General features: G+C 41.0%; 58 protein-coding genes and 2 pseudogenes (1 of these 60 running past the window's edge). 34 read left to right on the forward strand and 26 right to left on the reverse strand.

The annotated features are described in order from the left end of the window. The first annotated feature begins 253 nt into the window (after nucleotides 1-253). The 5 genes from HUS61_RS14010 (at nucleotide 254) to HUS61_RS14030 (ending at nucleotide 2,748) form a co-directional block, all read left to right on the forward strand. On the forward strand, nucleotides 254-595 hold the full coding sequence (locus HUS61_RS14010) for a hypothetical protein (protein WP_175082845.1): 342 nt from the start codon (nucleotides 254-256) through the stop codon (nucleotides 593-595). Nucleotides 596-604: 9 nt separating this feature from the next. Further along, nucleotides 605-1,087: a hypothetical protein gene (locus HUS61_RS14015; protein ID WP_175082846.1), complete on the forward strand. Its 483-nt coding sequence runs from the start codon at nucleotides 605-607 to the stop codon at nucleotides 1,085-1,087. Between the two features lie 195 nt (nucleotides 1,088-1,282). Further along, a complete protein-coding gene (locus tag HUS61_RS14020; protein ID WP_175082847.1) occupies nucleotides 1,283-1,810 on the forward strand; it encodes a hypothetical protein in 528 nt (175 codons plus the stop codon). Nucleotides 1,811-1,836: 26 nt separating this feature from the next. Then, nucleotides 1,837-2,154, forward strand: a complete 318-nt coding sequence (locus HUS61_RS14025; RefSeq protein WP_175082848.1) for a DUF600 domain-containing protein — start codon at nucleotides 1,837-1,839, stop codon at nucleotides 2,152-2,154. Between the two features lie 249 nt (nucleotides 2,155-2,403). Next, nucleotides 2,404-2,748, forward strand: a complete 345-nt coding sequence (locus HUS61_RS14030) for a hypothetical protein (RefSeq protein WP_175082849.1) — start codon at nucleotides 2,404-2,406, stop codon at nucleotides 2,746-2,748. Between the two features lie 50 nt (nucleotides 2,749-2,798). Here HUS61_RS14030 and HUS61_RS14035 read toward each other — a convergent pair whose 3' ends face one another. After that, nucleotides 2,799-3,158 (reverse strand): DUF1294 domain-containing protein, encoded by a 360-nt coding sequence (locus HUS61_RS14035; protein ID WP_063704408.1) that lies wholly within the window; start codon nucleotides 3,156-3,158, stop codon nucleotides 2,799-2,801. A gap of 52 nt (nucleotides 3,159-3,210) precedes the next feature. On the opposite strand from HUS61_RS14035, the gene HUS61_RS14040 reads away from it, so the two are divergent. Then, entirely contained in the window at nucleotides 3,211-3,735 is a 525-nt protein-coding gene (locus HUS61_RS14040) for a hypothetical protein (RefSeq protein ID WP_175082850.1), read from the forward strand. A 45-nt stretch (nucleotides 3,736-3,780) separates the two neighbouring features. Here HUS61_RS14040 and HUS61_RS14045 read toward each other — a convergent pair whose 3' ends face one another. After that, nucleotides 3,781-5,298 carry a DUF3360 family protein gene (locus HUS61_RS14045; protein ID WP_175078770.1) on the reverse strand — a complete coding sequence of 506 codons (1,518 nt, stop codon included), beginning with the start codon at nucleotides 5,296-5,298 and terminating at the stop codon, nucleotides 3,781-3,783. A gap of 401 nt (nucleotides 5,299-5,699) precedes the next feature. On the opposite strand from HUS61_RS14045, the gene HUS61_RS14050 reads away from it, so the two are divergent. Together HUS61_RS14050 and HUS61_RS14055 are read left to right on the forward strand one after the other, a co-directional pair. After that, the gene (locus HUS61_RS14050; protein ID WP_175082851.1) at nucleotides 5,700-7,172 is read left to right on the forward strand and encodes a diguanylate cyclase; all 1,473 of its coding nucleotides are present in this window, start codon (nucleotides 5,700-5,702) and stop codon (nucleotides 7,170-7,172) included. Between the two features lie 336 nt (nucleotides 7,173-7,508). Then, nucleotides 7,509-7,823, forward strand: coding sequence for a hypothetical protein (locus HUS61_RS14055; protein ID WP_062565816.1), 315 nt, complete (start codon nucleotides 7,509-7,511; stop codon nucleotides 7,821-7,823). Nucleotides 7,824-8,072: 249 nt separating this feature from the next. On the opposite strand, the gene HUS61_RS14060 is transcribed toward HUS61_RS14055, so the two are convergent. Continuing rightward, nucleotides 8,073-10,196 (reverse strand): methyl-accepting chemotaxis protein, encoded by a 2,124-nt coding sequence (locus tag HUS61_RS14060; protein ID WP_175082852.1) that lies wholly within the window; start codon nucleotides 10,194-10,196, stop codon nucleotides 8,073-8,075. A 116-nt stretch (nucleotides 10,197-10,312) separates the two neighbouring features. Further along, nucleotides 10,313-11,317, reverse strand: a complete 1,005-nt coding sequence (locus HUS61_RS21815; RefSeq protein WP_062565818.1) for an AraC family transcriptional regulator — start codon at nucleotides 11,315-11,317, stop codon at nucleotides 10,313-10,315. Nucleotides 11,318-11,424: 107 nt separating this feature from the next. Between HUS61_RS21815 and HUS61_RS14070 the strand changes: the two genes are divergently transcribed. Together HUS61_RS14070 and HUS61_RS14075 are read left to right on the forward strand one after the other, a co-directional pair. After that, complete coding sequence (locus HUS61_RS14070) at nucleotides 11,425-12,858, forward strand: coniferyl aldehyde dehydrogenase (RefSeq protein ID WP_175082853.1); 1,434 nt, start codon at nucleotides 11,425-11,427, stop codon at nucleotides 12,856-12,858. 25 nt (nucleotides 12,859-12,883) lie between these two features. Next, on the forward strand, nucleotides 12,884-14,617 hold the full coding sequence (locus HUS61_RS14075; RefSeq protein ID WP_175082854.1) for a GMC family oxidoreductase: 1,734 nt from the start codon (nucleotides 12,884-12,886) through the stop codon (nucleotides 14,615-14,617). 27 nt (nucleotides 14,618-14,644) lie between these two features. Here the strand turns inward: HUS61_RS14075 and HUS61_RS14080 are convergent, their stop codons facing one another. Further along, the gene (locus HUS61_RS14080) at nucleotides 14,645-15,073 is read right to left on the reverse strand and encodes an organic hydroperoxide resistance protein (RefSeq protein ID WP_054562552.1); all 429 of its coding nucleotides are present in this window, start codon (nucleotides 15,071-15,073) and stop codon (nucleotides 14,645-14,647) included. Nucleotides 15,074-15,196: 123 nt separating this feature from the next. Between HUS61_RS14080 and HUS61_RS14085 the strand changes: the two genes are divergently transcribed. The 6 genes from HUS61_RS14085 (at nucleotide 15,197) to HUS61_RS14110 (ending at nucleotide 21,241) form a co-directional block, all read left to right on the forward strand. Further along, nucleotides 15,197-15,628, forward strand: a complete 432-nt coding sequence (locus tag HUS61_RS14085; protein ID WP_055197371.1) for a MarR family winged helix-turn-helix transcriptional regulator — start codon at nucleotides 15,197-15,199, stop codon at nucleotides 15,626-15,628. A 93-nt stretch (nucleotides 15,629-15,721) separates the two neighbouring features. Continuing rightward, on the forward strand, nucleotides 15,722-16,735 hold the full coding sequence (locus HUS61_RS14090; RefSeq protein ID WP_175082855.1) for a zinc-binding alcohol dehydrogenase family protein: 1,014 nt from the start codon (nucleotides 15,722-15,724) through the stop codon (nucleotides 16,733-16,735). 583 nt (nucleotides 16,736-17,318) lie between these two features. Then, a complete protein-coding gene (locus HUS61_RS14095; protein ID WP_054562555.1) occupies nucleotides 17,319-17,549 on the forward strand; it encodes a helix-turn-helix domain-containing protein in 231 nt (76 codons plus the stop codon). A gap of 48 nt (nucleotides 17,550-17,597) precedes the next feature. After that, entirely contained in the window at nucleotides 17,598-18,941 is a 1,344-nt protein-coding gene (gene astB, locus HUS61_RS14100) for an N-succinylarginine dihydrolase (RefSeq protein ID WP_175082856.1), read from the forward strand. A 3-nt stretch (nucleotides 18,942-18,944) separates the two neighbouring features. Then, nucleotides 18,945-19,454: a GNAT family N-acetyltransferase gene (locus tag HUS61_RS14105; RefSeq protein ID WP_175078763.1), complete on the forward strand. Its 510-nt coding sequence runs from the start codon at nucleotides 18,945-18,947 to the stop codon at nucleotides 19,452-19,454. Nucleotides 19,455-19,552: 98 nt separating this feature from the next. Continuing rightward, entirely contained in the window at nucleotides 19,553-21,241 is a 1,689-nt protein-coding gene (locus HUS61_RS14110) for a methyl-accepting chemotaxis protein (protein ID WP_175082857.1), read from the forward strand. Nucleotides 21,242-21,277: 36 nt separating this feature from the next. Here HUS61_RS14110 and HUS61_RS14115 read toward each other — a convergent pair whose 3' ends face one another. Continuing rightward, complete coding sequence (locus HUS61_RS14115) at nucleotides 21,278-21,718, reverse strand: hypothetical protein (RefSeq protein ID WP_175082858.1); 441 nt, start codon at nucleotides 21,716-21,718, stop codon at nucleotides 21,278-21,280. 229 nt (nucleotides 21,719-21,947) lie between these two features. Here HUS61_RS14115 and HUS61_RS14120 point away from each other — a divergent pair, with 229 nt between their 5' ends. Continuing rightward, nucleotides 21,948-22,946 carry a DUF4382 domain-containing protein gene (locus HUS61_RS14120; protein WP_062565824.1) on the forward strand — a complete coding sequence of 333 codons (999 nt, stop codon included), beginning with the start codon at nucleotides 21,948-21,950 and terminating at the stop codon, nucleotides 22,944-22,946. Nucleotides 22,947-22,997: 51 nt separating this feature from the next. Here the strand turns inward: HUS61_RS14120 and HUS61_RS21820 are convergent, their stop codons facing one another. Beyond that, nucleotides 22,998-24,329 carry a PAS domain-containing methyl-accepting chemotaxis protein gene (locus HUS61_RS21820; protein WP_175082859.1) on the reverse strand — a complete coding sequence of 444 codons (1,332 nt, stop codon included), beginning with the start codon at nucleotides 24,327-24,329 and terminating at the stop codon, nucleotides 22,998-23,000. Between the two features lie 179 nt (nucleotides 24,330-24,508). On the opposite strand from HUS61_RS21820, the gene HUS61_RS14130 reads away from it, so the two are divergent. After that, nucleotides 24,509-26,104 carry a carboxylesterase/lipase family protein gene (locus tag HUS61_RS14130; protein ID WP_175082860.1) on the forward strand — a complete coding sequence of 532 codons (1,596 nt, stop codon included), beginning with the start codon at nucleotides 24,509-24,511 and terminating at the stop codon, nucleotides 26,102-26,104. A 33-nt stretch (nucleotides 26,105-26,137) separates the two neighbouring features. Here the strand turns inward: HUS61_RS14130 and HUS61_RS14135 are convergent, their stop codons facing one another. The 3 genes from HUS61_RS14135 to HUS61_RS14145 form a co-directional block, all read right to left on the reverse strand. Beyond that, complete coding sequence (locus HUS61_RS14135) at nucleotides 26,138-26,857, reverse strand: Sir2 family NAD-dependent protein deacetylase (protein WP_175082861.1); 720 nt, start codon at nucleotides 26,855-26,857, stop codon at nucleotides 26,138-26,140. Beyond that, nucleotides 26,854-27,876 (reverse strand): kelch repeat-containing protein, encoded by a 1,023-nt coding sequence (locus tag HUS61_RS14140; protein WP_175082862.1) that lies wholly within the window; start codon nucleotides 27,874-27,876, stop codon nucleotides 26,854-26,856. The genes HUS61_RS14135 and HUS61_RS14140 overlap by 4 nt, the downstream gene beginning before the upstream one ends. A gap of 68 nt (nucleotides 27,877-27,944) precedes the next feature. After that, the gene (locus HUS61_RS14145) at nucleotides 27,945-28,574 is read right to left on the reverse strand and encodes an NAD(P)-dependent oxidoreductase (RefSeq protein WP_175082863.1); all 630 of its coding nucleotides are present in this window, start codon (nucleotides 28,572-28,574) and stop codon (nucleotides 27,945-27,947) included. Between the two features lie 102 nt (nucleotides 28,575-28,676). Between HUS61_RS14145 and HUS61_RS14150 the strand changes: the two genes are divergently transcribed. Together HUS61_RS14150 and HUS61_RS14155 are read left to right on the forward strand one after the other, a co-directional pair. Further along, the gene (locus tag HUS61_RS14150; protein WP_175082864.1) at nucleotides 28,677-29,561 is read left to right on the forward strand and encodes a LysR family transcriptional regulator; all 885 of its coding nucleotides are present in this window, start codon (nucleotides 28,677-28,679) and stop codon (nucleotides 29,559-29,561) included. Between the two features lie 45 nt (nucleotides 29,562-29,606). Then, a complete protein-coding gene (locus HUS61_RS14155; protein ID WP_175082865.1) occupies nucleotides 29,607-29,858 on the forward strand; it encodes a TIGR03643 family protein in 252 nt (83 codons plus the stop codon). Between the two features lie 31 nt (nucleotides 29,859-29,889). On the opposite strand, the gene HUS61_RS14160 is transcribed toward HUS61_RS14155, so the two are convergent. From HUS61_RS14160 to HUS61_RS14200, 10 genes and pseudogenes are all read right to left on the reverse strand, one after another. Continuing rightward, the gene (locus HUS61_RS14160) at nucleotides 29,890-31,209 is read right to left on the reverse strand and encodes a PAS domain-containing methyl-accepting chemotaxis protein (protein ID WP_175082866.1); all 1,320 of its coding nucleotides are present in this window, start codon (nucleotides 31,207-31,209) and stop codon (nucleotides 29,890-29,892) included. Between the two features lie 108 nt (nucleotides 31,210-31,317). Next, nucleotides 31,318-31,572 carry a YfhL family 4Fe-4S dicluster ferredoxin gene (locus HUS61_RS14165; RefSeq protein ID WP_054562570.1) on the reverse strand — a complete coding sequence of 85 codons (255 nt, stop codon included), beginning with the start codon at nucleotides 31,570-31,572 and terminating at the stop codon, nucleotides 31,318-31,320. Nucleotides 31,573-32,119: 547 nt separating this feature from the next. After that, nucleotides 32,120-32,767, reverse strand: a complete 648-nt coding sequence (locus HUS61_RS14170) for a hypothetical protein (RefSeq protein ID WP_175082867.1) — start codon at nucleotides 32,765-32,767, stop codon at nucleotides 32,120-32,122. Nucleotides 32,768-33,186: 419 nt separating this feature from the next. Next, a complete protein-coding gene (locus HUS61_RS14175) occupies nucleotides 33,187-33,504 on the reverse strand; it encodes a hypothetical protein (protein WP_175082868.1) in 318 nt (105 codons plus the stop codon). Between the two features lie 108 nt (nucleotides 33,505-33,612). Next, the gene (locus tag HUS61_RS14180; RefSeq protein ID WP_175082869.1) at nucleotides 33,613-34,185 is read right to left on the reverse strand and encodes a hypothetical protein; all 573 of its coding nucleotides are present in this window, start codon (nucleotides 34,183-34,185) and stop codon (nucleotides 33,613-33,615) included. Next, the gene (locus HUS61_RS14185; protein ID WP_175082870.1) at nucleotides 34,186-34,515 is read right to left on the reverse strand and encodes a hypothetical protein; all 330 of its coding nucleotides are present in this window, start codon (nucleotides 34,513-34,515) and stop codon (nucleotides 34,186-34,188) included. It abuts the gene before it with no gap. A 102-nt stretch (nucleotides 34,516-34,617) separates the two neighbouring features. After that, on the reverse strand, nucleotides 34,618-34,932 hold the full coding sequence (locus HUS61_RS14190) for a DUF6572 domain-containing protein (RefSeq protein ID WP_054562606.1): 315 nt from the start codon (nucleotides 34,930-34,932) through the stop codon (nucleotides 34,618-34,620). Nucleotides 34,933-35,395: 463 nt separating this feature from the next. After that, nucleotides 35,396-35,935, reverse strand: coding sequence for a methyl-accepting chemotaxis protein (locus tag HUS61_RS21920; RefSeq protein ID WP_374756969.1), 540 nt, complete (start codon nucleotides 35,933-35,935; stop codon nucleotides 35,396-35,398). Next, nucleotides 35,930-36,694, reverse strand: a pseudogene (locus HUS61_RS21925) (PAS domain-containing protein); the annotation flags it as partial. The pseudogene HUS61_RS21925 and the gene HUS61_RS21920, both read right to left, overlap by 6 nt. Before the next feature lie 461 nt (nucleotides 36,695-37,155). Then, nucleotides 37,156-37,707, reverse strand: coding sequence for a cytochrome b (locus tag HUS61_RS14200; protein WP_175082872.1), 552 nt, complete (start codon nucleotides 37,705-37,707; stop codon nucleotides 37,156-37,158). Between the two features lie 474 nt (nucleotides 37,708-38,181). On the opposite strand from HUS61_RS14200, the gene HUS61_RS14205 reads away from it, so the two are divergent. The 3 genes from HUS61_RS14205 (at nucleotide 38,182) to HUS61_RS14215 (ending at nucleotide 40,909) form a co-directional block, all read left to right on the forward strand. Beyond that, nucleotides 38,182-38,394 (forward strand): DUF2061 domain-containing protein, encoded by a 213-nt coding sequence (locus tag HUS61_RS14205; RefSeq protein WP_175078744.1) that lies wholly within the window; start codon nucleotides 38,182-38,184, stop codon nucleotides 38,392-38,394. 413 nt (nucleotides 38,395-38,807) lie between these two features. Then, a complete protein-coding gene (locus HUS61_RS14210) occupies nucleotides 38,808-39,851 on the forward strand; it encodes a flavin reductase family protein (RefSeq protein ID WP_175082873.1) in 1,044 nt (347 codons plus the stop codon). After that, nucleotides 39,848-40,909: an acyl-CoA desaturase gene (locus HUS61_RS14215; RefSeq protein ID WP_175082874.1), complete on the forward strand. Its 1,062-nt coding sequence runs from the start codon at nucleotides 39,848-39,850 to the stop codon at nucleotides 40,907-40,909. The genes HUS61_RS14210 and HUS61_RS14215 overlap by 4 nt, the downstream gene beginning before the upstream one ends. 29 nt (nucleotides 40,910-40,938) lie before the next feature. Here HUS61_RS14215 and HUS61_RS14220 read toward each other — a convergent pair whose 3' ends face one another. Beyond that, nucleotides 40,939-41,295, reverse strand: a complete 357-nt coding sequence (locus tag HUS61_RS14220) for a helix-turn-helix domain-containing protein (protein WP_054553546.1) — start codon at nucleotides 41,293-41,295, stop codon at nucleotides 40,939-40,941. A 127-nt stretch (nucleotides 41,296-41,422) separates the two neighbouring features. On the opposite strand from HUS61_RS14220, the gene HUS61_RS14225 reads away from it, so the two are divergent. The 6 genes and pseudogenes from HUS61_RS14225 to HUS61_RS21490 all read left to right on the forward strand — a co-directional run bounded on the left by HUS61_RS14225 (nucleotide 41,423) and on the right by HUS61_RS21490 (nucleotide 46,177). Continuing rightward, entirely contained in the window at nucleotides 41,423-42,004 is a 582-nt protein-coding gene (locus HUS61_RS14225) for an NAD(P)H-dependent oxidoreductase (RefSeq protein WP_175082875.1), read from the forward strand. A 9-nt stretch (nucleotides 42,005-42,013) separates the two neighbouring features. Further along, nucleotides 42,014-42,562 (forward strand): redoxin domain-containing protein, encoded by a 549-nt coding sequence (locus tag HUS61_RS14230; protein WP_175082876.1) that lies wholly within the window; start codon nucleotides 42,014-42,016, stop codon nucleotides 42,560-42,562. 9 nt (nucleotides 42,563-42,571) lie between these two features. Beyond that, entirely contained in the window at nucleotides 42,572-42,937 is a 366-nt protein-coding gene (locus HUS61_RS14235) for a hypothetical protein (RefSeq protein ID WP_234003601.1), read from the forward strand. Nucleotides 42,938-42,949: 12 nt separating this feature from the next. Continuing rightward, nucleotides 42,950-44,152 (forward strand): low temperature requirement protein A, encoded by a 1,203-nt coding sequence (locus tag HUS61_RS14240; protein ID WP_175082877.1) that lies wholly within the window; start codon nucleotides 42,950-42,952, stop codon nucleotides 44,150-44,152. A 273-nt stretch (nucleotides 44,153-44,425) separates the two neighbouring features. Then, nucleotides 44,426-45,232, forward strand: a pseudogene (gene dkgB / locus HUS61_RS21685) (2,5-didehydrogluconate reductase DkgB); the annotation flags it as partial. Between the two features lie 60 nt (nucleotides 45,233-45,292). Beyond that, entirely contained in the window at nucleotides 45,293-46,177 is an 885-nt protein-coding gene (locus HUS61_RS21490; protein WP_258536022.1) for an alcohol dehydrogenase catalytic domain-containing protein, read from the forward strand. Between the two features lie 38 nt (nucleotides 46,178-46,215). Here the strand turns inward: HUS61_RS21490 and HUS61_RS14250 are convergent, their stop codons facing one another. Then, on the reverse strand, nucleotides 46,216-47,070 hold the full coding sequence (locus tag HUS61_RS14250; protein ID WP_175082878.1) for a DUF417 family protein: 855 nt from the start codon (nucleotides 47,068-47,070) through the stop codon (nucleotides 46,216-46,218). A gap of 274 nt (nucleotides 47,071-47,344) precedes the next feature. Between HUS61_RS14250 and HUS61_RS14255 the strand changes: the two genes are divergently transcribed. From HUS61_RS14255 to HUS61_RS14275, 5 genes are all read left to right on the forward strand, one after another. Next, complete coding sequence (locus HUS61_RS14255) at nucleotides 47,345-48,175, forward strand: AraC family transcriptional regulator (protein ID WP_175082879.1); 831 nt, start codon at nucleotides 47,345-47,347, stop codon at nucleotides 48,173-48,175. A gap of 26 nt (nucleotides 48,176-48,201) precedes the next feature. After that, complete coding sequence (locus tag HUS61_RS14260; RefSeq protein ID WP_175082880.1) at nucleotides 48,202-48,804, forward strand: LysE family translocator; 603 nt, start codon at nucleotides 48,202-48,204, stop codon at nucleotides 48,802-48,804. Between the two features lie 59 nt (nucleotides 48,805-48,863). After that, a complete protein-coding gene (locus HUS61_RS14265) occupies nucleotides 48,864-49,574 on the forward strand; it encodes an AraC family transcriptional regulator (RefSeq protein ID WP_306464835.1) in 711 nt (236 codons plus the stop codon). 98 nt (nucleotides 49,575-49,672) lie between these two features. Then, nucleotides 49,673-50,593: a DMT family transporter gene (locus HUS61_RS14270; protein ID WP_175081091.1), complete on the forward strand. Its 921-nt coding sequence runs from the start codon at nucleotides 49,673-49,675 to the stop codon at nucleotides 50,591-50,593. Nucleotide 50,594: 1 nt separating this feature from the next. Further along, complete coding sequence (locus HUS61_RS14275) at nucleotides 50,595-51,008, forward strand: Rrf2 family transcriptional regulator (protein WP_175081092.1); 414 nt, start codon at nucleotides 50,595-50,597, stop codon at nucleotides 51,006-51,008. 2 nt (nucleotides 51,009-51,010) lie between these two features. Here HUS61_RS14275 and HUS61_RS14280 read toward each other — a convergent pair whose 3' ends face one another. The 4 genes from HUS61_RS14280 to HUS61_RS14295 form a co-directional block, all read right to left on the reverse strand. Then, nucleotides 51,011-54,319, reverse strand: coding sequence for an EAL domain-containing protein (locus HUS61_RS14280; protein ID WP_175082881.1), 3,309 nt, complete (start codon nucleotides 54,317-54,319; stop codon nucleotides 51,011-51,013). A 126-nt stretch (nucleotides 54,320-54,445) separates the two neighbouring features. Then, nucleotides 54,446-55,831 (reverse strand): tRNA 5-hydroxyuridine modification protein YegQ, encoded by a 1,386-nt coding sequence (gene yegQ, locus HUS61_RS14285; protein ID WP_054562626.1) that lies wholly within the window; start codon nucleotides 55,829-55,831, stop codon nucleotides 54,446-54,448. Between the two features lie 196 nt (nucleotides 55,832-56,027). Continuing rightward, nucleotides 56,028-57,575 (reverse strand): S8 family serine peptidase, encoded by a 1,548-nt coding sequence (locus HUS61_RS14290; protein WP_175082882.1) that lies wholly within the window; start codon nucleotides 57,573-57,575, stop codon nucleotides 56,028-56,030. A 12-nt stretch (nucleotides 57,576-57,587) separates the two neighbouring features. Beyond that, on the reverse strand, nucleotides 57,588-57,671 hold the 3' end of the coding sequence (locus tag HUS61_RS14295; protein WP_058584534.1) for a hypothetical protein. The gene runs 498 nt beyond the window's last position; 84 of the gene's 582 nt are visible here — the last part of the coding sequence; the start codon falls outside the window, past its right edge — the gene reads right to left on this strand; it ends in the stop codon at nucleotides 57,588-57,590.

Genomic DNA, 57,671 nt, shown 5'->3' on the forward strand with positions numbered 1-57,671 from the left:
TAGACGTATAGCAAGTATGGAAGAACTAAAGACAGAACTCGCGGCCTGGGAATGGAGCAGGAATAAAGAAAGAACAAATATAAACTGGCTATTTAATGTTGAATCAGCTCGTAAAAAACTTGAGAGAGCTTATGGTGCCCTCAACTAGTCAGAACTTGTGTGATGAAGTACTAGGTACTATTAATATACCCATTGCATTAAATTAAGACACGGTTATGGCGTAGGAAAATTGCGTTATAACAAGGCAAAAATTATGACAAAAGAGTTCAGTCTTCAATATAAAAAGACAATAGAGCATTACATAAGCCAAGGTGTAGATATCTTCAATGAAAAAGCTTTCAATAATTTTACAAAAATAGCCCTCCATTCCGAACATAAGAAAGTACAAGCTCAATTTAGAGTTATGAATCAATTCGGCGCAAATACTTTATATAGTGGAAATGGTTTGACCAAAGTAGATATTAACTCACCATGGGGTGAAAAAATAAACAGCAAATACGGAGTAGTCGAAACTTTTACTTTCGAAAGAGATCCTCTCACCATAAATGATCTCAATGATTCAGTCACTATTATCCCCTTAAAGCCAATCCATTAAGAGATTTATATGGAATTACTAAACCCTTTCAATTTATCAAAAAAATATGAACAAGTTTTCATATCTCAAAACATAGGATTTGAAAACGAAGAATTTTTTTTATTAAAAGATTCTAATCAAATAATATTTCTTGTAATTGCACCTCCAAATTTTGGTCACCCTGATATCCCTAATTATTATGTTTATCAACTCGAAATCCCTTTAAAAGCCATTTCCTGGCTTATTGATAGTATTGAGAATAAATTTTGGAAGAGCGCAAAAGAAGGCGGCTTACCTTCAGGGCAATATAAACTAAAAGAAGTTGTTGTAAACGAGACATTAGCTCTTTACCGAGAAATGAATGTCGGAGCAAAAAATCAAAAAGGATTTCGATTAGCTAATTTTTCTAGGCCGAGCCGGAAATTTGATGATAACTTCCAGGAGTTTTTTATTACCGATGCTTTACTTATCGATGGCGGTTTGCTTGATAAGCTTAAATTAATACAAATTTGAGTCGGCAACATGGATGTTGGCAATATAACAAAACTAATACAGAGAAATTCCGTTAGTTAAACAGTTTATTCAAAGGAGCAGACTATTGTGCAGTTGAAACCTTTAATTTTGAGAGAAAACTGATCAACTTAGAGCAATTTGGGAATGCAATAGACATTACTCCTATTATTCAACCAATTAAAAGCGGAATTTAACATGACCAAACAATTTTTGCCTCCCCTTATTGAAATCAAAGATCCGGAAGTGCCACCAAAAGATATCAGACTTTTAGTGAGAATTGAGGATGAGCTGAATTATCCTGGTGACTTTGAATCCTTTTTTATTCAAAGCAATCACCTTTCAATTGTTTCGCACCGAATTGTTAAACGTAAAAATAAACCTAATTTTCTATCAACTAGACAATTTGATGCACCACTTTCAATTTTACCTTGGTTCGTTAATAAGTTTGAGTTTTTTACTAAAATGCCTCACGAAGGTGGGTTACCCCATGGAAAAATAAGCACTGACGATTTAGTTGAAGGTGAAGATATCGGCCTTACACGTTTAATGGGGAGGTTAAATGCTAGAGGCGATCAAGGTTATAGTTTATATAACTATCCTCGCAAAGATTTTGATGGCTCGGGCTATCAATCATTAATTATTTCAGATAGCTACCTATTTCAAGGCGGTTTTTTTGAAACATGGAAAGAGCTTGCCAATAAATACGAAAACGGCACTTTATAACAAAACAACAATGCTAAGGACAGCACATGACACCCAACTCACAAATACCACAGCAACTAGGTCAATACCTCTATCAACAAATTAACGGTGACTGGTCGAAAGCAATGTTAGTTTTAGATTGCCAGCACGATGAGGTCATTACATGCCAGGCTTTTTATGAAAAAGAGGCCGATGAAACTCAGCACCCTATTGCCGTTTCTGACCATATTATTGATTTATTTAAAACACTGTTTGATTCTGCAATACAAAATCAACCAGAAAATTGGCAACGTGCGATTTTTAATATCACTCGGCAGGGAAAATTCAGCATAGCGCTTGATAAAGAAAACAATGATGAAAATTAATAATCACTATTTTTAAAACCACAATACACACAATAATTAAAAATCATTATTTAATAACATTAATGAAACTATAATTTGAACCTTATTAGGATACATACTAAAATATCTCAAATTTTATTATTGATGATAAATATGAAAGTCACGGAAGACGAATAATAGCTACCCACCTCTATTGTTATTCCTTGATTATTCATAAGTTTTCAAACTATAAGCGATTTCGTTTATTGTGAACTATTAAATGGAGTATTTATGAAAAAGTTAAGCGCATTATTTGCATTATTGGTTTTAGCCGGCTGTTCATCAAACTATGATGTTGAGCCCCAACCAGAGCCTATTGCAGAAGTAACACCTGAAGTGGTTGTAGATGAATCGGTAATTTCATTAACAGTGGTCACAACACCTGATGATGCGCGTGTTCGTATTATGAATATTAAACCTGTTTATGAAGATGGTATCGAACTTAATGAAGGTAAGTACGACATTGAAGTAACAAAACCTGGTTACTTAACTTACCGCAAATGGGTTGTTGTTGATAAGAAAACGATTCTAACGATTGAGCTTGATAGTATTGAATCAATTCAAGCTGCACAATAAGTCGTTTTCACGAAAAAGGAAAGCAGCGGCTTTCCTTTTTTGATCTTCTTTTAAATTAACTGCAAATAATACAGTGACGACAGTGCACTGCCATTAACAATAATTGTTAGCCAAAGTACGGCAATAAAACTGCGTTTTTTAGATTTGTGCCTTAACCATTGCTGTGCAATTAATGAACCTGGCCAGCCGCCGATTAATCCTAAAATATGCAGTGTACGCTCAGGTACTCTTATCACATGCTCGCCATGTTGCATCGCTAAACGTTTATCCCAGCCATATACCAAAAAGCTTATTAAGCTCGCTACGCTGTAAGTGCCTGCAATAAAGTAGGTAATATTAAGTTGCCACGATACCAGCCATAGCAGTGCTAGAAACAACAATGAAAATGTAATTAATGTTTTCTTAATCAACGAATTATCACCTATACTGTGCAAAACAAATTAATTTTATCGGGGCGCTATTATGGCATACCTAAAATCACTTTTACTATCAATCTGCCTATGTTCACTTTCTGCTATAGCAGCAGAGCAACAACTTGATGACAAGCTAAAAGTGTTTGAGCCTTACTTAGGCACGTGGCAGTCAGACTTTAATGTCGCAGCAGGTAAACCTGCGGTGCAAGATGTGAGTACCTGGCAACGCGCGCTCAATGGCACGGCGATTAAAACCATTCACTCTATCAATGAAGGTGAATATGGTGGTGAGTCGATGATTTTTTGGGACAATAAAAAGCAGTCTTTGGTGTTTTATTACTTCACTACGGCAGGTTTTTATACCCAAGGCACTATGAATGTACTTAGCCCTACTCAATTTGTTGCTTATGAAAATGTAACGGGTAATAAAGAAGGGATCACTAAGGTCAAATCGACAAGCGAGTTTAAAAACAACAGCTTTGTAGTGTCGACCTCTTACCTTAAAAAAGGTCAATGGACAAAACCCGATACCCGAACTTACACCCGCAGCGAAAAAACAGTTAAGTTTAAATAAAAGCTTTAAAAAAGGGTAAGGCGTTTATCACCTTACCCTTATATATTAATGTCTAAAGTCTGCCATTAATGCCGGAATACCTGGCAACATACCCACCATTGCCATCACGCTTGTTAAAATAACAAACATTACTAATGGAATGATCCAGCGGCTCATTGGGGTTAGTTCAGAGCTTCGCTCTTTACAACCAATTAAGCCCAGATTGTCGAGCAACATAGTTAATGACCAGCCAAATGCAGGATTCACTAAAGTCGATGAAAACACCACAATAGCAGCCGATTGCGTAGTTTTACCTTCGCGGGTCATTTCCATACCCGCTTCTAGAAGCGGGATAAACACACCAACTATTAGCGCGACGCATAACACAGGTTGCCAAATAGCTAAATCCATTGGGTAACCCCAAATACTGGCAATAATACAAAATAATGCCGTTAACACCGCTCCGGCAGGAATTGGGCGTTTAGCGATGGCTGCTGGCACGATGTAGGTTCCCCATGAAGAGGTAAAGTTAGAGCCGCCTAACAAAGAACCAAACGTTTGGCGGATTGAAGCACTGAACATGGTATCGTCAATGTTCATTTGTACTTTTTCTGTGCGTTCTGGGTAACTAATTTTTTGGAATACTTGATGCCCTAAAAAGTCAGGTGACCACATGGCAACCGCAAGCACCGCAAATGGCAATACCACCACAAAGCTCTCTAGGGTTGGTAAACCCAGCATCCAACCGGTATTTTCACCCCACCAATACATTGGGTTCATATTTGGTAAACCCGGTGCGGTCTTAAACTCAAACGGCGCTCCCAGTAAAAATGCAATTAAACCGCCAAGTAAACAGCTTAATGGCACGGCTAACCAACGTTTTTTGTAGTGCTCAAGTAATGCATACAACACGATAGTCGACAAAATCACAATGAAAGCAATATGAGTCATATCAATACCTTCAGCCCATGCAAATAGCTTTTTAACCTGCGAAATCGTGCCAATAAAACCAAGGTAAAGCAGTAAACCGCCACACACGCCTCGGCTGGTTAACCCCGCCAGTAAACTCCCGCCTTTACTAAGCGCGAGTAATAGGCCAAACGCTCCTATCAGTAAACCGAAGGCCATTGGGTGACCACCCGCAGCAACTACAATCGGGATCAAAGGAATAAGCGGCCCATGCGTACCCGCTAAGTTTGCTGTTGGTAAAAAGAAGCCTGAAAATAATAAAATGAAGATCGATACAATTAACAGCTCATAGCGCACATTTTCTAGAATAAAGCCTTCACCTAAGCCCAGTGGCGCTGCAAACGTTGCAGCAATTGCACCCACCATAACCACCTTACCTATAGTCCCTGCCATGGCAGGGATAGAGTCTTCTAATTCAAACCGATAATCACGAAATGGTAAGTTAGGACGCCAGCGCTTAGGCTGCATAATTTGTAATTCGTGTTCAAGGTATTCGTCACGACTCGAAAATTCACTGCTGGGTTTATGAAGAGCTTGATAGCTTTGCTGGTCGGTATGAGTATCCGATCCTTGTTCAGCAGGCGTTGTTGACGCTGATTGCTGCCTCGTATTCATGAGTTCTCCTACTGCCTATCTTGAAAAATTGTGTGAGTTTTTATTATGCAGTTAGGGTAAAGCAGCCAGATACAAAACACGATTAGGCAAATGGTCGGGTATGAATTTATAAAATAGGTGTTTTTAATAAGTTGAGAGACTCATAAAATACACTCAAACAATTGATAATTAATGATTTATTTATATTTAGTGCTTTTAAAGAGTAAGCAAAAGATTGTTTTTTAAGCACATTAACTATTAGTCTAATAAATTGTATGAATAGCAAACAGCTAGAGAAAAACTACTTTTAAATTAATCGAATTTGCCTAATTCCTAACTACTAATATACTAATTTATTAGTAGTTTGATTAATACTAACTCGCCAGTCGGTGGCTTTCTCACATAAGCGCATAAAGGGATGTATGAACACACAGCTCAAGCCTTGGCAATTTAATATCATTGTTTGCTCTGTTTATCTGCTGTTTGGCTTGTTTACCATGCAAGTGTTAAAAACACTAGCAGTATGGCCTCCAGCAGGAGTCGCATTGGCAGGCTTGATGTTATTTGGTCGTAAAGCCTGGTTGGGCGTTGCATCAGGCACCTGTTTAGTTGTGTTTTTTTACTTTTACCTAAGCGGCTTGAATCCATTCACGTTTAAACACATAGCAATAAATGCCGCGACAACCACAGGCAATACTCTCGCAGCTTTAACGGCATTTTGGCTAATTAACCGAAAACTTAAACAACACACGCTGCTAACGAGCGTCACCAGTTTAGCCAGAGTGTTTATTGTTGCTTGCATTGCGATTGGCGTGATTTCTGCACTTTTCGGTGTGGGCATATACTCACTAGTTGGTATTGAGTGGTTTAATGGCTTGTATGTAGGCATATTAAATTGGAGTATTAGCAATGCCTTAGCAGCAATTGTGTTCACCCCTGCCCTTTACTTTTTATGGCGAAATTGGCCTCATACGGTCACCCCTAGTGAATTTTCTAAACTTCTGTTGCTTACTTTTACCGTGGTTTTGTTGTGTTATTTTATTTTTGGCCCCGCATACACAACCATGACATTGCCATTTTTACAGCCTGCATTACTGCTGTTTCCACTGCTTTATGCCGCTACGCGGTTATCACCAACCGCCACCAGCTGCATGAATATGTTAGTATTTTTTGCAGCTTGGGTCGGAAGTAATCAAGGCTGGGGGTATTTTTATTATCATCATCCTAAAACAGCAGAAGTGACCATGCAGTTTTTCTTTTTATTTACTCTTTCAGCGGTATTACTCATTCAAGCCGTGTTTATTCAACGCAAGAAAGAACAACAAAAGCTGACCACCATGCTCGAACAAAAAGTAGAAGAACGAACCTATGAGCTAGAACGTGCTAAGCATGAAGCATTAGCCTTATCTGTGACAGATCATTTAACACAACTTTATAATCGTCGCGGCTTCTTCGAAAAGGTTAATCAGCAGTTTGCAAAATATCATGACGCGCAATGTACCTGCTCTCTTTTACTGCTAGATTTAGACCAATTTAAAGCTATAAACGATAAATTTGGCCACGCTACTGGCGATGAAGTAATACGAACCACAGCGCATAAACTCATCCAACATAGCAAAGCATCAGATATTGCAGGGCGCATTGGTGGAGAAGAATTTGTCTTATTTTTACCTATGGCAAATAACCACACAGCCTTTGCAATCGCAGAAAAGATCAGAGCCGATATCGAACAGCAAGACATCATCGCCGACAACAAACACGTTAAATTCACCGTGAGTATTGGCGTAAGCACCTTACAAGCAAGCGATCAGCATATAGAATCGATGTTAAAACGCGCCGATAAAGCATTGTATCAAGCCAAAAACCAAGGCCGTAATCAAGCGCAGTGTAGTTAGAATGAGTTTCGAGTTGCTAGTTACGAGAGTAAAGTTACGAGAGTAAAGTTACGAGAGACGAGAGACGAGGTACGAGAGACGAGGTACGAGATGCGAGGGGCGAGATGCGAGGTGCGAGGTGCGAGATGCGAGATGCGAGATGCGAGATGCGAGATGCGAGAGACGAGGTACGAGAGACGAGGTACGAGAAACGAGATGCGAGATGCGAGCCTAAGATTCCTTGCACTATACGACTAGTAATTAATTAACGGCTCTGATAAAAATACAATGGATATGGAAGAAAACGAGCTATAAGCCCGTTAAGTTTAATGGAATTACTATCCTTGTGAGGTTCAAATGGAAATTGAAGTAAACAGACCAAAACAATATCATGATAAAATTAGAGATTACACTTTATGGGCCGACTCTAAAAAAATCGGCAAAGTCAAACCCAACTCTTTAGCCAACTACACAATACCTGATGACGCTGAATTTATCTGGTTCTCCATTGATTGGTGCTCTAGCCCTAAACTTTCTGTCAAAGATATTCAATCAAATAAAGTAACTGTTTCAAACACTATGAGCAGGAACTTACTATCGGGTCTATTTTTACCCATTTATTACGTTACTTTTGGTAAAAATAAATATCTAACAATTACGAGCGATGTATAACCATCCTTAATCGATTTTCAGATCCGATTACTTCACCGCATAACGATATTTTTACCCTTTGTCGCGGCATAAAGCCGCTGCTACCTTGTAGGCGTCACGCTTGCTTGGCGCGCGAAACGAAGTATTAGATACGAGTAACGAGATGCGAGCATGTAGCAGCGATTTTACATCGCGTTTTTCTCGAACCTCGTATCTCGTATCTCGCAACTAGCGCCTAGCTCCTAGCTCCTAGCGCCTAGTTCCTTAAAACTATTTCGTCTTCAACTTATTCAACTCATCATCCTGTTGAGCAACGAGTGCATTGAGGGTTTGGCTACCATCTCCGGCTTGGGTAGATAGCTCAGCTAGTTGCGATGCGGCATCTGAAATTAACGTCAGGTTGCGGTTTATCTCTTCTGTGACTGAGCTTTGCTCTTCTGCAGCCGTTGCAATGTGGGTAATTTGCTGCGTGATTTCGTCCACTTTGACGACAACTTCGTGTAATGCATCAAATGCAACGGAGGTTTCATCTACCGCGGTTTGTGCACGCACAACACCTTGTTCAATTACTTTAGAAGCGTTACCTACTTCCAGCTGTAAACTGTCGATTAGGCCACTGATGTCATCGGTTGATGAACGTGTTTTTGAAGCAAGTGCCCTTACTTCATCAGCCACCACCGCAAAGCCACGGCCTTGTTCACCGGCCCTTGCCGCTTCAATTGCCGCATTCAGTGCAAGTAAGTTAGTTTGCTCTGCAATTGTTCTGATCACATCTAAAATTTGTGTAATGTCGTTACTACGTGCCGCAACTTTTTCAACTGCTTGATTGGCCTCTTTGATTTCATCCGACATGGTTTTAACTTGGGTAACCGCAGACGACAAGCTCGATTCACTGCTCACCACAAGGCTGTTTATTTCATCAGCTTGCTGTGCTGACTGCTCTGAGGCTCTTGCTACTTCGAGTGCTGTTGCGCTCATTTCATTCATGGCGGTCACAACACTCTCAATTTCTTGGAACTGCGCTTGAACGTTGTGCTTAGTATCAACAGCAACACTGGTCGCTAAGTGAGCCTGCTCTTTGGTTTGCGTTGATACATTTTTAAGCTCACCAATTAAATCTCGTAATTTAGCAAGAAATGCATTAAAGCCAGTTGCCAATGCGATTAGCTCAGCGTGAGTATCAACATGCAGGGTTTGAGTTAAGTCACCTTCGGCACTGGCAAGGTTATCAACGCGCTGTTGAATTTGCTGTAGTGGTGCCACAATTGTGCGGATCAATAAGGTCATGATTACAAAGGCGGCACCAGCAATAATAATACCTGTAACCAAGATTAAGCCACCTAGTGTATTGGCATTTTCGCTCATGCTATTTGCTAGCGCATGAGGCCCTTCAAGGGCAAGCTCAGCGGGTACTTCAATCAATAAGTTCCACTGTGTTTTCGCAAGCTTAATGCTAATTGGGTAGTTAACTAAATACTCATCACCAACTTTAAATACACCACTTTGTTTTTTCGCTTTTACGTAATTGTCTAAAATGCTTTTAGTCACCGCCTCTTTTAACGGTCTGCCTAGCTTATCTTTGTAATGGCTACTACCAACCACTAAATCGAGTGAACTTAGCAAGGTAACGCGGGCTTTACCGTTATATAGCTCTTTTGAGAGCTTTTCGGTCATGCTTTGAAATACAGGCAATGTTAAATCAACCCCAGCAACACCAATAAATTCGTTATCACGAAGAATGGGCACAGTTAGAGAGGTCATCATTTCAGAATAACCTGGGGTGATTTCGTATAGGTAGGGTTCCATAATGCAGGGCACTTTGGTGTCTTTTACACACAAGTACCACTCAGCTTCCCGCTGGCCAAATTCATTGAGCGTATCCACATATTTTTCAGCTACATCGTCAACCACTTGTTGCTCAATTACGCCGTCTCGGTTGCGCGTGAAATAAATTTCTAGTGTGCCAACGCCTGCTACAGAATGATCATACCCGCTGATAAAATTAGCATCACGGCCATCAAACGCATTTGCTTCAAATTGCGAGTAGATAGATGAAAGAATATCATTTTTTTGTAATAGAGAGCGATTCAACTCAACCACAGCATCGCGGGTTAAGGTAGCTGCCGCATCGTTGTCACCTAAGATAGCGGCAAATGAATAAGGCACTCGGTACGCTTCATTAATAAACCCAGCAACTTGTTCACCATATGCGGCGGCATTTGAAGCGAGCTTATCCTCCACCTCTGCAACAATCAGCTTTTCTGATTGCGCAGCTAACTGCTGGTTGCTGCTTGACAGCTGCCACCATAAAACACTTGATAAAACAAACACAGTAATAAAAATACTGCCTACCGTAAGCCATAATAACTTTTTCGCTAATGCTAACTGCCGCATCGACATTTCCTGTTTTTATTGTAGGTTTGCTAATAGTTTAGACCATTTGCATGACTACATAGGGACAATTAGAAAAAAAGTATGAAGTTTTACTGTGATTGAGCCGCTTTGTTAAGTTAGCCCAAGTTTTGCTGCCATTCGGTGGGTGACATACCAAACCATAACTTAAAGCGACGACTAAAAATCGACAACTCCGCATAGCCTAAACGCAGTGCTAAATCGGTCATATTGATGTGCTTTTGTTGTAATAGCCGCATTGCCTCTGACTTTCTAACTTCGTCCAATAATTGCCGATAACTGGTGTTATGCTCAGTTAATATGCGTTGTAGCTTTTTGGGGTGTAACCCTACACTTTTGGCGGTATTTTCTTTATTACACTCACCGGTTGCTAGCAACATTTTCATCGCACTTTCTATTTGCAGCATTTCATCGGGGAGTTTATTAAGGCGTTGCAGCTCAAGTTGGTCGGCTATTAAGGTGTCTAAAATGGCATCATTGAGCTGGGGTTTATAGGATAAAAATGCGCTTGAAAAGTAAATCGCATCCACGTCACTGTTAAACTCAACCTCACAATTAAGTACTTTATTAAATAAGGGCCGCTGTTTCACTGCGACAAATTGCCGTAAGCACACTTTATCGGCCCGCCATTTCGGGCCAACTAATTCTTTTAATATTTTATTGACCAAACACACTGCCAACTGAGACTTTTGCTCAAACTCGTGTTTTTCGTCAGACAGTCGGACAAAACGTACCTCACAACTTGTTTGCCCAAGCAGAGCAAGGTTTAGCACAATGCCTTCGGCATGCAGGTATATGTATTTTTGGGCAACATTAAGGGCATCAAGAATCGTAGGTTGGCGCGACATGTAAGCACCAATCAAGCCTACCGTACTCATACTTTGTGATGCGCCAAGCTTTAAGCCAAAACATGGCTCATCACACGCTTGAGCAGCAAGCTCAAGTAATTCAAGGTAATGAGCGTAAACAACAAAGCTGTCTGGGTCGCGTAACTGTGCGGGTAAAATACCTGCTTTCTCCAACAAAGTAATTGGATTTACACCATATTGCCTCACTAAATTCTCAAACCCAGCTAAACTAGAAGAGCGAATTAAACTTTCCACGCAGTGTGCCTTTTGTCCTAAAGAGTCATTTCAGTGTCCTAAAAAGTCAAATCAACTGCAAGTGATTTATTTATGCTAGAACAAACTCTGACAAACAGAACATACAGATGAACATTGCCACTAAACCAGTAAGCATCGATAGCATTTTAATGGCCGACTTAGTCGCGCAGCGCAGCCATGCCAAAGCAGCAGGTATTGAAAACTACCAGCAAAGACGTGAACACTTACTTGCGTTAAAAGCCATGATCACTGAGAACCAAGCACGTATTATCGAGGCCATTAATCAAGACTATGGTAATCGCTCTCGCCATGAAACCTTACTTGCCGAAATCATTAATGCCTGTGCAGATATCAATAGCACGTTAAAGCACCTTAAAAAGTGGATGAAAGTGCAAAAGCGACATGTTGATCACCGTATGTATTTAGGGGCAAAGAGCCGAGTTATTCCCCAGCCTTTAGGTGTTGTAGGGTTAATTGTGCCGTGGAATTTCCCGATAAATTTAGCCTTTAGTCAATTAGCCGCAGCATTTTCAGCAGGTAATAAGGCGATGGTTAAAATGTCTGAAGACTCTCGGCATTTAAGTGCGCTTTTAAGCGAGCTAGTGGGCAATTATTTTAAGCCCGAAAAGCTGCAATTTTACTGTGAGACTGGTGAAGTAGGCATCGCCTTTTCAAAGCTTCCCTTTGATCATCTTATGTTCACAGGCTCAGGTGAAACCGGCAAAAAAGTGATGGCTGCAGCGGCGCAAAACCTAACGCCTGTAACCCTTGAGTTAGGAGGTAAATCTCCTGCTGTGATTGCTACTGATTACCCGATGCAAAAAGCTGTCGAGCGCATCATGTATGTAAAGCAAATGAACGCAGGGCAAATTTGTACCAATGTTGATTATGTATTTGTGCATCAGTCTCAACTTGCGCTGTTTATCGATACAGCAACTCGCTGGGCGAAGAAACATGTGCCAGATATACATAGCCAAGATTACACAGCCATTATTGATGACCGCGCATTTAAACGCCTTACAAACTGTATTGAAGAAGCCAAACAACTTGGCGCTGACGTTATTACGCTTAGCGACCAAGTGGCAGATGCCAACACGCGAAAACTGCCACTGACATTAATTTTAAACAGCAATGACAGTATGAGCATTGATACCCGCGAGACATTTGGACCTATTTTAATGGTAAAAACCTATCAAGACTCGCAGCAGGTCGTTGATTATATTGCAGGGCGAGATAGGCCTTTAGCGTTTTATCCGTTTAGCTACAACAAACAGCTTATTAACTTTTATATTGAGCAGGTGATGTCGGGGGGTGTAAGCGTTAACGATGCCCTGTTTCATGTCGGTCAGCACGACTTACCTTTTGGTGGCGTAGGTGCCAGTGGTATGGGGCATTACCATGGCTATGAAGGCTTTTTAACCTTTTCAAAATTACGTCCGGTGTTTTATCAAGCCAAGTTTTCAAGCGTGAAATTTTTAATGCCGCCTTACGGCAGGTTTGCCGATAAGCTTTTAGCCTTTTTGAGTAAATTAAATTCATAACAATAAACACCAACAGGTGATAATAATGCAGCAACACACATTTGATTTTGACCAAATTATTATAGGCTCTGGATTTGGCGGCTCTGTGAGTGCGCTTCGCCTAAGCGAAAAAGGCAACCGAGTTTTAGTACTCGAAAAAGGCCTACGCCGCGACGATAAAGAATTTCCAAAAACCAACCTAGATATCAAAAATTATATGTGGCAGCCAGAAATTGGCCTAAAAGGCTGCATTCAATTTTCGTTTACCAGCAAAGTCACTGTGCTGCATGGTGTGGGTGTTGGCGGTGGCTCACAAATTTATGCCAATGTGCACCTTATTCCTGATGATGAAGTATTTCAATCTCCAGCGTGGACACGCATAAAATCAGACTGGAAAGAAAGCCTAATGCCCTACTATGGCCTTGCACAGCGCATGTTAGGCAGTGCCAAAAATACCTATACCAATGTTGCCGATCACACACTAAAAGAGATTGCAGAGCAGATGGGCCAAGGTGACTCATTTAAAACCGTGAACACTGGGGTGCTTTTTGCAAAACCCGGCGAAGCCTATAACAAAGAGCTACCCGATCCATACTTTAATGGCGATGGTCCGAGGCGAAATACCTGCCATTACTGTGGTAGCTGCATGATTGGTTGTCGCCATAATGCCAAAAACACCTTAATGAAAAACTATCTGTACTTTGCCGAGCGCAATGGCGTAGAGATAAGACCCAGCTCTGAAGTAATCAAAATCACCCCGCTCAATGCAGATGGCAGCGCCGGATACAAAATTAAGATTAAAGATACCAGTCATCGCAACAGCCATATTTATACGCTAACAACACGTGGCGTTGTGCTAAGCGCAGGGGTCATGGGCACCGTGCCTTTGCTTTTAAAAATGCGCGATAAAGACAAAACATTGCCCAATATTTCAGCTTGGCTAGGTCAGCAAATTCGCACTAATTCAGAAACCCTCACCACCGCGAACAACACTACTAAAAAAGTTGATGATGGTGTTGCGATCAGCTCATTTATTTCGGTCGACAAAGACACCAATATTGAAATTTGCCGGTTTAGAGAAGGCGCCGATGGCACATGGCTATATTTACCTTACGTTCCCATGGTGACTGGAAAAGGCCTCAAGCGTATTGCTAAGTTTTTAGTGAATACACTGCGCCATCCAATAAAAACAGCCAAAGTCTTGCGACCAAAAGGAAAAGCCCGCAGCTCAATTCTCTTTTTGGTGATGCAAAAATCCGAGGCGTTTATTCACCTAGAATGGCGACGTAAATGGTATCGCTTATTTAAAAACGGCATTACTGCGGTGCAAAAAGACAATGACACGCCGCTTAGTGTTAGTTTTCCAAAAGCAGAAGAAGCAACCAAACTCTACGCCGAAAAACTCGGTGGCGTGCCGGGCTCAGCCTTATCTGAAGTGCTATTTGGAGCACCGATGACGGCGCATATAATGAGTGGAGTCGCCATGGGAACTGATGCCTCTAACGGCGTAGTTGATAGCTCTGGAGAAGTGTTCGGCTATCAAAACCTACGAGTTATTGACGGCTCAATCATACCGGGTAATTTAGGGGTAAACCCATCTTTAACCATTACCGCATTGTCTGAATATGCAATGAGCCAAATACCGGTATTCGATGCAGCCCGAGCAAGCAAGATAAAGCCAATACAATTTAGTGAACCACGCGAAGGCCTAGTATCAGCGCTTACTGGTTCAGGTGATTTAGCAAAATCGATTGCTGAAAAACAAAAAAGCCGTGCATAAAGCACGGCCTATTTTGATAAATAGCGATTAGATCACTGATAATTCGACAGCAATGTTACCACGCGTTGCGTTTGAGTATGGGCATACTTCGTGCGCTTTATTAACCAGTGCAAGAGCGGTGTCTTTATCAAGATCACCTACCGATACCGCAAGCTTAACAGCAATACCAAAACCACCTTCTATAGGACCAATAGATACTTCAGAGTTAATATGAGTATCAGCTGGTAATTTAACTTTTGCTTGGCCAGCCACTAACTTTAATGCACCGATAAAACAAGCCGCGTAACCTGCAGCAAATAATTGCTCAGGGTTTGTACCTTGACCATCATCACCACCTAACCCTTTAGGAGTTGATAGTGCCACATCTAAACGACCATCATCTGATTTTGCTGTGCCTTCACGGCCACCTGTTGCTGTTGCTTTTGCTGTGTATGCCACGCTTTGTAATTCTTTCATGTTTACTCTCCTAATTGAGTGAAAATATATTTTGCATGCAAAATATATTAGATCAGCTTTTTCGGGATTGCAAATACTTTGCATGCAAATTAAAATACTCGTATTGAATTTTGAGGATCGAGTATGAAATACCCACAACTAAAATTAGATAACCAGCTATGCCATCGTTTATATATGGCATCGAATGGGATTGCCCGTGCGTATCGAGATTCTCTTAATCAATTAGATTTAACCTACCCGCAATACGTAGTGATGATGGCGCTGTGGGAAAAAGATCAGATCAGCATTGCTGAATTACTTGAAAAAACCGCCATTGATGGCGGTGCAATGACGCAAATTTTGAAAAAAATGAGCGATAAAGCATTGTTGTCGATCACCAAAGATAGCCAAGATAAACGCAAACGACTCGTGCAGCTCGAAGCCAAAGGCAAGGCAATGCAAGATCAAGCTGCCGATATACCGTCGCAAATTCGTTGTCGCTTCCCAAGCATTAACGAACAACAAGCACTGCAACTGATTGAATTACTCGATTTAGTAAATAGTGACCTTAATTAACAAAAATTATTTGAAAGTGAATTTGGATTACACCTCTTTTTAATATAATTCTATACGCTATAGTGTTCAAAACTCATCAATACGGACACCATCATGAAAGCATTTGGATACACTACAGCAACCCCAACGTTATCGGACTCATCATTACAAGCGATTGAATTACCTGATCCCGTTGCGACAGGTCACGACATTCTTGTAGCCGTAGAAGCAATTTCAGTAAACCCCGTTGATACTAAAATTCGCGCTAATGTGTCACCAGACACTGGCTACAAAGTTATTGGCTGGGATGCTGTGGGGACGATTAAAGCTGTTGGCGACAAGGTTTCGTTATTTAATGTCGGTGACCGTGTGTTTTATGCTGGCGACTTAACGCGCCAAGGCAGTAATGCTGAGCTGCAACTTGTTGATGAACGCATTGTCGGTCTTGCACCAACAAGCCTGAGTAATAGTGAAGCAGCCGCCCTGCCATTAACCAGTATCACCGCATGGGAGTTATTGTTTGACCGCTTACAGATTGAAAAGTCTCAAAACAATAAGCCAGCCTCTGTATTAGTGATAGGTGCAGCCGGTGGTGTAGGCTCAATTTTAGTGCAACTTGCCAAGCAGCTTACCAATTTAACAGTTGTTGGTACCGCCGCACGAGAAGAAAGCGCCAACTGGCTTAAAGATTTAGGTGTTGATCATGTGCTTGATCATAGCAAAAACCTTAACGAGCAACGTCTTGCGGCCGACCTAAGTGAATTTGATTACGTAGTGAGCTTAACGCACACCGACCAACATCTAGATAGCATTATGGAAGTGATCAAGCCACAAGGTAAATTAGCACTGATCGACGACCCTGCAAGCTTTGATATTTTAAAGTTAAAGCGTAAGAGTATTTCGTTGCATTGGGAGTTTATGTATACCCGCTCAATGTTCCAAACCGATGATATGATTGCCCAGCATCAGCTTCTTTCAGAGCTTGCTAGCTTAGTTGATAACGGCACAATCAAAACAACATTGGGTGAGCATTTAGGTAAGATAAACGTAGCAAACCTTGTTAAAGCCCATGGGATTTTAGAATCTCACAAAGCTCGCGGAAAGCTTGTGTTGGAAGGGTTTGAGTAACGAAGGGAAAGTTACGAGGTACGAGTTGCGAGGGGAAAGTTAGCGAGATTAAAGTTACGAGAGTAAAGATACGAGGTGCGAGCTTGTAGCAGCGATTTCACATCGCGTTTTATTCTCGTATCGCCCCTACCTCATCAATATCGCGGCAAAAAGCCGCTGCTACCCGTAGGTGTCACGCTTGCTTGGCGCGCGAAACAAAAAATTAAGATTCAAGTTACGAGAGTAAAGTTTCGAAAAACGAGATACGAGCTGCGAGCAGCGATTTCACATCGCGTACTTCCTCGTTCAATAATACAAACACGCATCATTAAAGTGCATTACTGCACTTACCTTTCACTATTTTAGTGCCTGTTTTTGGGGACGCCCTTACCGCCTAACATTAACCAATTGATTTTTAATGCATTTAAATTTAATAAAGGTTTGGCACAGATCTTCCAATAGTGAGTATGAACTGGCACTAACAAGGAGACTAACGTGACTAACTTCTTTCACACTCTTTATCTACTTTGGCGATTAGACATCAGCACATGGCATATGCATGAAGCAAACGATCCGCATAATGTTGCTGATTTGGAGCGTCGCTATGTTAAATAATGACCCCGCATTTATTGAAGCGCTTAAAAAAATTTCGGTTCACCAACTGACAATCACCGAAGCGTCTGAGCAGTACGACATTCCTAAGCGTGTGTTATACAAAGCCGCACGACAGCAGCAAGTTAAACAGAACAAACAAAAAGCGTATTTAATTGCCACACAGAAGCGCCTTCAACAAAGTCTACGTAATGTAGAAATGGAGTTAGCTAGCTTCAGCTAAATAACTTCTGTATGGTTAAAATACACGCACAATAATGATGGATTAAGTATGCACGCAGTAGAAGTAAACTTTGATGGCTTAGTGGGGCCTACTCACAATTACGCGGGATTATCGTATGGCAATGTCGCTTCACTCAGTCACGCCTCTTCGCATTCAAACCCCAAAGAGGCCGTGCTACAAGGCCTTGAAAAAATGAAGGCGATGCACGAATTAGGCCTAGAACAAGGTATTTTTGCACCCCATGCTCGCCCCGACATTAATGTGCTAAAGCGTTTAGGTTTTACAGGCAGCGATAGCCAGATTATTGAAAAAGCATTTAAAGCCGACCCTATTTTACTGCGAGCTTGTTACAGTGCATCGGCCATGTGGACAGCCAATGCTGGCACTATCTCGCCTTCAGTCGATACGCTTGATGGCAAAGTGCACTTTACGGCTGCTAACTTAAATAACAAATTTCACCGCTCGTTAGAACCCGTTACAACTACGGCTTTATTAAAAGCCATGTTTAACGATGAGCGTTACTTTAGCCATCATATACACTTACCTGATCAAGGCTTTTTTGGTGATGAAGGTGCCGCAAATCATAATCGATTATGCGACAGCCATGCAGATGCAGGGCTTGAGATCTTTGTTTATGGGGCAAGTAGCTTTAATAGCGCCTTACCAAAACCCGTTAAATTTCCTGCAAGACAATCTCTTGAAGCTTCGCAAGCAATTGCCCGTCTACATCAGCTAAAGCCAGAAAATCATTTATTTATTCAACAAAATCCTGATGTGATAGACCAAGGTGTATTCCATAATGATGTAATCGCTGTGGCCAATGGCAATGTACTTTTATGCCATGAACAAGCGTTTTTGCATCAAGCTGATACGCTAAAACAGATTAAACAAGCTTACCTAGGCAACAAGCCGCTACATATTATTGAAGTGCCAACCAATAAAGTGAGCATTACAGATGCTGTAGGCAGCTATTTATTTAATAGCCAGTTAATTACCTTAAGTGATGACAGCATGATGCTGGTTGCACCTAAAGAATGTCAGCGTAATCAAGCTGTTCACGATTACATTCAAGAAATGATTTTGGCAGATAACCCAGTTCAGCAAGTGCGCTTTTTTGACTTGCGCCAAAGCATGCAAAATGGCGGTGGCCCTGCTTGTTTACGCTTGCGTGTAGCGCTCAACACTGACGAACTCGCAGCGGTCAATCCGGGTGTACGATTCAGCGAAGAAAAATATAACCAATTAGTAAGTTGGGCGAATAAGCATTACCGTGACTCTTTAAGTAGTGACGACTTTGCCGATCCAATGCTTTTAACCGAAAGCTATCAAGCACTTGATGAGTTAACCAATTTACTTAATTTAGGCTCTGTGTATCCATTTCAACAAGAATAAATAATGAAAATTAAAGCTGTACACTCTATTAAAGGGGTGTCTAAATCACTCAATAGTTTACTGATTGATAGCGTTGCCAGTGGCGCATCAATCGGCTTTATTGCCCCGCTATCATTACAGTCAGCACATGACTACTGGCAAGGGGTCGATGGCGATTTAGCAACGCCTTACCGTAGGCTTTATCTGGCCCTTGATGGTGATACGGTGATTGGCTCAGTGCAGCTTTCTTTGTGCGCCAAAGCCAATGGCACTCACCGCGGCGAGGTAGAAAAGCTCATGGTACACAGCGAATATCAAGGCAAAGGAATTGCAAAACAATTGATGAATAGCCTAGAAACCGACGCCCGTATCTTAGGTATTCAATTATTGGTACTTGATACCCGTCAAGGTGACTCTGCTTCATATTTGTATCGCAAACTCGATTATATTGAAGCTGGCACTATTCCTGGTTTTGCGAAAAGTTCATCCGGTGAATTTGACGCAACGGTGTATTTTTATAAGCAGGTCGCCTAGATCTGCTTTTATAGCCAATTGATATAATCATAAAGTCGACTAATAAAAATCTATAAAAGTACTAAACTAGTACTGCGGATTTTTATTAGGAGCGATAAATGGCGCTATCAATACAGCAACGGGTACTTTTTCTAGCCCTACTTCCCCCCCTACTCATTGCAATAATGCTGACACTCTACAATTATGTGCAGTCAAAACACAGTGGTGCGCAAACCGTTGAAAGTTTTGCTACACAAATGGAAAACGACCGAAAGGCCGAAGTCAGTAACTATCAAAAAATTGCCATGAGTTCGATTGCTCATCTCATCGCGCAAGATGATGGCTCTAATACTGAACAGCTGCAAAGCCAAGCAAAAAGCATATTGCGTAATTTGCGTTTTGATGATGCTGGCGATACAGGCTATGTGTTTGTTTATGATGTAAAAGGTGTCAATATTGCCCATGGCGTTAACGCCTCACTTGAGGGTAAAAACCTATATGATTTTAAAGATCCTAATGGGGTTTATCTGATACGAGAGCTGATTGATGCTGCGAAGAAAGGCGGTGGTTATGTGCAGTATTCTTGGAAAAATACCAATGGCAGTGTAAACCCTAAACTCGGTTATGCCGCTTTGGTCCCAAAATGGAACTGGGTGCTCGGAACCGGCTTTTGGATCAGTGGCCTTGAGCAACAAGTTGCAGTTACAGAACAACGGGTTAATGAAGGTATCGATAATGCCTTTATAAACACAGTTATCGCTTCAATATTCGCAGTTGCAATTACCGCAGCGATTGCAGTGGTAGTATCGCGCAGTATTACTAGCCCTTTGCACACAACCGTACTAGCAATGAACGATATATCACAAGGTGATGGCGATTTAACCCAACGTTTAATGGTGAAACGAGACGATGAACTGGGCAAGCTTGGCAGTTCGTTTAACCGCTTTGCCGATGACGTTGGTAAAATGGTTATTGATATTCGCCAATCATCGCAATCGATGAATCAAGCGTCACACAAACTCAACGAGCTACTTGCCAATATGCATTCTGGTATTAATCGTCAACATGAAGAAAGTGAGCAAGTTGCAACCGCAATAAACGAAATGTCGGCGGCGTCAATGGAAGTTGCCCGCAGCGCCCAAGAGGCCTCAACCGCTGCTGAACATGCCGATCATTTAGTTAAGCAAGCTAACAATCAATTGCTCATTGCCATAAAAGTGATTAATGGCCTTGCCAAACAAGTTGATGAAGGGGCTAATGCGGTGGATCAGCTTAATCAACAATCGAGTCAAATTGGCAGTGTGCTTGATGTGATCAGAAATATTGCCGAGCAAACAAATCTACTGGCACTGAACGCAGCTATTGAATCTGCCCGAGCAGGTGAAGCAGGTCGTGGCTTTGCAGTGGTGGCTGATGAAGTGCGAACGCTTGCAAAACGCACGCAAGATAGTACTCATGAAATAGAGGCAATGATTGAGCAAGTTCAGCAAGGAACAACAACTGTAAATAGCATTATGCAGTCAATTAAATCAGGCAGTGCAACCAGTGTTAATGAGGCGGGCGAAGTCGAAAAAGCGCTTAATGAAGTACTGCTTTCGGTTAATACCATCACATCACAAAATGCACAAATTGCCACCGCCGCTGAAGAGCAAACATCAGTGTCTGAAGCGATTAATCAAAACATGACGACCATTGTCGATATTGCTAACAAAACCGCTAATGATACCGATGTAGCAACGTCATACATGCATGAACTAACAGACACGGCAACGCAGTTAGAACAAAATGTAAGCCGTTATAAAACCTAATAGCTGATCAATGGTTAAGCAGGCATTGCGGCCTGCTTAACAAAAATCATTGGTTTTTTGTAAGTTCTTTAACCAATCGAACAAATTATTATCGTAGCGCTTTAGACGTTGTTGATGTTTGTCATTAAGGCTATAAAAAGGCGCAATACAAATATACTTTTCGCCCATAATGAGTACTAAGCGCAAACCAAAAAATGAGTAATGGTGAATAAACTGCACTTGTCTTGCATGCATATGACGGCATTGTCCAAATATATTACGGTAATGCACACCATGGCGACACACCGTTAAATTGCGCTTTGAATTAAACACAAGTAGCGCTAATAACAACGTAACTGCACAAACTAAAAAGCTAAAAAGTAAGCTGCTTACTTCTGATACGCTATTAATAAATCCCACAAATAAGATTACGTTAAATGCACCTAGCAGTGCCCAACTCCTAAGCTCAAAGCGCTTTTCTAAATCAATGACCTTCATTTTTGTTCCTAGATTTTTATTTTTTGCGATGGTGTCAGCAAAATGTGGAAGAAAAATGGATTTGCTTAAAAAGCACGCTAAATTTGCATTTATATTTTGTCGTGGCTTTCAGGTTGTTACATAAAAGGTACAAAGATGTTAATCGAAACTTATTATTAGCAATTCAAGTTGCATTAAGCTTTAGTGACTAAACTATTAGTAAATTTTTAGAACACAAAGGGAAGAAATGATGAACTTTAAAACTACATTACTTAGCAGCGCCGTTCTATTTGCACTTGTTGGTTGTGGCTCAGATGACGACAAGAACGATTCGGTTGATCCTCAGCCGCAAACTGCACAGTTCACGTTAGGTGTGTCTGATGCACCTGTAACAGGTTTAAAAGCTGTAAATGTTGTGTTTGATTCAATCACATTGAAAACCCAAGGTGGTGAAGAGTTCACTTTTGAGACCCGTGAAGATGATGATGAAACCATGCCTGAAATGGTTAATTTATTAGACTACACAGGTGATGATGTATTTTCGTTATTAGAAGATGAAGAAGTAGCTGCTGGCGAATATCAATGGATCCGTGCAGATGTTATCAATGGTGACACAAACGATTTAACCATGACTTCGCATGTTGTTTACGAAGATGACAGCATTGCACCACTGGTTGTTAAACGTAAAGGCAACGATGGTATCGGTGAAATTCAACTTGATGGTTTTACCCTAAACCAAGCTGGTAACGAGTTTGTTATTGAATTTGACCTTAAAAAGTCACTAGTTGATCCACAAAATAGTGATGAGATCTTCTTAAAACCACGCGGAGTTCGCTTAGAAAACCTTGCTGAATCTGAAGATATCGAAGGCACTGTAAGCGACGTACTTATCGCTAACTGTGAAACTGATAATATCGATATCGCACTAGAAGATGGCTCATTCGGTCATGCTGTTTACCTATACAGCAGCGATGTTGAAATGCCAATGGATAACTATGAAGTTAACGAAGATGAAACACCATTAGATGCACCTCTTGCAACGGCGGATGTTGTTTTCGATAGCGAAGATAACCAATACGAATTTGAACTTGCGTTCATTCAACCTGGTGATTATCAACTTGCTTATACCTGCGCTGCGCACATCGATGACGTAGAAACGCAAGACGAAGCATTTACGCTTTATCAAGTAAAACCAATTACAGTAACATCAGGTGAAGACTTAGACGTGTCTTTCACTGTTTCTGAATAATATTGGAATCAATACCCCATTAAAAAGCCCGCACTGCGGGCTTTTTGTTGTTTAAAGTGTATCGTAACGAATAATCACTTCGGATATTTGATCCACCACTTTATCTGCACCGGTTTTAATGTCTTCCATGATCATGCTGACTTCTTCAACATTTTGCTGAGACTCACCAGACAGTGCTTCTATTTCTTCGATAAGAGCCGTCATTTTTGCTGCGATTTCTTGCGTCTTACCAATTAAGCCTGATATTTCGCTGGTCGACACAGAAGTACGTTGCGATAAATTTCTAACCTCATCGGCAACCACAGCAAAACCGCGACCATGCTCCCCGGCTCTGGCAGCTTCTATCGCTGCATTTAAGGCGAGTAAGTTTGTTTGCTCTGCGATGCTATTAATGGTTGTTACAATTTCACCTATTTGTGATGACTGCTGCGCTAAAACATCTGACAGTTCGCGGGTTTGATGAACTTGCTCGCTCACTTTTTTTGATGACTCAACACTGCTTAAAATTCGTTGCTGACCATTGGTCACGACTTGCGAGGTTTCTTCCGACGTGTGGCCGGCATTTTCAGCTGCATGTTTCACTTCTTCGGTGCTGTTAACTCTAGCGGTGACATCAGATGCAAACTTAATGATCTGTGTCACTTTACCCTGTTTATTAAAAATAGGGTTATAGGTTGCCTCTAAATAAAGCGGGCTGCCATCACGTTTTTTACGAGAAAATTGCCCAGAAAAAATGCGCCCGTTCGCCAGCTCTTGCCAAAAGTTAGGGTTCTTTTGATAAAAGTCATCATAACAAAACAGTTTATGATGCTGACCTTGGATTTCAGCGAGGCTATAGCCTACAACATTTAAGAAATTATCATTCGCTGAAATAATATGACCATCCGGCGTAAAGCGGATCATCGCAGTGCTTTTATTAACGGCATCATAGATTGCCGACATTTCATCAAGTTTTTCGACTTCTTTAGTAATCTCTGAAGCGAACTTAATTGCACAGCGCACCTTACCATCATCACCGCGTACCGGAAAGTAGGTTGCACGCAGCCAAATATTTTCGCCGGCACCATTTATGCGCGAGAAAACCCCTGATTTTGCTTGGCCTTTAGCGATATCTTGCCAAAACGTTTGATACTCTTTTGAGCTACTATATTCAGGCGCACAAAACTTACGATGATGCTGACCAATAATATCGCCAGCTTGCACTTTCATTGTTTTACAAAACAAATCATTAGCTTCGAGAACAGTTCCATCTGGTGTAAATTCGATATAAGCAATATTTTCTCTGATCCCAGCTAAATATTGCTGACTTCTATCAACATCATGCTGCAACGCATCAATGAGTTGATCTTTACTTTTACTAAACCACATTGAAACACCAGTCATTAAGGTACTTAGCTAAAGTTTAGCCCAGCAGAGCGAGGAATAAAATTACAAAACAATTCTTTTTTCTTAATGATTAGCAGCTTAACCTATAGATAGCTTTTACACTAAAGCGCTTTCCTCTTAAAGAATGACCAAATATATAATATTATAAGCCTTCCCCAAACAGCCTAGGCTTTGTTATGACATCGCGTATTCTCAAATCGATTTTTTACTCATCTTTTCTATTAGGCTCTGCTGTATTTTTGCAAGGCTGCCAAGAACAACCTCAATCTGATCATATTGCCGTCACTGGCGGGCTCATCCAAGGGCAAAAAGAAGGGCGTTTTATTGCCTATAAAGGCATTCCGTATGCAGCAGCTCCGGTAGGAGAGTTACGCTGGCGAGCACCGCAACCTGTGCCTAAGTGGCAAGATGTGAAAGTACTTAACGATTACGCGCCTGACTGCATGCAAAAGCCGTTTGTAGCCGACGCTGCACCGCTTACAACAACCCCTTCGGAAGATTGCCTTTATTTAAATGTGTTTAAACCCACTAAACACAGCGATGCTCCTTATCCCGTTGTGGTATGGATACACGGGGGTGGCTTTGTAAATGGTGGCGCATCACCCGCTGTTTACTCGGGTGAAAGCTTTGCTAAACAAGGGGTTATTTTTGTTAGCTTTAATTATCGTCTAGGCCGATTTGGCTTTTTTGCGCACCCTGCTCTTAGTCGTTTTGAGAACGATGCACTGGGCAATTATGCTTTGATGGATCAAATTGCGGCCCTTGAATGGGTGAAACAAAATATCGCTCAATTTGGTGGTGATGCTGCAAAAGTGACACTCATGGGTGAATCTGCAGGGGGCGCATCGGTACATGCGATGATGCAAACCCCTGCTGCTAATGGCTTATTCCAGCAAGCGATTATTATGTCAGCGGGCGGACGAGAACTATTTAAGCAGTTGCCACTTAATAGTGATGACGACACCGTGTTAAGCGCCGAAAAAATTGGCGAAAACTTTGCCAAGCAACACACTATTTTAGGCAGTGATGAAAATGCCCTTGCTGCACTACGTGAGTTATCTGCCGAAGACGTGGTTGATAACCTAAATCTAAGCACATTAAACCGACAAAATGATGATGAGTCTACTTACGTTGGCGGGCCAATTATTGATGGCACTATCATCAATTCGGCGACAGAAGCACGCTTGAGTAAAGGCACATTTAGCCATGTTGCGACCATGGTTGGCACAACAGATATGGATTTAGGCTTTGCTAATTTTGCTTCTAAAGAGGCGCTATTCGCAAGTTTTGCTCCACACAGTACACAAGCAAGAATGACTTACGATGCAAGCGGCGAAACGCCATTGCCTTTACTCAATTACCAAGTTGGTCAAGATGCTTTAATGCAAGAGCCTGCAAGGTTCGTTGCAAAGCGTGTGACAGATATGGGTAACGATGCCTTTTTGTATCGTTTTGGTTATGTAGCGCAAACTTTAGATAAACCCGGTGCAGAGCACGCTAGCGAAATTCCGTACTTTTTTAATACTGTGGCAGCGAAATATGGGCATGTAACCACTGAGCAAGATAAGCAAGCCGCTAAAATAATGCACCGTTATGTGACTAATTTTATTAAATTAGGCACACCAAATGGCCCTGGTTTACCGACTTGGCAAGCATATAAAAATGATGAATCTTTTATACTGCAAATGAATAAATCAGGGACTGCAGAGTTTTTACCGGACCCCTTACAAGCTCGGTTAAACATCACTGCAACCAAAGCTGAAAAACAATAATCAAATAAGGCGCTTAATTAAAGCGCCTTATTTTTATCCTTGCTGCTGAACATACTCAAGCGCTGTCATCTTGTGGTATGTCACATTAGGATGAAATACGTGAGTAGGATCTGGGTCAACCACTTCAATTGGCGTGCCTTGACTGCGTGCAATATCGAGTGCCATTTGGGTAATATTGACGCTAAACGAGGTGCCAATAAAGACGATTTTATCGGCATCGAGCATGCGCTGTTGCGCCTCAGAGATTCGATAAAGCTCAGTGTAGTATTCATCAAATAACAACACGTAAGGCTTAAAGGATTCGTTGAGCTTGGGGCTTTCGTTATTGATATTGAACACCTCAAGCAAGGAGTTGTGCAGGTTGTCTTCGTTGACATTATCCCACGGCGCGTTAAAAGCCATCACATCGTCACCTTGATGGTGAAACAGTGTCATTTGATCTAGGCGACCATGAATAGCAATAAAATCGGTGTTACCAGCTTTGCCATCAAGACCATCAATATTTTGTGTAATGAGATTTTTATCACTCAACCAATGATGTACCTCATTGGGACCGTGATGGCGATAGGTTGCAAAACGATGATAATACCAAGCTAAAAATTCGCGGGGGTTGTTTTCGTACATAGCACGCGTTGCCATTTCCATCGGCGTATAATTTTTGCTACCAATGGTCCAAAAGCCATCTTCGCCACGAAAGGTCGGTATACCACTAGCGGCACTCACTCCCGCCCCTGTAATATAGAGTGTATTCATAGAGATAACTTTACCTTGTAAGCAAGTGCATCGGCTGTCACTTGTTGATTTTTATCCATACCACCAAGACGATATAAACTTCCTTGGTGCTCTAATAAACCTCGATGATCCATGCTCGCGGTATCGGCTTTTGGCATCACTTGCCACGTGTTTTTATCAACATCAAAGCGCCAAACATGATCACTCGCTGGCGCTGGTTTACCATCGTAGCCCATACCATTGTAGTTATATGGGTTATCAGAGCCGCCCATCATATAAATGTCGCCATTATAACTGGTTGCTGCCATACGGTAATGGGCAACACCTGTTGGGTGTGGCACGGTACGCCAATCTATCTTTAATGGGTTATCAGCATCAATTGTACCTTTTAAACACTGTGCAACCGCAGCAAAAGAACGACGTTTATCAGCATTCGCCTGTGTTTTAACGCCATCACACACCAATATAGTGTTTCCACTAATTGCCGCCGCTTGACCAAACACCGGTTGACCTAAAAATGGCGAAGCCTGTTGCCAAGTATCCGTTTGCGTATCATACACTTGTACTAAGTTAACATTACCATCGTTATGCCAACCACTGACTAAATAGATATAACGCTGCTGGTACGAAAGCGCCACACTGTCATCCACCGGCACTGGCATATTGGCAAGTTGCGTATATGAATTAGAGAGCACATCATAGCGATATACATCGGGTGTAGAGATTTCTTGATGATCGGCGCTAACGGTATACCCACCAAATACATAGGCATGCTTACCCACACCCACCGCGGTACTCGCCAAACGGCCACTAAGAGGCAATGTACTTGGCACGGCTTTGGCTGCTTGCCACGCGTTATCGCCCACCTTAAGGACCCACACTTTATTGTGAACATCGGTATGTGCTTTGCCTGAGCTCAAGCCCATAAAGCTTAAAAAGTAGGCTTGTTCATCAATAACAACTTTGGCTACAGCGTTGTTCGCGACGGCTTCTGGTAAGGCAGGAATAGTTGCAAGTGCAATAGAAAATAGCAGGCTCATAAATTAAATAGGTAACTTAACACATCGCTAAAGAATACCATTTTATGAGCCTGAAGAAAGGCTCGCTATTAGTAAGCAATACTAATACGTTGATTTAAATGAGCCGCCGACTGTGCTTCATCAAGCATTGCTTTAGCATAATCAGTGACTGATATTTTGCTTTCGCCGTTTGCATCAGTAAAGAAGCTGTCGCCACCGACACGGTACGGGCCTTCTGACTCACCAGGGTAGATTACCGCTGCTGGTGATACAAAAGTCCAAGCTGTATCTGCTGTTGATGCTCTAAATACATCAAGTGCCTCACCTTGAGCTATGGCTTCTGCTTTATATTCAGCAGGAAAATCTGGGCTTGATACCAGTGTTACACCAGGTGCCACTTCTAAGCTACCTGCACCACCCACCCATAAAATGCGTGTGCCAGTACCTGCAAGCGTGTTTAATAATTGCTTTGCTGTGTTTGCAACAATTTCATGGTTCCCTAAAGCACGACCACCAATTGCCGCAATAACAACATCACTACCTGCAGCTGCTGTTGCGATATCGTCTTTAGTTAAATCAAATTCAGTCACAGTAACGTTATCTTGAGTTACTTTACTTACGTCTCTAACTAATGCATTTACTTGATGACCACGTGCGATTGCTTCTGAAGTAATGTGGCTGCCAATCCAACCTGTTGCGCCAATAACTGCTAATTTCATGAGGAATTCTCCGTTTTTTGTTTCAATGATTGCAGTTTACTTGTTCACTAATTACTGATAAATACACTATATAGATGCACATTGTTTCACTTTAAGATACTAATGGATAAACTCAATTCAATTACTAGCTTTGTCGAAGTTGCCCGTACAGGCAGTTTTACTCAGGCTGCAGAGCATTTAGGTTTAAGCCGATTACAAGTTTCTAGGCATATTCAAGATATAGAAAAGTGGCTAAATTTAAGGTTGTTTCATCGTACAACACGCAAAGTAAGTTTAACCCTTCAAGGCGAAGAAGCCCTTAGCTATTGCCAGCAAATATTAAATCAAGTATCTGATTTACAAAGCCGAGCACACAGCCATAACAATGAATTGGTAGGTACCATTCGAGTTGCCTCTCCGATCGGGCTTGGCCAACATAAACTGTTTGATGCCATTAAAGAGTTTACTAAACGCCACCCACAGACGCGATTTGAACTGTTACTTTCAGATAGTTTATCGCAGTTGGTTGATGACCGTGTTGATATCGCTTTACGTTACATTCACCAGCCCGATGAAGGTCTTATTGCCCGTAAGCTAATGTATATCGCAACCGCGGTATGTGCTTCTAACGATTATTTAGCTGCGAACCCACCGATTTTTGAGCCGAGTGATTTATCTGTTCACAATTGCCTAGTTCATAACAAACACACTATTTGGCAATTTCAACACGACGACAACACACAAAAAGTGACCGTGAAGGGCAACATTGTTGCCAACGATATGGGTGTACTTTTAAAAGCAGCGAAACAAGGAATGGGCATTGCTCATCTACCCTGCGATCTCGCCAATGACTATTTGGCATCAGGTGAGCTTGTTAAAGTACTGCCTGAGCATACTACTATGGGCTCTCACTTATGGGCGGTGTATTTATCACGAAACTTCCAACAAAATGTGGTCAGAGCGTTCATCGACTTTTTAGCAGAGCACTGGCAACACGATATCTTATAATCTAAACCTGCTGCAAATACGTATAGGCTATAAAAAGGAGCCGAAATGCAGCACTTAGATCATGAAATATCACGCATCATAGAGATGGCGTGGGAAGACAGAACCCCGTTTGAAGCAATAAACCAACAGTTTGGTTTAAATGAAAAAAGCGTTATCGCGCTAATGCGTGAGCAATTGACAAGCTCGAGTTTTAAACTTTGGCGAAAACGCGCATCAGGTAGGCAAACCAAACACCTAAAACTACGCCATCCAGATATATCCCGTGGTTATTGTAAAACCCAATATAAACATAGATAGTTTACACGGCTTAAACCTGGTATTACAAAGATTAGTGATTCAGTTGGTTAGCAAATTGTCCAACTGCATCAACCACTTGCTGCGCACCGTGTTGTATGTCTTCCATCATTTGACCAGACTCATTTGATAAAGACACACCTTGTTCGGCTTTCACCTTGCCTTGCTCAATAACCTTTACTGTATTTTGCGTAAGTGACTGATTGTTATTTACTACTTCAACAATTTCTTCAGTGGCTTTTGAGGTTCTTGAAGCAAGCTGTCTGACTTCATCAGCCACTACCGCAAAGCCTCGGCCTTGCTCACCGGCACGAGCAGCTTCAATGGCCGCATTTAGCGCCAGTAAGTTCGTTTGCTCCGCAATACTACTAATACTTTGCACAATGGCTGCAATTTGTTGTGACTGTTTATCGAGGGCCGAAATCTCTTGGGCTGCTTGCTCCATCTGCTGGGCTAATTCATTCATCACCGTCATGGTGTTTTGTAACACCTCAGCCCCTTGTTGAGCCAGTTTATCAGTCTCAGTTGATGTGCCATACGCAATTTCGGCCGCTTGTGAAATTGCATGCTCACGATTAACTTGCTCAGTGATCACAGTGGCAAACTTCATCACTTTGTAAAGCTCACCAAAATCATTTGAAATGGGGTTGTATGATGCTTCAAGCCACACTTCATTGCCATGACGGTCAACACGTTTAAAGCGATCAACAACAAACTCACCACGTCTTAAGCGCTGCCAAAACTTCTCATACTCAGCTGACTCAGCAAGTTCAGGCTCACAAAACATACTATGGTGCTTACCTACGATCTCATCTTTTTTATAACCCATACTCTCTAAAAACGGTTCATTTGCGTTAATAACCTTACCCTCTAGGTCAAACTCAATAACCGCCATCGAGCGATAGATTGCATTAATAGTATCGCGCTGCTCACGAGAAGTAGAAATGGCATCGGTAAGCACAGTGCCGTAAATAGCAAAGTAATTAAGCTCACCTTGCTCTGTGTGTACCGGGTGCGCAATCAAACGGAGCCACTCAAGCTTGCCATCATAGCGAGTTATTTGTAAGTGCCCTACGCCATGCTGTTGATTTTCAATGGCGTTTTTTAGCTCTACAAACTGGTCAGTATTTCGAGATTGTTCAGTAATAATATCTTGGAAGGGCGAGTCAATTAGCTGGTTGTGCGAGTAGCCTAATTCATCTAAAAAGTTCTGGTTAATATAGGCCATTGTGCCATCAGCACGCAGCCTAAGCACCAACATCTCTTCATCAATACCTGAAGTGAGATCTTTTAGCGGATAAAGCTCAGCTTTTAACGCATCAATTTCAGCCTGTAAGGATTTATTAAACCACATAAAACGCCCTGATTTTTTATTAACGTGTTGTTGTTCATAAAATTGTAGAACAATTAACGCAGGGCGCTACTTTAAGATAAGTAAAAAGAATTAAGAAAATTGATTTAACTAAGAAGCTTGGGAGGTCAATTTAACGTATTTCTCAGCCAGCTCATCTAAAGTTTCACGATGATTTGGATCTGGCTTAATGCAATCAATAGGACACACACTAACACATGTAGGGTTATCGTAATGCCCAACACACTCAGTGCATTTATTTGGGTCTATTTGATATATCTTCGCGCCCATATAAATAGCCTCATTCGGGCACTCAGGATCACACATATCACAGTTAATACATTTGTTATTGATGAGTAATGCCATGACACACCTTTATGCACGATGATGGAGTATTGCCTTTAAAAGCTAATCTAGATTCAAAAAGCAGCGAAAATTGCAGCCGCATAATATAGATTGCTGCGAATGAAGTTTCTTTGATCTAGATCAAGTTTAAAAGTAGTTAAGATCCTTCGAGAGCGATATTACAGAACTAATGCACTGGGATTATCTATCGAACCAAGCTATGTGATGAAATAAGTGAGGGGTTTTATGGTGACTAGATGAGTTTTCGGTATGGGCAGAGTCTTAAGGACATAGCTCGTTTATGAACAAAAGTGCGATAGAGGATTTAATCTTAACGCTCCGCAAGCCTGTTGTAGGCGCGAAGTGGCTAAAATTTATAAATTTTAGCCAGGTAGTGAAAATAAGTATTTAGCGGCTTGTTATGTATTTTCTTTAAAAGAATACTCTTCTATTTCACTTACAGAGCGTAGGGTAATCTCTGGGAAGTCCACACAAATACGCAGGCTATAATACGAAAGGGAGCGAAGGGAGCCTGCGTATTTGTTTCTCAGCGAGCACTAATGAGCGACTAAAGAGGTTGCTTTTTAACCACTTGCTCTGCACTATCTCTCAAGGTTTTTGGAATATAGCGAAGTAATTGTTCAGAACTTTGAATAGTTAAACGCTGCTTTGGGAACTCATGTAGTTGAATATTTAAGTACTCAGTTTTTGAAACTGGTTTAGCCATACGCTTGAGAAAGCTCGGAGTATTTTCTGAAAACAAACCACTTTCTAATGTAACATTCGAGATTTCTTGCCAGGGAATAAACAGGTTTTTATGACCAAACTTAAAGGGAAAAAGCACTCTTAAATAAAGCCCCCTGTTATTTGCTGCAACCTTTAAGATTCCGTTATGTCGTATTTTACCAATATACCCACTTCCAATTCGGAAGCTTTCTTCTAAACCCCAGTCATTATTTTTTCTGTACCTTTTAGCTAAGTTTTGCCAACCACTTTCTTTTCCTAGTCCATAACTAACTCCAAACCAACCAACTACAAAAACAACATAAAACCAGTTTGAAGTGAGAAAAGACGATAAAACTGTCTGAGAGTAGATCACATACTCTTGAACTAGAGGAGGTATTTCACCTCCAATTCCCACGTAGATGAATAGAACAAAAAACGAAAGGAAAGTAATAGTCCAAATCAATCCAATAAACTTAAAAACAATCTTCATACTTTCCTTGTGTCCTAATCAGCTTGCGGGCGGCATAATTTTTTGTTAAGTACGTGTTTAGTACAACCTATCAAATTTCATTACTCTGTAAAACTCACCAGTATTAGAGCATTTATAGTTGCTACCATTTACCCCCCCGCCTTTGACCTTTACGAGAGTTTTGTCTTCGAAATAACAGGTATTCAAAGTGGAAGTAAATATAGCCTCACCTCTGAAATGATTAAAACCACCATAAATGGAAGCACCATTTTCAGTCATCTGTGATATTGCAGTTACAAACTTTAATTTTCGAGACAAGTGCAGAAATCTTCCATAAGTATCAAGGCTCCGATAAGGGGCTAAAAATTGTTTGCTAAATGTTGAGGAGCCAAAACAGCAAACTGTTTTTGTCCTTGTTTATTAGATTGTTAGGGCTACTTTTACCCAAATGGTGATTTAAAGCAACCACGTTTATACTCTTGAATAGTAATGACAGCACTGAAGCTTGCCATACCATTACCTGTGGCTAGTTTATTTAATGACTTTAGTGCTTCAGTATGATAACCATTAGCAAGCAAATGACTAGCAACCCAACATACAACCCACTCATTTTTGTGATTGAGTAAAGGTAGTAATTCGGAGTAGTAGGCAAGGTTCCGTATGGATTTTTTCATGGATTCAAAGTATTCATGATCCTTTGATGATGTACCATCTCCTTTGGCAATTGCTGACTCACAAAATTGTTCAATATGCGACATACTTTCCCTCTAACCCTAACCCCCCAATAAGGGACTAATAATAGTTTGCTAAAATGTGTAGTGAAGCAGAGCCGAGCAAACTGCTAGCAACCCTGCTTAATTGGCTTGTTATATGACACTTATGAACTTAAATCCTAATATTCTTTTAAATGATGAAATGTTACTCGTCAATTGGGTGAATTCTTCTAAATCCGAACTATCACCTTTTATCATTTTGACATCATGTTCATTAGCTATTTCGAGAGCAGAAGAAAACACATATGCAAAATATTCAAAGCGGCAACTATTAATTCCGGCCTCGGGAAAGGGAAACATTCCTGAGAAAGCATTTTGAGAGTTTAAATTTGATTCACCATTTGCATTTAGCCAATCAAAATCACTTACAATACACGACCAGTCACCATTATTTAAAATACTAACATTGTTACTGCCAAGAATAAGTGCACCTTCAACTATTTGTGAGCAAATACTAGGAGCTGTTGCTCCCAAAGAACCAAAATACATGTTTTGATTCTCTATGACATGTTTCTCAACGTCTAATGGTTCTAAATTTTCCTTGGTATACATCTGAACTCCAAAGTCATATGACACATCAGAAAGGGCAATGACACGTGGGTTATAATACGGAACGAAGCTGCCTGTTTGTTCCACCGAACGAAGTGAGTGAGATTTGAACTTCACCTAAACTACCGTATAAGAAAGAGTAACTGGTGAACCAATATAAACAGAAGCCTTTGCAATAAGGCTTGGTAACTTTAAGATCCTAGAGTCGTATTCAGTAGCAAACGAAATAAAGATATCTGTATTTTCTATTTTTATATTATGTGATGTCACAAAACTTGTTATCGATACCAGAGAAGATTGAGTCAGAGGAATACATACAACATAACCACCTAGCTTTTTGTTTGGTCTACAAGATGAGACTTTAAGGCTTAATTTAGCTTCGCTTACTAACTCTTCTGAAAGAGCCAAGAATCTGAAGCTGATATTAAGTTCAATGTCTGCGTCCATTTGGTCTGTCCCTAGATGCATAAGAATTTGATAGTGCGAGTTACATATTTTTCTGCTTATTAGGAATGCGAAAAGGCTACAGCAATAGGCAGCTTTAATTTGTTATGCAACTTCCAACCACAAATCAATATTGAATTCCTTTAGGTGTTTTTTAATTGCGCCTATTAGATTAATAATTTCTTGCTCAGGCATTACTTGGGCTTTGATATAAATATCGCTATTACCCTGACCATACTTGGATATCCACTCATCGGAAAAGATGGTATCCGTATAACTTTGAATCTTAGTTTTCAGAAGTTGTTCGTGATACTCACAATCCCTTAGTGCACTTGACAATACAATAACCAAATCAACACCACCATCTTTTCTTTCTCCAACGATATCGATTTTATCTAAGTTCTCAATAGGGTCATCCATATTCAGATTCCTTAAGTTACGTGATATTCAAGTCTTTGTGACATGCGGTTTGTCAGGCAAGAGCAAAGCAACTGGTTTTGTCAGCGCTTTTAATTTGCCTTGCTATATGCAAGTGACACAAACTTCATTATGTCATCTAGCAATATTAGTATTGCAAAGCTAATGATTAAAACAATTAAATAGTACAAATTATAAGGTGACCAACTAGCAAGTAGTGTGGCTTTATCACTATCTGATAAACAAGACTCTAAGATGCCATTTAAGCAGCGTTTTTGAGCTAAAATGAACTGCTCACTACTTCTATATGACATTCCAAACATAGTACTTGTGTAGCCTAATATGCCAAACAAGAGTCCTTTCAAAATCCTTTTATACATTGATTAGACACCCTAAACCTTCATGTGAATATAATTTTATACTGTTATTCCCCTGAACAACTACTCCTTTATTCGATATCCCTTTTCTAAAGATTCGTTTTAAATTGACCAACTGCCTCAACAACTTCTTTAGCACCTTTTTGAATATCATCGATTACACTTCCTGCGCTATTAGATAACTCTAATGCATCTTTTGCTTCTACTAAGCTAGATTCAATTTGAATTACAGCATCTTGTGTAAGTACTTTATTTTCAGTCACGACACCTATTATCTGCTCAGTAGCAGCACTCGTTCTTGAAGCAAGCTGCCTTACTTCATCAGCCACAACAGAGAACCCGCGTCCTTGCTCTCCTGCTCTTGCTGCTTCTATTGCAGCATTGAGAGCAAGTAGATTAGTTTGGTCTGCAATACCTTTTATACTTTCAACTAATTGCGCTACTTTAGCTGACTGTACATCTAATTTATTGATACCTTCACTGGCTGTTTCGAGTTTCTTAGAGAGGGCTTTCATCGTTGATATTGTTTGCTTAACAACTTCTAAACCGTTTTCTGCATCTGCGTCTGTTTGCTTTGAAATATCGTAAGCAATCTCTGCAGTCTGTGAGATTGCTTGCTCTCTTCTCATTTGTTCTGTAATGACAGTCGCGAACTTAGCAACTTTATATAAATCACCATTGTCGTCATGAATTGGGTTATATGACGCTTCAAGCCATACCTCATTACCGTGGCTATCAATCCTTTTAAAACGGTCTGAAATAAAGCGCCCTTGCTTCAGCTCAGTCCAAAACTGCTGGTAAGCACTCGATTCTACTTCATGTGGGTCACAAAACATGCTGTGGTGCTTTCCTAGTATTTGATTTTGAGAGTACCCCATGGCTTTCAAAAAGTTATCGTTAGCATTAAGTATTATGCCATCCAAGCTAAATTCAATCACAGCAGAAGAGCGACTGAGAGCAGTAAGCATATCTTCTTTTTCTCTTGATTGAGATATAGTTCTTGTCAGTTCAGCTGAATACACGGCAAGTTCGCCATTTATTGGTTGTAAAATGCTCCTGAGCCACAGTTCACGACCTGTATTAGTTTGTAATTGTAAGGCGCCGTGCCAATGGTTTAACTTATTTATTGCCGAGAGTAATTTTTGTGTGTGGGGTTTATTAATTGATTTTTTTAGGAGCAAATCATTTAAGTTTTTACCAATTAGGTCATTCGCTTGAAGATCTAGCGCTGCTGCAAATCGCTCATTTACTTCAATGATGGTGCTATTTTTGTTCAGTAGAAAATACAACATCTCTTCTTTGAGCTCATGCTTTATATTTTCGTATTCAGCAGCCTGCTCTTTTAAATAAATATTTTCGGATAACAGTTTGCGATTAGTTAACCACATTAAGTATGTTCCTTTGGATTATGAACTCAAGATTTGAGTAATTTTTATCATCATACAAATATAATTGGTTATTAATAGTACATTAAGATGAATGGGTACAAAGAGAGGTTAAAAACCAGGACGTTAACTCAGAACTCCAAACTTTGTTTTAAACAACACTTTCACACAAGTATAGTTCCGTACCTTATTGACCTAGGGTGATTTACTCGCGCGTTGATAATCTCTGATGAATTGAGGTTTTGATGTACTCATGCGTTTCCAAGTTAGTGTTTGACCCAACACTAACTTGGCTTATGTGATGGTAACGAATGGTAAGTAACACAGATAAGTTTCATTGCTGTGTTACGAAATACTTAAAGTGAAAATCGAGAAAAAATGAGTAGCCTCGTTGCGTCATGAGCAAGCCCTGATAAATCCTAGTATGGGATTTCAAGGCTTATCTATGATGACCTAACTAAACTTTACTTTTTTAAAGGCAACATACGTTTTAAAGTGTCATCAGCCAAAATGTAATGATGGAATAATGCAGCAGCGGCATGCAAGCCTATTAAGTAATAACCTACTTCACCCACAGTCTCGTGTATTTCTTTGATAGTTTTAGCAAGATCTTTATTTTCACTTGCTAATGGAGGTAGCTCTAAGCCAAAAAATGGCACGGGTTTACCAGCCATACTCAATATCAGCCAACCTGCAATTGGCATTGCAATCATGAAGGCATAGAGCGCTAGGTGCACAAGTTTGGCTAATGTATTTTGCCACTTTGCAGGCTCAGGTTTTATTGCAGGCGTTGAGCCTGCCAGCACACGTCCCACTAACCTTACAACTACTAGAGCTAAAACAGATAAACCCAACATAAAATGCCACATTTTAAAAGCATCTCGTGTTTCCGTGCCTTTATCAAATAACTCTCGCAATTCAATACTGCCAAAAACAGTGACGATTAGAATAAACATAAGCCAGTGCAATAATATCGAGAACGAACTGTAATGAGTCGTTGTATTTTTAATCTTCATAGTGCCCCTTTCGTAAAACGCGTTGAGATAAGTGCTAAATTTATACGTAATATAGACTCACAATTACGCTATCCTTTGAGCGCTCTTGCTGTAATGATCTAAAACAAAAAATGAGCTATCTTAAATTATCTTGTTTACTTATTAGCGAAACTTTACTGTACTTGTTTAAACTTAAAATAAACTTAAGTCATTTAATTATATAAGCTTACTACTCTTTATAGCCCTCAAGATCCACCTTGCATTATCGCAAGCAATACCCAGTTTATTGCCCCCAACTGAAATGCATATTTACAGACAACTCTCACCATCTACTTCTATTTGAGTTCGTAGACTTTGAAATAAAACTTTCTGAACATTACAGTGAAAATTAAAATCCGATTTTTTCGATTGCAACAATCTTTTTGTTCTATTTTAAAGATTGAAAATAATAAGCAATACTAAACTCATCAAATTATGAGAGTTAGGGTATTCAAAATGATTAAGACAGTTACTTTTGCAATGATGCACTTCGCAATCGCTTTTACAGTGACTTACTTTTTAACAGGTAGTTTTTTAATTGGTGGCTTGGTCGCTATTGTTGAGCCAGCTGTGAACACTGTTGCGTTTTACTTCCACGAAAAAGTGTGGCGTAAAGTTGAGAGTCAGAATAACTTTAAACAAGATTCAGATGGGATAATGTTTGCATAAGAATTAACTAGATTGAATTGGCTCACAAACCAACGAATATCCCCACCTTACACCTCGGACTGTAAATTAAGCTTTGCCACTAGAGCCGGTGGCAGAGATTCAGAGCAAAAAAGCTAAAGCTGTTTTTTAATTATTAGCCGAAATTAACGAGCCCTTTTAATACTTCTTGTAAAAGAGCTCAAAACTCCCTTCCCTAGATGCATGGCAATTAAAACTAAACAAAATAAACATATAACCTTGAATTAAATAAAAAAGAAAATTAATCCATTCTTTTTTCATTAAATATAACCCCCTAATAGCAAGGTCAAGCCCTTTTAATTTAGAGCTAATACTCAAATTAGGCTTGCAATTATCAGCTTTCAGCTTACACTTGTGCGCCAAGTGAGCGTACACTTGTAAGCTAAAGGCGAAAAATGAGAGCGTTATTAAATTCATTATCAAAACATTTATTGCATCATCAGTCATGGGCAGGATACTGGGAGCCGGTGGTTCAGTGCTTTAAACCAGGCTGGCGCGAAGGCTACTTTCGAGCACAAGTAAAACATGTACAGGTGTTTGCTGAACAAAGCATTGAGTTGATTATTGAGCCAGAAAAAGCATGGCCAGTTCATCAAGCAGGCCAGCACATTGCGTTAACAATCCAAACAAACGGACGATTGCTAACGCGTGTATTTACCATCGCAAGCGAACCACAATTGGCAAGGCAGCAGCGACAAATTCGTTTATTAATCCGCAGCCAAGAGAGCGGCGCATTTACGTCAAAGCTAATAAATTTGAGGCCAGGGCAATGGCTTAATATTTCTGAGCCTAAAGGCCAGTTTATTATGCCAAATACCGCGCGCTCTTTAATCATGCTTGCCGGTGGCTCAGGCATTACGCCATTTATAGCCATGCTTAAATCTTTACCTGCAGATAGCAAACACACTATAACCCTGCTTTACTATGCAAAGCCGAACAGCCACTGGCTTAAAGATGAGCTTGAGCAACTAAAGCAATCACTGAGCAATTTTGATTATCACTTACTTGAGCGCAACAAAGATGGCGATGCGACGACATGGCTGACAACAAATGCGCATAAACACTGGTTAGTGTGCGGCCCAGTTGCTTTGTATAAGCAAGCAGCCGCTTTAGCTAAGCAATTAAATACGCCTATCGACAGTGAGCATTTCAGTGCAGTCCCTGCTGTTTTAGCAACCTCTGATAAGCACGAATTAACACTCACTCATCAGGGCAAAACATTCACTATTGATAACCAACAAACCTTACTGACCCACTTACAAGCGAATAAGCAACCTGTAACAGTTGGCTGTGGTATGGGAATTTGCCATCAATGCCAATGCGTTAAAAAGCAAGGCATCGTACGTGATATTCGCACCGGTGAGCTCTCTGATAGCTCAGAGCAGTTAATTCAACTTTGTATATCGCAACCAGTCAGTGACGTGGAGTTATCAGCATGAACACAACAAAAACAGTCAATTTTGAAAAATTAGCAGCTCAACTCGATAGTGTTAAAGCAGATGTAAAATCAAAACTCGGTGAGCAAGACGCGAAATACATTCGCCGCGTTATTGTTTGCCAGCGAGTGTTTGAATGGAGTGGCCGAATTTTATTAATGCTAGGCTTTATTCAGCCTGTTTTATGGCTCGTGGGTGTGCTTAGTTTAGCCACAGCAAAAATCCTCGATAACATGGAAATTGGCCACAATGTGATGCATGGCCAATACGACTGGATGAATGATAAATACATCAATTCAAAGTCTTACGAGTGGGATATAGCGTGCGATGGGGCTAGTTGGAACCGCGTTCACAACTACGAGCACCACACCTATACCAATATTATTGGTAAAGATCGCGACTTCGGCTATGGATTACTGCGCTTATCGAATGACTTTCGTTGGCGAGTAAAAAACCTATGGCAATTTGTCACTTACCTATTGCTCAGTGTGCTGTTCCAATGGGGTGTGTCGTATCATGAAATGGCAGCCGAGCGAGTATTTTTTGGCAAGAAAAAAGATGACCGCGATTACAAAGTACCGCACAGCGAACTGAAAAAGCGCTTTTTTAGTAAAGGTGCGCGCCAGCTAGTGAAAGACTACCTGTTCTTTCCGTTGCTTGCTGGGCCTCTATTTTTGTGGGTTTTGGCGGGCAACCTTGCCGCTAATTTATTACGTAACCTATGGACCTCAACCATTATATTTTGCGGGCATTTTACCGGTGAAGTTGAAACATTTAACCAGCAAGACTGCGAAAATGAATCACAAGGCCAGTGGTATTACCGCCAAGCGTTGGGGTCATCAAATATCAAAGGGGGTAACCTGTTTCATGTAATGACTGGGCACTTGAGCTATCAAATAGAGCATCACTTATTCCCTGATTTACCCGCAAAACGTTACCGCGAAATTGCCCCTAAGGTGCAAGCTATCTTTAAAGAGCACGGTATTCACTACAATACCGGCGGCTTCTTTCGCCAGTACTTTTCTGTAGTAAAGCGAATTGTGCGCTACTCTTTTCCGTAATTGATAAACGCCAGTGCATAGCGCTGGCGTTAAATCTCATTCGATTCAGACCAAACCCGTAATTCATCGAGTATATGCAGTGCTGAGCGGCCAAAATCAGTAAGTTCATAGGTCACTGCTATCGGGCGCGTGCTAATAACATGACGGGTGATCATCGCTCTACTTTCAAGCTCTTTTAGACGCTGGTCTATCATCTTTTTGCTTGCACCACCCAGCATGCGCGTTAAATCATTAAAACGCACAGGGCCATCTTTTAAATGATAGATAATAGAGCCCGTCCATTTACCGCCAATCAAACGCATGCCTTTTTCAATAGCACACGGCTCCATGCAAGCATTTAAAACTTTTTTTCTACCCTTACTATCTGTTTCTACTGAACTTTCCAAAACATCCTCACATTTTTCAGACTAGTTACAAAAAGGTGACTGGTTGATTAAATAATCTAGGTTACTATTATACACCACAGAATGTATTTTGAACACGATAAAGTAATTAGCAAACGGATACTCAACTATGAAAAACGTATTAATTCTTAACGCACATCACTATTACCCTTTTTCTGAAGGTAAGTTAAATGCTGCTTTAATCGAAAAAGCCGACGCTTTTTTTCAAGCAAAAGGCTATCAAACTCGTGTGGTTAATACACAAGACGAATTTGATGTAGAAACTGAACTTGAGAACCATCAATGGGCAGATATCGTCTTTTTGCAATCACCAATTAACTGGATGGGCATGACTTGGTCATTCAAAAAATACATGGATGAAGTGTACACAGCAGGCATGGGTGGAGCGCTTTGCCATGGTGATGGTCGTCATCAAGACAATCCAAAAGCCAATTACGGTACAGGCGGCACCTTAAATAACACTCAATACATGATGTCGCTGACTTTAAATGCACCTGCAGAATCATTTGCAGATGCCACTGACTTTTTTGAAGGTAAAAGTGTTGATGACCTTGTTTTCCCAATGCATATGAACTTTAAGTTTTTCGGTATGCAAGGGTTACCTACTTTCGCCTGTTATGACGTGATGAAAAATGCAGACATCGACAGCGACTTTGCGCGCTTTGAAAAACACTTAAACGAGAACTTTTAAGGAACACTCATGAGTAACGAATCTGTTTATAGCAATAAACTTCATCCGGGCAGTGCATTTCCTAGTATTAGTGCTGCACTTTTGAGTGGTGAAGAGGCTGTTCTTGGTCAACCTCAACACGGTGCAAGCTGGCAGCTTGTTGTTGTTTATCGTGGTAAGCATTGCCCTTTATGTACTCGCTATTTAAACAGCCTAGAGCAGTACAAAGCTGCGCTATTAGAAACGGGTGTTGATGTAATTGCTGTTTCAGGCGATAGCAAAGAGCAGTTAGAAGCACATTTAGAGCAGTTATCTGTGTCATTTCCACTTGCTTACGGTTTGACTACAGAGCAAATGCAAGCATTAGGTACTTACATATCTGATCCCCGTTCACCGCAAGAAACAGATCACCCTTTCGCAGAGCCTGCTCTGTTTGTGGTTAACGAGCAAGGTAATGTACATGTGGTTGATTATTCTAATAACCCATTTGTAAGACCTGATTTAGCAACCTTGGTAAGTGGGCTTAACTGGATACGCGACCCAAAAAATAACTACCCAATTCGCGGTATGCATAAGTAGAGAGTAGCCATGAGCAAATTTACAACTTTGCTGATTGGTTTGGTGAGTATAATGATGTGCTCACCACATGCCTTTTCAGCACAACTCCCCCATGCACATATTGCTTCACCTAATCACTATGAAGTATTGCTAGATAATAGTGAAGTACTTGTTTTGCGTATGACTTTAGCACCAGGTGAGCAAGATAATTGGCACACGCATAATGCTGAAACTGTCTACTTTGAGACGGGTGGTAAGGCAACCATCAGTACAAAAGAGTCACAAACAACACTTGAGATCCCCAATGGCTATGTGATGTGGCATGACGCATGGACTCATCAAGTCAAAAATGAGGGTGAAACCACCATCACTGCAATTATTGTCGAAAGGAAATAGGTAGGATCAACTATGGCATTAGAAAACCACCCAATGTGGCGCTTACCTAAGCATCACCTAGATTTAAAAAGTTCACATGACCATGTTCATTGGGTTGAATTATTTTATGACCTTATCCATGTGGTAATCATTTTTTTGCTAGGTAATTTTTTAAGCGACCACTTACATTTAAGTGGTTTTCTTACTTTTGCAGGTTTGTTCATCACCGTATGGTTCGCGTGGGCTGACTCCAGCGTTTTTAACTCACTCTATGTCAGTACCGATGTAAAACATCGGCTGATCATGGCCTGCCAAATTGTCACCGCCATGGTTATGGCAGCCTCGATCCCTCATGTACTTGACAAAGGCTGGACATATTTTGCATTGGCCTATGCCGCAAACCGACTTATTACAGCGTATTTATTTCATCGCACCAATCAATTGGGGATCGAATCAACTAAATTAGCACGCAGTGTGAGCCGTAATTACTTTGCTCTTGCTATCATCTTTGCAACCGCAGCTTTTATGCCTGCACCCTATCGTTATTGGGTATTTGGCACTGCGATTGCCGCAATCCAAATTTTATACATGGCTCCAAAAATTGGTGTACTTGAAAATAAACGTTTTTTACCACGCCTTGGGCATATGTCTGAGCGCTTTGCCCTTTTGCTGCTCATTGTCGTAGGCGAAGGTTTCTTTAAATTGGTGATTACTTTATCTGAAAAAGGAATTTATAAAGTCGACCCCACTGTACTAGCAAACTTTATGTTTGGTGGTATTGCAGTATTTGTGCAATGCTGGATTTACTTTGATTTTGTTGGCAATGGTAAACCTAAGAATCAGCATAAATGGACACTCGTAAGTTGGTGGTTAGCTCACCTATTTTTAATGCTATGTGCAGTTATGGTTGGCGTTGCACTCGCCGGCGAAGTGAAAGCCGGGTTTTGGCAACCTTACCCACTTAAATATGGTGTCATTGGTTGTGTAGGGTTAGCAGGCTACTTATTGAGCTTATTGTGGATCCAGTTAATGATCGAACACCGTGTAGCCCATCGTTTTGCAACAGCTAAAGTAAGAATGTTTGGCGTTATACTCGCTTTAGTTACCATTCCCATTTTACCCCATGTGCCTTCGCTCATTGGCAACTTACTTTGGGGCACAGCACTGATTTCACAAATTGCCTACCCAGTCACTCGCGCATACTTTACCCTTTCAAAAGAAGAAGCTAATTCATAACGATTAAAACACCTTTGCAAAAACGACAAAGGTGTTTTGTTATCCCTGCTGTTTTTCGCAAAGACTTTCCTAGCAATAATATCGCTATTCAATCGCCCCTCTTTAGGGGTTGAAACAGGCGTCAACGGACTCATCTCAGAACTAAAGGCAATGAGAAATGCCGGTGTGAATCACATTGGCCTGCACTTTAGACGTAACGAATTACCCATCGAATGGGCATTAAAGCACATCGGCGAACATGTTTTGCCCAAGTTCCATAATTAAGGAGTTATGATGTCACAATCAATTATGCCAAAACTGGGTTTTGGTACATTTAGATTACAAGACGAAGTTGCATATCAAAGTGTGCTAACAGCTATTGAAGAGGGCTTTAGACACATCGACACCGCGCAAATTTACGGTAACGAAGAAGCTGTTGGCCGAGCGATTAAAGACAGTGGTGTTGCACGTGGTGAGTTATTTATTACCACCAAAGTATGGAATGATAAGTTAAATAAAACGGACTTTATTAACAGCGTAAAAGAAAGCCTGACTAAGCTCCAACTAGATTACATCGACTTACTGCTTATTCACTGGCCAAGCCCTGCCAATGGCGAAAGCATGGATGAGTATTTAACCGAGTTACAATCAGCAAAAGAGCTTGGTTTGACTAAAGAAATTGGTGTTTCAAACTTTACCATTGCACAAATGGAAGAAGCCTTAAGTATTTTGCCAAAAGGCGCGTTATTTACCAATCAAGTAGAAGTACATCCCTACCTAACCAACCAAAAGGTACGTGATTTTTGTACGCAAAACGACATTCTCGTTACCGGCTATATGCCATTTGCGGTAGGTAAAGTACTTAAAGATCCAACCATTAAAGCGATTGCAAACAAACACCAAGTAAGCACTGCTGAAGTGGTCATTGCTTGGGAGTTAGCTCATGACATGGTGACGATACCGTCATCGACCAAACGCGAAAATATGGCTACCAACTTAAAAGCCCTTTCGCTTAGCTTAAGCCAAGACGAGATTAATCAAATTGATGCCCTTAGCTGCGGCGACAGGCAAGCAAACCCGGATTTTGCTCCTGACTGGGATCATGATGAAGTAAAAACAACTTATGCTTGGCAATTTCAAGGGGCTGATAAAGCGCTCACTTTGGGATTAAAAGCTGTACCAGCACTTAAAGCAGGGCAAATTTTAGTTCGTAACCTTGCGATTGGTATCAATCCAGTTGATTGGAAGTTTATTCAAGCTGATCCTATTAATTGGCCAGATACACACACACCTGGCGTAGACGGTGCTGGGGTTGTTGAGCAGGTAGGCGATGGCGTAGATAGCAAACTAATTGGTAAAACAGTCGCTTATCATCATAGCTTAAGTGAAAACGGCAGCTTTGCTAAGCACTCGGTTCTTTATGCTGAACGTGTTATGCAGTTACCAAAAGAGTTAGCTGCTAATGTTGCTGCTGCATTGCCTTGCCCACTGCTTACTGCGTGGCAAGCCTTTAGCAAAATACCATTACGCAAAGGCGAAAAAGTATTAGTTACCGGCATGGGAGCTGTTAATAAACTGCTGACGCAAATGCTGAACCACAGTGGCTTTGAAGTTCATGCATTATCAAAAAGCTTAACGGCAGAGCAAGCAGAAAAGCTTGGCGTTAAGTTAGTATTACGCGACGCACCGTCTGAAGGTGGCTACTTTGCACTCTTTGATGCTAATGGCCCTGAAGAAGCTAAAAAGTTAGTGCCACTCCTACAAGCAAATGGTCATGTGATCAGTATTTTAGGGCGTATTGAAACCCCAGTCGATGAGCCATTCACACGCACTATTTCTTATCATGAAATTGCCCTTGGTGCATTACACGATTATGGTGATACACAGCAATGGCAACGTCTTGTAAGTGATGGCGAAAAGCTCCTTAATGACATTGCTTCGGGTACTTTAAATGTTGAAGAACCTACAGACTTTGAATTTAACAATCTCAACGATGCGCTTGAGTTTTCTAAAGTTCAAAAGCAAAAAGCCGTTGTAGTTGTTTAGTGATCATTTAAAAGGCCTCTTCTGAGGCCTTTTTTATTTTATGCGACTGTTTCGTTGGCTGTATTATTGATTACAGCTAGATGATAAATAATCACTAAGTTTGCAATAAACCACAGATCTTTAATCACAAATTGACCAAGTCCTGCTAAAACCGTCAAACTGCTAAGCGCATTCGGTGCGGTAATTAAAAATGTTTGCGTCATGATAAAAACAGCGCAACAGGCAAGCCCTGCCAATACTATTAACTTATTGTTTTTAATCAACAAGCCAACACAAAGCAACAGCACACTGACAATATCAAATACACCAATTACATTCGATGCACCCTGCACACTAAAAACCTGATATAACCACGACATAAACGGCGATGTTTCGACAAGTGTTACAATCCCCTTTGCTTCAAAAGCAAAAAACTTCATGGCGCCAATCCAAACCAGCACTAATGCCACCGATGCATAATTTAAAGCAATATGCGCTTTATCACTCAAAGCATCTTTGTAAAACACAAATAAAAACAGTGGAATAACAGCAAAATACTTAATGATCCCCTGCCCCGACCCAATTACAGGAAAGCCCCCTTCACTTGCAAGCCAACGATTAGCGCCAAACAGCGTAATCAAACAGAGCATTGATATAGCAATTGCAGTGATGGTCGGAAGCGCTCTATTAATAAACCCCAAATGTGAATGAAGGCAGGTAACGCCAACAAAGCAAAATGCAAAGCCTGCGATCATACTCATGATGTGAGCTGGCAACTGAGCGTCTAATTTATAGAACGAAAAAATACTGCCAATGGCATTGGGGTTTGCTCCCAAGATAAAAGACAAACCCAATAACGAAAAACTGATGGTGATAAGTGCAACCACTAAATTATTTGATGTACGTAAATTCATTTAAACCCCTCTCTACTGCTTGTTTAAAAGACCTCAGTTAGGGATAAAAACATTCACGCTGAATTAAAAAATAAGAAAAGTCTGAGTATTAGTTTATCTAGGTAACTGAAAAAAAACTAAAAACATCGCAGCTATTTGCCGTTATTCGCTGTTAATTAGGCAAAAATAAATCTCTCCCATTCAATATCAGCAATTTTGTTCAAGTTTTTAGGTTGCCTGCTTCGCTATATTGGCGTAGGAATAATAACGAAGCGCACAACCTTCAGGAGCATCTGTGAGCAAAGACAATCACTTTAAGTACATCAACAACGAACAGCATCAGAGCATCTCGATGTTGACTGCGACTATGAGTGATTTTACCTATGCAAAACATGCTCACGAAGAGTATTCAATTGGTATTACCCTACAGGGGCGGCAAGATTTCTTTTGTCGTAATGCGTTTTATAAAAGCGTACCTGGCAATGTCATTTTGTTTAATCCTGAAGATATTCACGATGGTCACTCTGGCACTGAGCAAAACCTAGAGTATCTAATGCTGTACATTCATCCCGATGAATTTCAGCCTTTGTTCAAAGCGCTTGGGTATAAGCAAGATTGCACATTACGTATGGCAAACACCTTGTATGCTGATCCATTACTGCGTAATCAAGTGATTAACTTATCGAGGCTTTTACAAACAGATTGCACGAGCAAAATAGAGCGAGAAGCTGCAGTATTGCAAATGGCACAGTCTTTAGTCAGGCTCAACGGCAGCCTTGATTTGCCAACTTTAAGCACTCGTGTTGATAGCTTACTACTGCGCGCAAAAGACTATATTTTGGCAAATATCGACAATGACATTGCTATTGATGACATTGCCCATGCTGCCACTATGTCGAAGTTTCATTTTATCCGCCGCTTTCGCGAGCACTTCGGTATTACTCCACATCAATATGTTTTGAACTGTCGTATTAATTATGCCCGTAGAGCGTTACAAGTTGGCCGCGATGCCACCAGCGTAGCAGTTGAATCTGGCTTTGCAGATGCCAGTCACCTCAATCGTAACTTCAAACGAGTATTCGGTATGACACCAAAACAATTTCAACTGCAATGGGCTCGTAGATAGAGCTAAATTACTGATTTGGAGCTGTTATGGCAGATATTTTTGCATATGCTATTGGCATTATGTACACCCCTGGGCCAATCAATTTACTTGGTTTAAGCAGTGGCTTAAATAAACAAACACGTTCACACCTTGGGTTTTTTATTGGCGTGGGTAGCGCGATGTTTATCTTATTTGTGCTGCTTGGCTACCTTGGCTTACAAGTGATCAACCCGCAGTTTTTGCCTTATGTGAGCTTAATTGGTTGCGGCTATATTTTGTATATTGCTTGGAAGGTCGCAAAAGCAAAAGTACAGGTAAATGATGCATCAGCTGATGCATCATTAAGCTTTTTCGATGGCCTGTTTATGCAGCTATTAAATCCAAAAGCCTTGGTGGCCACTTTGCCAATTGCTACGATTCAGTTCCCAAGTGCAGATATTACCGGCGCTGCAATCGTATTTTGGTCACTTATTTTAGCCATTCTTGCCTTTGGTGCTCCTACAAGTTACTCGTTAGCGGGCTTGGTGCTTGGCAAACAAGTATCACGGACGGGTGTTTTTAATGTGTTTAATAAATTGATGGCTGTTTTGTTGGTTTATGTCGCGCTAATGATTGCCTACGAGCATGTGCTAACCCCGTTAATGGCCTAAAATTGATCATCCCTCGCAAACAGGCATAATAGCGAGATTCAGCAAACGGTTATCACAAAATGATGCAAGGCAATCTATCTATCCGCTCATACAGTACTAAGCCTGTTAGTCATAGCCATGACTATCATCAACTAGTACTGCCCTTAAAAGGTGTGATTGCTATTAGTGTGGGTGATTTTCAAGGTAAAGTTGCCCCCGGTGAATGCGTGGTTGTCAAAGCCTCGCAATCACACCTGTTTACCGCAATGCCAGAAGCCCGATTTGTGGTGGCCGATATGCCAAAGCTACCAGATAACCTGGCCACTGCTGAGCGCTGCGTGTTTGCTATTAATCTATCACTTTGGGCATTTTTGCAGTTTGTGGCAAAGCAACTTGAGCAAGCGGTTAATCGTGAATTAGAACTTGCTATGTTTAACACCTTCAATTTGCTGTTAGCTGAGCAAATTATGCAGCCTAAGGTCGACAGCCGTATTAGCGAGGCCCTGCTTTATATTGACAGTCACTTAGGTACTCCTCTTCAAATCAAACACCTTGCCAGCATTGCCTGTTTAAGCCCAACGCAATTTAAGCTGCTGTTTAAGCAACAAACAGGATTGACTGTCATGAACTATGTAACCAAACAGCGAATGGAAAAAGCCCAAGCCTTGCTAAGTCATACCGACTACCCGTTGCAACGCATTAGTGAGTTAGTTGGTTACAATGAGCTTTCATCTTTTAGCCGCAGTTTTTCAAAGTACTTTGGCTTATCACCGAGTAAATTCAAAAAGTAACTTTAGTTTTTAACGCCAACAAAACCGTCCTTTTTGTCAAAAACTGCACATCAATTTTGATTATGCTTTTGATATCTTAAATTTAAAGCGAATCATCAATGAACCACACCATCGCGACCATTGCCGTTTTAGTTGCCAGTGTGTTTTGGGGCACAACAGGCACAGCCGCAAGCTTTGCACCAGACATTAGCCCTTTTGCAATAGGTGCGTTTGCGATGGGGTTTGGCGGGGTATTACTTTGCATAACCTCACTAACTCAGCTAATAAACAATGCAAGTACACTGCGTAAGCATTACCCTCTAACCCTACTAGGCTCAGCCTGTGTGGCTATTTATCCGCTGGCATTTTATACCTCGATGAATAGCGCTGGTGTGGCAATAGGCACCGTTGTTTCGATTGCCAGCGCCCCTTTATTTACCGTCTTATTGGAATACTCAATTGAGAAAAAGCCCATTGCAACTCGCTGGCTAGTCAGCTTTTGCTTTGGTGCTATTGGCATTGGCTTAATTGCGTTAGGTAAAGAACATAATCTTGCTGCTAAGGGGTTGTTTAGCCAAAACATCGGCATTTTACTTGGCTTAATTGCAGGGCTTACCTATGCGGGCTATTCATGGGTTGCCAAACGTTTAATTAGCAACGGCGTTCATTCAAGAGCGACTATGGCAAGCCTATTTGGCGGCGCTGCATGTGTACTCTTGCCTTCGTTATTGTTCACTGGAGATGCGCTTTTTGCCACAGTTACCAATACCAGCGTGGCGCTTTACATGGCCATAGTGCCGATGTTTTTCGGTTATTGGCTATTTAGTATTGGCTTAAAAACCATAGCGGCTAGCCAAGCCGTGCTCATCACTTTACTTGAGCCTATTATCGCCACCGTACTAGCTATTGTGATTTTAAATGAGCAATTTCAGCATATTGGCTGGTTTGGCATTGGCTTAGTGAGCATTAGCTTGGTAATTCAAACGGTCAATATTAAGCAGTTCGTGATACACTGCAAAAAACGCATATTGACGATTTGAGATGAGAAAAGACAGCCGACTATCACGGGCTTTACATGTGCTGATCCATTTAAACAGTTACAGCCACCCTGTTACATCAGACACATTAGCAAACATGTTAATGACCAACCCTGTGGTCGTGCGCCGTACTATGGCGTTACTGCGTCAAGCGGGTTATGTATCGGCAATAAAAGGCCACAATGGCGGCTGGCTACTGGCCACTCCCTTAACAGACATCACCTTATTTGATATTCACCAAGCACTTGACGAAAAGAACCTGTTTGTCATTGGTCTAACCGATGAGCACAGCAACTGCCCTATCGAACATGCAGTTAACAGCGCCCTGCAAAACGCAATGGATGATGCAGAAGCACTGTTATTAAAACGTTTTGCTGAAGTGTCGCTTGCAGACCTTGCCAGTCAATTTAAAAAGTAGGCTTACCTTGAAAAACTTGGTGACTCCACAAACTCATACAACACTGTAATTGGCAGGGGCTTACTGAAGTAATAGCCTTGTACTTGAGAACACTCAAGCTCTTTCAATATGTTCAGCTGCTGCTCGCTTTCAACGCCTTCAGCAATTGACTCCATATTTAACGCGCTGGCTAAATCAATCATAGCTTTAACAATTGCTTTGTCAGCATCGCTGGGGTTTTCTAAATCATCAATAAATGATTTGTCGATTTTGAGCTTATCGAGAGCAAAATCTTTTAAGTAATTCATTGATGAGTAGCCTGTGCCAAAGTCATCAATCGACATTTTAAACCCTGCTTCACGCAGTTTTGTAATCGTACTTAAAGCAAACTGAGGATTACCAATGGCAATGGTTTCCGTTAATTCAAGCTCAATACATTCAGGCTCAATAGAATAAGTTTGCAACACCGAAATTAAATCACCAAGCAGCTGCTTTTTAACAAACTTCGTTGCCGATAGATTTATTGCAAAGGTCATTGCTGGCATGTTGTCATCTTGCCACTGGCGAATTGTTTTAACGGTATTTTCGAATACCCAGTCATCAATTTCGCTAATGCGGCCACTGCTTTCAGCAATGGGAATAAACTCAGCAGGTGATACATTGCCTAATGTTTCGCTGTGCCAACGTAATAATACTTCAACAGCCACCACAGCACCTGAGGCAATATCAATTTGTGGCTGAAAGACTAAATAAAGCTCATTATTTTCAAGGGCATAATTAAGGGCATTGATGATTTGTAATTGCCTAAGCCCAGATTTATTCATTTCTTCGGCGTAGAATAACGCATTGTTTCTACCCTGCCTTTTAACCTCAAACATCGCTGACTCGGCCATCTGCAATAGCGGCTCAAACTCTTTACCATCAATTGGAAACAGGGAAACCCCCACCGATGCTGTAACAACAATGAGTTCATCATTAATCGTCAGCGGCTCACTGAGCACTTTTAATAAATCGTGAGTACTTTTATTTATAGCGCCAGTGGAAGTATAAGGCGTGATAAATGCAAAGCGGTCGCCTTGTAGTCGTGCAACCATAATCTGCTCACCCATAAAGTTACAAATTCGCGCACTCAAGCTTTGTAATACAAGGTTGCAACTTGCCATACCCAATGCTTTATTGAGAATTTTAAAGTTATCTAAACCAATTAAAATAAAGGCTGCCTTTGCATCAGCTTGAAGCTTAATGGTTTGCTCAAACTCCATCTGCAACTTGTCCTGGTTTGCAAGCCCCGTTAGCTGATCAAAATAAGAAAGTTGATGTATAAGGGTTTCACTTTCGACTTCTTTGGTCACATCATGCTGAAACGAAATGTAGTTACTCACCTTCCCTTGCTGATCCTTCAATGGGTAAATGGTAGTCTGCTCAACAATCACTTTACCGTGCTTGGTCATGTTAACCAAAGCACCCACCCAGGCTTTTCGATTTTTTAAGTGCTCCCACATTGTTTGATAAACAGCTGGTTCAGTTTGACCGGCACTGATTTTATGCGGGCTCTGACCTATTAGTTCATCATACTCGTACTGACACATATCAAGGTAAGCACGATTCATATACTCAATTTTTGCATCTGTATTGGTAAACATAATGGGGTGTGGATTTTGCTCAACCGCTTGAGACAATATGTGCATGCGTTTGTTAAGAGTAATTTTATGAAACCATTGCCACACTGACTCGGCCCAAACCGTTAGCATGTTTTTATCTTGCACACTAAACACTTTAGTTTGATGCTGTAAAATAATGGCCATATGGCACTGACTATGGCGTATCACGGGCACCACTAACAATGAGTTAGAGTCGCCAGGTAACCCGTATTCTTTTGCATGTTTTCGGTTAACAATGACAGCTTGCCCAGCCGCAATTTTGCCTTGTAACTTTTCAGTGCACACATCAAAAACATTACCTTTCTCGGCTCGATAATCATGTTGCTTTTGTTCGTTACAAATAAACAAAGCTGCGCCATCGCAATTGGTAATTTCGAGGGCTTGATTAACTGCATAATTCAACAACACATCTTGATCGTCTTGAAACGAAATTTCGGTTAGCTGTAATAAACCCCGATTAAATTTACTTTGCTGAGCAAGTGCCGCCATACGCCCAACTTTATCTGACACGTCGCGGGCGTTCACTAAATACGTTGGTCCATCATTATCGTGCTCGAACAAGGTAATCGAAAATTCAAAATGAATAACCCAGCCATTTACGCTAATGGGTAAGGTATTGACCAAACAGACAGCTGATTTTTTTGCCTCCATAAGTGTGCGCATAAAATCTTGCGCATCAGATTTTTCAAACATACAGCTAATATTTTGCCCAACCATCTCTTTAGTAAAGACATGGCTATCGGAGTTATCACTGAAGACTTGACGAAAAGTACCGTCTTTTTCTAGCTCAAAAACCGAGTCTGGCAGTGCGGTAAGTGTTGCTTTTAACTGATTAGAGGAGTTATCTAGTGCTGCATACGGTTTAGTGACGGTTTCAACAAAAAGGATTTTATACAGTAAAAAGTAGGTGAGCCCTTTATACACATGCCCAAAAAAATTAAGGGTGTTGGTGGTGTGCGACGCATCATTAAACACCACAAAACAGGCCTCACTTAAAATAGCTAACAGGCAAACTAATGTTTTTCCTGCAATGTTTAAATTTGTTCTGGGCTTACGAAGTTGTGTCGCAAACATCAAAACAGCAGCACCGTAAAGCGCTAAAACGAGTAACTCAATTAAAAACTTAATATAGCTACCACCGACTCCTTCTATGTAGATTTCTGGCAGTGAACCTGGAAAATAAAAAAGAGAGCTTGCAATAAACAAACTAAAAAGCAGTAAAGAGGTAAGTAAGGCGCGCGCATTTAACGGTTTATATTTAACCCAAATCCCCGCTGCAATAATTAAAAAGGCAACCCCATTAAACAGCCGAGCAATGAGCCAAAAACTTAATACGAGATTCATATCAGCTTCGCCTTCATGCATGCTGTCATAAGCTAAAAAGTGCAATGAATCAAAAATGGCAACGCACAACATGGCACAAGAGAGCAGTAACAGTTTGTAGTTATTGGTGAAATGCCACGTGTTCCAACCAATTGCAAAAATTAAAAACGAGATCACAACTGAGAACAATTCGACGCTCGTATGCATTGCTACATAAAAAGGAATAGCAGCAATAAGACCTAATCGTTCAAGTAGCAAAACAAAAGCCAGCAGCAATACCCCTACCGCAATATAAGGTACAGTGTGTAAAAGCTCTTTTTGATGTGATGGATGAACAACGTATTTCACTATAGTTTTTGACTATGTTTAATTAATACCCTTAGAAAAAAGGATAGTAAAAATAACTAGTAACGACAGTGAAATACCAAAAAAAGATGAGATCAATGCGCTAAGTATGACTTAGCGCACCTTTTATTAAGCTTTTTTGAATGGATTACGGGTATCTTGGTCGGCATCTAGATTACGCATCAAAATTGCGTGATCTAAATCGATATCTTCTGGCAGAGGAATTTTAACAATATGACCTGAGCCTTTCGCATCGCTAATGGCTTCGCCTTTTTTGTTTTCCATAAAATCCAACTTAAAATTGATGTTGCCTTTTGGTGTCATTAATTCTAGTGAATGACCAGTACAGAACTTATTTTTCACATCAATTTCAACTAAGCCATTATCGTTGCGACCTAATACTTCACCCACAAACTGCTGTTTATCTGACACCGAATGACCATACTCATAGTTTTGATAGTCTTGATGTGCGTGGCGTTTTAAAAACCCTTCTGTATAACCACGATGCGCTAAGTTTTCGAGAGTTTTAAATAAGTTTGCGTCAAATGGACGACCAGCAACGGCATCATCAATGGCTTTACGGTACACTTGTGCAGTACGAGCAACATAGTAGAAAGACTTGGTACGGCCTTCAATTTTTAAACTATGCACGCCCATTTTCGTTAGTTGATCAACATATTGAACTGCACGTAAATCTTTTGAGTTCATTATGTAAGTGCCATGCTCGTCTTCAAAAGCAGGCATGTACTCACCTGGGCGCCCTTGCTCTTCAAGCATGAATACTTCGTTACTTGGTGCACCATCACCTAGGGTTGGGATCACCGCTTTAGGGTCAATTTTATGTACCATTTCGCCGGTTTCATTTTCGGTGCCTGGTTTCACATCGTAGTTCCAGCGACATGCATTAGTGCACGTACCTTGGTTTGGATCGCGTTTATTAATATAACCCGATAACAAGCAACGGCCAGAATACGCCATGCAAAGTGCACCGTGAACAAACACTTCTAGTTCAGTATTTGGGCATAGCTCACGAATTTCAGCGATTTCTTCAAGCGATAATTCGCGCGATAAAATGACTCGTTCAATACCCTGCTGAGCCCAAAAGTTCACTGTGGCATAGTTCACCGCATTGGCCTGCACAGATAAGTGAATTGGCATATCTGGCCATTTTTCACGCACTAACATAATAAGCCCAGGATCTGACATGATCAGCGCATCTGGCTGCATCTCAATGACAGGCTCAATATCGCGTAAGTACGATTTAACCTTGGCATTATGAGGAGCAATGTTCGACACCACATACAACTTTTTATTTTGCGCATGGGCTTCGTTGATACCAACTTGCAGATTATCTAGGTCAAACTCATTGTTACGAACACGAAGGCTATAACGAGGTTGGCCAGCGTATACGGCATCTGCACCATAGGCAAAGGCATAACGCATATTCTTTAAACTACCCGCAGGTGATAACAACTCAGGTGTAAAAGGGCGAGGGGTCAAAATAGGTGACGACATGAAAGCTCCACACATCGAACCGAGTACAAGTCGGTTGCATGAATTAATACGATAATGAAGCGCGGGAGTATAATAACCTGCCCAGTAATTTTATTGATCTAGATCATGATTGATTCATAGAGCTTATTGTTGAGTAGGTGACAAACGAAAAAAGCGCCATAAGCGCTTTGGTCATAACAACAATATAGGGGAGTAGTTAATGGGCTGAGCCATCTCCGCCACGTAATACGTTATTAGATGCTTTACATCCATTTTCAGCGATATAATCAACAGCCGCTTTGGCTTGCACTATGCCCCAGCCGTAAGCATGATCATAACCCATATCCCCCTGATCATCGGCAGATGCCCTCAGTGCTAAACGAATACCATTTGCAGAACACTCAGGATAATTACTCCATACCAATGCAGCTGCGCCGGAAACATGGGGAGTTGCCATCGAAGTACCTGATTTAAAGTCATGATCTGAAAACTCAGCGACTGTTATTGTGGTTTTCTTACCGAGGTTGTCCATTAAATTAAGACCCTCATTTCTTGTCACAGAGCCAGCAATCATAGAAGTAGGGTTAATAGTGCCGATTAGCTGGCTTTGGTTATTATTACGAATAATAACTCCCACACCGCCATCCGCTTCACACTGCTCTACTTTTTTATAAAACGGAATTTCCCCTCGTTCGATTAGACAGATTTTTCCTGTTACATCTCCACAGCTCTGAGTACCTAAACCACAATCAACGAGCTCCCCTGTCACAGTACCAAAACGCGAGCCATCCATACCATAATATTGGAAATTAACAGTATCTTGCGTGACATTAAATTTTGAAAAGCGCGCGCGGTCAACAGGCACAGTTGAGAAAATATTAACGCCTGGCGCTGCTAGTTCAATTTGACTGCTTCGCTGAGAAAAGCTTGCATGATTTTTAGTGCTATCAACCGCTGCGACTGAAATCACACTGTCATAAGAGGCAGGGTAGCTATGTGAAGCTTCACCAGCATTTCCTGCTGCCGCAACCATTAATATATTTGCACGAGCAACTTTATCTAACGCTTTTTCTTCAATCGGGCTTGAGTATTTTCCACCAAGGCTCATTGAAATAACCGTTGAACCGGCTTGCTGGCACTCATCAATCGCACCGGCTAAATCCGAAGCGTAAGCCCAGCTACCATTACCTGCAAAAACACGCACAATGTGCATATCAAGGGAATGATCATCGACAATCCCTGTCGTACCAAATTCATTGTCGATTGCGGCAATCGTGCCCGCAACATGAGTGCCATGACCAAATGGATCTTGATACCACACACCAGCACCACCATCGTCTGAGCCTGTAACACCAGCACTCGGCAAATCTGGGTGATCTAAGGCATAACCGCTATCGATTACACACACTCTTTGTCCGCCTTGATATTGAACTTGATCAGCTTGAACCATCGATAAACCATACGGAATATATTGCGAAGCGCCTTCAGACATTAACTTTCTTGGTACGTCAGGGTAAAAAGTCTTTAAGTTTGTAAGCCCTGTAACATTGGCTAACTGAGTTTTATCAATCGAAATTGCAAAACTTTCTAGTGAACTAAGCTCTTTTTCTATTTTAATGTTATTTGATAACAACTCAGATTTAAGCGCAGAGGCTTTATTACTATTTGCTTCTAGAACAATTCGCATTGATTGATCAGCTAAAGAAGGAAAACTATAAGCAAGAGCAATGCTTGCCGCTAAAACTGTTTTTTTATTTATCATCATTAAACTCCTTCTCTACTCTGCGTTGTCGTCATTTTTGCTACTTGGGCAATCTTTCACTTGTACATTGCCACTTATTGTTCCGGCATTGTTATAGCC

This window comes from Pseudoalteromonas sp. 0802, assembly GCF_013350085.1.
GTDB lineage: Bacteria > Pseudomonadota > Gammaproteobacteria > Enterobacterales > Alteromonadaceae > Pseudoalteromonas.

Excerpts from the sequence above, each read along its gene's own strand:
- HUS61_RS14010 (WP_175082845.1), top strand. The coding sequence starts at position 254 with ATGACAAAAGAGTTCAGTCTTCAATATAAAAAGACAATAGAGCATTAC.
- HUS61_RS14015 (WP_175082846.1), top strand. The coding sequence starts at position 605 with ATGGAATTACTAAACCCTTTCAATTTATCAAAAAAATATGAACAAGTT.
- HUS61_RS14020 (WP_175082847.1), top strand. The coding sequence starts at position 1,283 with ATGACCAAACAATTTTTGCCTCCCCTTATTGAAATCAAAGATCCGGAA.
- HUS61_RS14025 (WP_175082848.1), top strand. The coding sequence starts at position 1,837 with ATGACACCCAACTCACAAATACCACAGCAACTAGGTCAATACCTCTAT.
- HUS61_RS14030 (WP_175082849.1), top strand. The coding sequence starts at position 2,404 with ATGAAAAAGTTAAGCGCATTATTTGCATTATTGGTTTTAGCCGGCTGT.
- HUS61_RS14040 (WP_175082850.1), top strand. The coding sequence starts at position 3,211 with ATGGCATACCTAAAATCACTTTTACTATCAATCTGCCTATGTTCACTT.
- HUS61_RS14045 (WP_175078770.1), bottom strand. The coding sequence starts at position 5,298 with ATGAATACGAGGCAGCAATCAGCGTCAACAACGCCTGCTGAACAAGGA.
- HUS61_RS14050 (WP_175082851.1), top strand. The coding sequence starts at position 5,700 with ATGAACACACAGCTCAAGCCTTGGCAATTTAATATCATTGTTTGCTCT.
- HUS61_RS14055 (WP_062565816.1), top strand. The coding sequence starts at position 7,509 with ATGGAAATTGAAGTAAACAGACCAAAACAATATCATGATAAAATTAGA.
- HUS61_RS14060 (WP_175082852.1), bottom strand. The coding sequence starts at position 10,196 with ATGCGGCAGTTAGCATTAGCGAAAAAGTTATTATGGCTTACGGTAGGC.
- HUS61_RS14070 (WP_175082853.1), top strand. The coding sequence starts at position 11,425 with ATGAACATTGCCACTAAACCAGTAAGCATCGATAGCATTTTAATGGCC.
- HUS61_RS14075 (WP_175082854.1), top strand. The coding sequence starts at position 12,884 with ATGCAGCAACACACATTTGATTTTGACCAAATTATTATAGGCTCTGGA.
- HUS61_RS14080 (WP_054562552.1), bottom strand. The coding sequence starts at position 15,073 with ATGAAAGAATTACAAAGCGTGGCATACACAGCAAAAGCAACAGCAACA.
- HUS61_RS14085 (WP_055197371.1), top strand. The coding sequence starts at position 15,197 with ATGAAATACCCACAACTAAAATTAGATAACCAGCTATGCCATCGTTTA.
- HUS61_RS14090 (WP_175082855.1), top strand. The coding sequence starts at position 15,722 with ATGAAAGCATTTGGATACACTACAGCAACCCCAACGTTATCGGACTCA.
- HUS61_RS14095 (WP_054562555.1), top strand. The coding sequence starts at position 17,319 with ATGTTAAATAATGACCCCGCATTTATTGAAGCGCTTAAAAAAATTTCG.
- astB (WP_175082856.1), top strand. The coding sequence starts at position 17,598 with ATGCACGCAGTAGAAGTAAACTTTGATGGCTTAGTGGGGCCTACTCAC.
- HUS61_RS14105 (WP_175078763.1), top strand. The coding sequence starts at position 18,945 with ATGAAAATTAAAGCTGTACACTCTATTAAAGGGGTGTCTAAATCACTC.
- HUS61_RS14110 (WP_175082857.1), top strand. The coding sequence starts at position 19,553 with ATGGCGCTATCAATACAGCAACGGGTACTTTTTCTAGCCCTACTTCCC.
- HUS61_RS14115 (WP_175082858.1), bottom strand. The coding sequence starts at position 21,718 with ATGAAGGTCATTGATTTAGAAAAGCGCTTTGAGCTTAGGAGTTGGGCA.
- HUS61_RS14120 (WP_062565824.1), top strand. The coding sequence starts at position 21,948 with ATGAACTTTAAAACTACATTACTTAGCAGCGCCGTTCTATTTGCACTT.
- HUS61_RS21820 (WP_175082859.1), bottom strand. The coding sequence starts at position 24,329 with ATGACTGGTGTTTCAATGTGGTTTAGTAAAAGTAAAGATCAACTCATT.
- HUS61_RS14130 (WP_175082860.1), top strand. The coding sequence starts at position 24,509 with ATGACATCGCGTATTCTCAAATCGATTTTTTACTCATCTTTTCTATTA.
- HUS61_RS14135 (WP_175082861.1), bottom strand. The coding sequence starts at position 26,857 with ATGAATACACTCTATATTACAGGGGCGGGAGTGAGTGCCGCTAGTGGT.
- HUS61_RS14140 (WP_175082862.1), bottom strand. The coding sequence starts at position 27,876 with ATGAGCCTGCTATTTTCTATTGCACTTGCAACTATTCCTGCCTTACCA.
- HUS61_RS14145 (WP_175082863.1), bottom strand. The coding sequence starts at position 28,574 with ATGAAATTAGCAGTTATTGGCGCAACAGGTTGGATTGGCAGCCACATT.
- HUS61_RS14150 (WP_175082864.1), top strand. The coding sequence starts at position 28,677 with ATGGATAAACTCAATTCAATTACTAGCTTTGTCGAAGTTGCCCGTACA.
- HUS61_RS14155 (WP_175082865.1), top strand. The coding sequence starts at position 29,607 with ATGCAGCACTTAGATCATGAAATATCACGCATCATAGAGATGGCGTGG.
- HUS61_RS14160 (WP_175082866.1), bottom strand. The coding sequence starts at position 31,209 with ATGTGGTTTAATAAATCCTTACAGGCTGAAATTGATGCGTTAAAAGCT.
- HUS61_RS14165 (WP_054562570.1), bottom strand. The coding sequence starts at position 31,572 with ATGGCATTACTCATCAATAACAAATGTATTAACTGTGATATGTGTGAT.
- HUS61_RS14170 (WP_175082867.1), bottom strand. The coding sequence starts at position 32,767 with ATGAAGATTGTTTTTAAGTTTATTGGATTGATTTGGACTATTACTTTC.
- HUS61_RS14175 (WP_175082868.1), bottom strand. The coding sequence starts at position 33,504 with ATGTCGCATATTGAACAATTTTGTGAGTCAGCAATTGCCAAAGGAGAT.
- HUS61_RS14185 (WP_175082870.1), bottom strand. The coding sequence starts at position 34,515 with ATGGACGCAGACATTGAACTTAATATCAGCTTCAGATTCTTGGCTCTT.
- HUS61_RS14190 (WP_054562606.1), bottom strand. The coding sequence starts at position 34,932 with ATGGATGACCCTATTGAGAACTTAGATAAAATCGATATCGTTGGAGAA.
- HUS61_RS21920 (WP_374756969.1), bottom strand. The coding sequence starts at position 35,935 with ATGAGAAGAGAGCAAGCAATCTCACAGACTGCAGAGATTGCTTACGAT.
- HUS61_RS14200 (WP_175082872.1), bottom strand. The coding sequence starts at position 37,707 with ATGAAGATTAAAAATACAACGACTCATTACAGTTCGTTCTCGATATTA.
- HUS61_RS14205 (WP_175078744.1), top strand. The coding sequence starts at position 38,182 with ATGATTAAGACAGTTACTTTTGCAATGATGCACTTCGCAATCGCTTTT.
- HUS61_RS14210 (WP_175082873.1), top strand. The coding sequence starts at position 38,808 with ATGAGAGCGTTATTAAATTCATTATCAAAACATTTATTGCATCATCAG.
- HUS61_RS14215 (WP_175082874.1), top strand. The coding sequence starts at position 39,848 with ATGAACACAACAAAAACAGTCAATTTTGAAAAATTAGCAGCTCAACTC.
- HUS61_RS14225 (WP_175082875.1), top strand. The coding sequence starts at position 41,423 with ATGAAAAACGTATTAATTCTTAACGCACATCACTATTACCCTTTTTCT.
- HUS61_RS14230 (WP_175082876.1), top strand. The coding sequence starts at position 42,014 with ATGAGTAACGAATCTGTTTATAGCAATAAACTTCATCCGGGCAGTGCA.
- HUS61_RS14235 (WP_234003601.1), top strand. The coding sequence starts at position 42,572 with ATGAGCAAATTTACAACTTTGCTGATTGGTTTGGTGAGTATAATGATG.
- HUS61_RS14240 (WP_175082877.1), top strand. The coding sequence starts at position 42,950 with ATGGCATTAGAAAACCACCCAATGTGGCGCTTACCTAAGCATCACCTA.
- HUS61_RS14250 (WP_175082878.1), bottom strand. The coding sequence starts at position 47,070 with ATGAATTTACGTACATCAAATAATTTAGTGGTTGCACTTATCACCATC.
- HUS61_RS14260 (WP_175082880.1), top strand. The coding sequence starts at position 48,202 with ATGGCAGATATTTTTGCATATGCTATTGGCATTATGTACACCCCTGGG.
- HUS61_RS14265 (WP_306464835.1), top strand. The coding sequence starts at position 48,864 with ATGATGCAAGGCAATCTATCTATCCGCTCATACAGTACTAAGCCTGTT.
- HUS61_RS14270 (WP_175081091.1), top strand. The coding sequence starts at position 49,673 with ATGAACCACACCATCGCGACCATTGCCGTTTTAGTTGCCAGTGTGTTT.
- HUS61_RS14275 (WP_175081092.1), top strand. The coding sequence starts at position 50,595 with ATGAGAAAAGACAGCCGACTATCACGGGCTTTACATGTGCTGATCCAT.
- yegQ (WP_054562626.1), bottom strand. The coding sequence starts at position 55,831 with ATGTCGTCACCTATTTTGACCCCTCGCCCTTTTACACCTGAGTTGTTA.
- HUS61_RS14290 (WP_175082882.1), bottom strand. The coding sequence starts at position 57,575 with ATGATGATAAATAAAAAAACAGTTTTAGCGGCAAGCATTGCTCTTGCT.